The 52,209-nt window shown below is 68.1% G+C and carries 54 protein-coding genes (1 of these 54 cut by a window edge); 22 read left to right on the top strand and 32 right to left on the bottom strand.

The annotated features are described in order from the left end of the window. Positions 1 to 87: 87 nt before the first annotated feature. From Q664_RS33925 to Q664_RS33820, 22 genes are all read right to left on the bottom strand, one after another. Positions 88 to 702, bottom strand: a complete 615-nt coding sequence (locus tag Q664_RS33925; protein WP_043405124.1) for a hypothetical protein — start codon at positions 700 to 702, stop codon at positions 88 to 90. Positions 703 to 832: 130 nt separating this feature from the next. Continuing rightward, entirely contained in the window at positions 833 to 1,309 is a 477-nt protein-coding gene (locus tag Q664_RS33920) for a SycD/LcrH family type III secretion system chaperone (RefSeq protein WP_043405121.1), read from the bottom strand. Positions 1,310 to 1,313: 4 nt separating this feature from the next. Continuing rightward, positions 1,314 to 1,790, bottom strand: coding sequence for a hypothetical protein (locus Q664_RS33915; protein ID WP_043405118.1), 477 nt, complete (start codon positions 1,788 to 1,790; stop codon positions 1,314 to 1,316). A 55-nt stretch (positions 1,791 to 1,845) separates the two neighbouring features. Further along, positions 1,846 to 2,127 (bottom strand): EscU/YscU/HrcU family type III secretion system export apparatus switch protein, encoded by a 282-nt coding sequence (locus Q664_RS33910; protein ID WP_043405115.1) that lies wholly within the window; start codon positions 2,125 to 2,127, stop codon positions 1,846 to 1,848. Positions 2,128 to 2,163: 36 nt separating this feature from the next. Next, entirely contained in the window at positions 2,164 to 3,228 is a 1,065-nt protein-coding gene (gene sctU, locus Q664_RS33905) for a type III secretion system export apparatus subunit SctU (RefSeq protein ID WP_043405112.1), read from the bottom strand. 15 nt (positions 3,229 to 3,243) lie between these two features. Then, positions 3,244 to 4,062: a flagellar biosynthetic protein FliR gene (locus tag Q664_RS33900; RefSeq protein ID WP_043405108.1), complete on the bottom strand. Its 819-nt coding sequence runs from the start codon at positions 4,060 to 4,062 to the stop codon at positions 3,244 to 3,246. Then, positions 4,059 to 4,322, bottom strand: coding sequence for a flagellar biosynthesis protein FliQ (gene fliQ, locus Q664_RS33895; RefSeq protein WP_043405105.1), 264 nt, complete (start codon positions 4,320 to 4,322; stop codon positions 4,059 to 4,061). The genes Q664_RS33900 and fliQ overlap by 4 nt, the downstream gene beginning before the upstream one ends. A gap of 7 nt (positions 4,323 to 4,329) precedes the next feature. Beyond that, positions 4,330 to 5,160 carry a type III secretion system export apparatus subunit SctR gene (gene sctR, locus Q664_RS33890; protein ID WP_043405103.1) on the bottom strand — a complete coding sequence of 277 codons (831 nt, stop codon included), beginning with the start codon at positions 5,158 to 5,160 and terminating at the stop codon, positions 4,330 to 4,332. A gap of 12 nt (positions 5,161 to 5,172) precedes the next feature. Continuing rightward, on the bottom strand, positions 5,173 to 5,799 hold the full coding sequence (locus Q664_RS33885; protein WP_084610536.1) for a FliO/MopB family protein: 627 nt from the start codon (positions 5,797 to 5,799) through the stop codon (positions 5,173 to 5,175). Between the two features lie 110 nt (positions 5,800 to 5,909). Then, complete coding sequence (sctQ, locus tag Q664_RS33880; protein ID WP_043405100.1) at positions 5,910 to 7,292, bottom strand: type III secretion system cytoplasmic ring protein SctQ; 1,383 nt, start codon at positions 7,290 to 7,292, stop codon at positions 5,910 to 5,912. Further along, complete coding sequence (locus Q664_RS33875; RefSeq protein ID WP_043405097.1) at positions 7,289 to 8,191, bottom strand: flagellar hook-length control protein FliK; 903 nt, start codon at positions 8,189 to 8,191, stop codon at positions 7,289 to 7,291. The genes sctQ and Q664_RS33875 overlap by 4 nt, the downstream gene beginning before the upstream one ends. Before the next feature lie 28 nt (positions 8,192 to 8,219). Then, positions 8,220 to 8,711, bottom strand: coding sequence for a flagellar assembly protein FliH (locus tag Q664_RS33870; RefSeq protein ID WP_043405093.1), 492 nt, complete (start codon positions 8,709 to 8,711; stop codon positions 8,220 to 8,222). Positions 8,712 to 8,796: 85 nt separating this feature from the next. Beyond that, complete coding sequence (gene sctN / locus Q664_RS33865; RefSeq protein ID WP_043405090.1) at positions 8,797 to 10,113, bottom strand: type III secretion system ATPase SctN; 1,317 nt, start codon at positions 10,111 to 10,113, stop codon at positions 8,797 to 8,799. 3 nt (positions 10,114 to 10,116) lie between these two features. Further along, positions 10,117 to 10,788, bottom strand: a complete 672-nt coding sequence (locus Q664_RS33860; RefSeq protein WP_043405087.1) for a FliH/SctL family protein — start codon at positions 10,786 to 10,788, stop codon at positions 10,117 to 10,119. Between the two features lie 24 nt (positions 10,789 to 10,812). Beyond that, on the bottom strand, positions 10,813 to 12,405 hold the full coding sequence (locus tag Q664_RS33855) for a hypothetical protein (RefSeq protein ID WP_043405084.1): 1,593 nt from the start codon (positions 12,403 to 12,405) through the stop codon (positions 10,813 to 10,815). 53 nt (positions 12,406 to 12,458) lie between these two features. Further along, positions 12,459 to 13,253, bottom strand: a complete 795-nt coding sequence (locus Q664_RS33850) for a type III secretion protein (protein WP_043405080.1) — start codon at positions 13,251 to 13,253, stop codon at positions 12,459 to 12,461. 137 nt (positions 13,254 to 13,390) lie between these two features. Next, a complete protein-coding gene (locus Q664_RS61480) occupies positions 13,391 to 13,933 on the bottom strand; it encodes an ATP-dependent helicase HrpB (protein ID WP_235216975.1) in 543 nt (180 codons plus the stop codon). Then, a complete protein-coding gene (locus Q664_RS33840) occupies positions 13,815 to 14,645 on the bottom strand; it encodes a sigma-70 family RNA polymerase sigma factor (RefSeq protein WP_075207584.1) in 831 nt (276 codons plus the stop codon). Before Q664_RS33840 ends, Q664_RS61480 begins: the two co-directional genes overlap by 119 nt. Positions 14,646 to 14,654: 9 nt before the next feature. Further along, complete coding sequence (locus tag Q664_RS33835; protein WP_043405078.1) at positions 14,655 to 15,059, bottom strand: hypothetical protein; 405 nt, start codon at positions 15,057 to 15,059, stop codon at positions 14,655 to 14,657. A gap of 25 nt (positions 15,060 to 15,084) precedes the next feature. After that, positions 15,085 to 15,522, bottom strand: coding sequence for a tetratricopeptide repeat protein (locus tag Q664_RS33830; RefSeq protein WP_043405075.1), 438 nt, complete (start codon positions 15,520 to 15,522; stop codon positions 15,085 to 15,087). Between the two features lie 93 nt (positions 15,523 to 15,615). Further along, positions 15,616 to 16,170, bottom strand: a complete 555-nt coding sequence (locus Q664_RS33825; RefSeq protein ID WP_043405072.1) for a hypothetical protein — start codon at positions 16,168 to 16,170, stop codon at positions 15,616 to 15,618. A gap of 141 nt (positions 16,171 to 16,311) precedes the next feature. Beyond that, positions 16,312 to 16,590 (bottom strand): hypothetical protein, encoded by a 279-nt coding sequence (locus tag Q664_RS33820; RefSeq protein ID WP_043405069.1) that lies wholly within the window; start codon positions 16,588 to 16,590, stop codon positions 16,312 to 16,314. Positions 16,591 to 16,796: 206 nt separating this feature from the next. On the opposite strand from Q664_RS33820, the gene Q664_RS33815 reads away from it, so the two are divergent. The 9 genes from Q664_RS33815 to Q664_RS33780 all read left to right on the top strand — a co-directional run bounded on the left by Q664_RS33815 (position 16,797) and on the right by Q664_RS33780 (position 25,941). Continuing rightward, entirely contained in the window at positions 16,797 to 17,354 is a 558-nt protein-coding gene (locus tag Q664_RS33815) for a hypothetical protein (RefSeq protein ID WP_043405066.1), read from the top strand. Between the two features lie 151 nt (positions 17,355 to 17,505). Further along, positions 17,506 to 18,240, top strand: a complete 735-nt coding sequence (locus Q664_RS61475; protein ID WP_075207583.1) for a GbsR/MarR family transcriptional regulator — start codon at positions 17,506 to 17,508, stop codon at positions 18,238 to 18,240. Next, on the top strand, positions 18,161 to 18,838 hold the full coding sequence (locus tag Q664_RS33810; protein WP_235216981.1) for an ABC transporter ATP-binding protein: 678 nt from the start codon (positions 18,161 to 18,163) through the stop codon (positions 18,836 to 18,838). The genes Q664_RS61475 and Q664_RS33810 overlap by 80 nt, the downstream gene beginning before the upstream one ends. Positions 18,839 to 18,840: 2 nt before the next feature. After that, positions 18,841 to 20,940, top strand: a complete 2,100-nt coding sequence (locus tag Q664_RS33805) for an ABC transporter permease (protein WP_043405063.1) — start codon at positions 18,841 to 18,843, stop codon at positions 20,938 to 20,940. 4 nt (positions 20,941 to 20,944) lie between these two features. After that, positions 20,945 to 22,246, top strand: a complete 1,302-nt coding sequence (locus Q664_RS33800) for an ABC transporter permease (protein ID WP_043405060.1) — start codon at positions 20,945 to 20,947, stop codon at positions 22,244 to 22,246. A gap of 5 nt (positions 22,247 to 22,251) precedes the next feature. Continuing rightward, entirely contained in the window at positions 22,252 to 23,040 is a 789-nt protein-coding gene (locus Q664_RS33795) for an outer membrane lipoprotein-sorting protein (protein WP_043405191.1), read from the top strand. Further along, complete coding sequence (locus Q664_RS33790; RefSeq protein ID WP_043405057.1) at positions 23,037 to 24,602, top strand: hypothetical protein; 1,566 nt, start codon at positions 23,037 to 23,039, stop codon at positions 24,600 to 24,602. The genes Q664_RS33795 and Q664_RS33790 overlap by 4 nt, the downstream gene beginning before the upstream one ends. Positions 24,603 to 24,737: 135 nt before the next feature. Next, positions 24,738 to 25,193: a hypothetical protein gene (locus Q664_RS33785; protein WP_043405054.1), complete on the top strand. Its 456-nt coding sequence runs from the start codon at positions 24,738 to 24,740 to the stop codon at positions 25,191 to 25,193. Between the two features lie 115 nt (positions 25,194 to 25,308). Further along, entirely contained in the window at positions 25,309 to 25,941 is a 633-nt protein-coding gene (locus Q664_RS33780; protein ID WP_043405051.1) for a hypothetical protein, read from the top strand. Here Q664_RS33780 and Q664_RS33775 read toward each other — a convergent pair. Both Q664_RS33775 and Q664_RS33770 read right to left on the bottom strand, forming a co-directional pair. After that, positions 25,935 to 27,032: an EAL domain-containing protein gene (locus Q664_RS33775; protein ID WP_043405048.1), complete on the bottom strand. Its 1,098-nt coding sequence runs from the start codon at positions 27,030 to 27,032 to the stop codon at positions 25,935 to 25,937. The genes Q664_RS33780 and Q664_RS33775 overlap by 7 nt on opposite strands. Positions 27,033 to 27,041: 9 nt before the next feature. Then, a complete protein-coding gene (locus tag Q664_RS33770; protein WP_043405046.1) occupies positions 27,042 to 28,517 on the bottom strand; it encodes an LVIVD repeat-containing protein in 1,476 nt (491 codons plus the stop codon). Positions 28,518 to 28,697: 180 nt separating this feature from the next. Here Q664_RS33770 and Q664_RS33765 point away from each other — a divergent pair, with 180 nt between their 5' ends. After that, complete coding sequence (locus tag Q664_RS33765; protein ID WP_043405043.1) at positions 28,698 to 32,201, top strand: PD40 domain-containing protein; 3,504 nt, start codon at positions 28,698 to 28,700, stop codon at positions 32,199 to 32,201. A gap of 56 nt (positions 32,202 to 32,257) precedes the next feature. On the opposite strand, the gene Q664_RS33760 is transcribed toward Q664_RS33765, so the two are convergent. Continuing rightward, the gene (locus Q664_RS33760) at positions 32,258 to 32,728 is read right to left on the bottom strand and encodes a hypothetical protein (RefSeq protein WP_043405041.1); all 471 of its coding nucleotides are present in this window, start codon (positions 32,726 to 32,728) and stop codon (positions 32,258 to 32,260) included. Between the two features lie 146 nt (positions 32,729 to 32,874). On the opposite strand from Q664_RS33760, the gene Q664_RS33755 reads away from it, so the two are divergent. Beyond that, positions 32,875 to 34,125 (top strand): phospholipase D-like domain-containing protein, encoded by a 1,251-nt coding sequence (locus tag Q664_RS33755; RefSeq protein ID WP_160174559.1) that lies wholly within the window; start codon positions 32,875 to 32,877, stop codon positions 34,123 to 34,125. Between the two features lie 16 nt (positions 34,126 to 34,141). On the opposite strand, the gene Q664_RS33750 is transcribed toward Q664_RS33755, so the two are convergent. The 4 genes from Q664_RS33750 to Q664_RS33735 form a co-directional block, all read right to left on the bottom strand. After that, complete coding sequence (locus Q664_RS33750; protein WP_043405038.1) at positions 34,142 to 34,345, bottom strand: hypothetical protein; 204 nt, start codon at positions 34,343 to 34,345, stop codon at positions 34,142 to 34,144. Positions 34,346 to 34,486: 141 nt separating this feature from the next. Continuing rightward, complete coding sequence (locus tag Q664_RS33745; protein ID WP_052518997.1) at positions 34,487 to 35,017, bottom strand: DUF2243 domain-containing protein; 531 nt, start codon at positions 35,015 to 35,017, stop codon at positions 34,487 to 34,489. Positions 35,018 to 35,037: 20 nt separating this feature from the next. Next, positions 35,038 to 35,292 (bottom strand): hypothetical protein, encoded by a 255-nt coding sequence (locus Q664_RS33740; RefSeq protein WP_160174558.1) that lies wholly within the window; start codon positions 35,290 to 35,292, stop codon positions 35,038 to 35,040. A 65-nt stretch (positions 35,293 to 35,357) separates the two neighbouring features. Then, a complete protein-coding gene (locus tag Q664_RS33735) occupies positions 35,358 to 36,791 on the bottom strand; it encodes a hypothetical protein (RefSeq protein ID WP_152622490.1) in 1,434 nt (477 codons plus the stop codon). Between the two features lie 220 nt (positions 36,792 to 37,011). Between Q664_RS33735 and Q664_RS61470 the strand changes: the two genes are divergently transcribed. Further along, the gene (locus Q664_RS61470) at positions 37,012 to 38,130 is read left to right on the top strand and encodes a CDP-alcohol phosphatidyltransferase family protein (protein ID WP_235216974.1); all 1,119 of its coding nucleotides are present in this window, start codon (positions 37,012 to 37,014) and stop codon (positions 38,128 to 38,130) included. 161 nt (positions 38,131 to 38,291) lie between these two features. Continuing rightward, on the top strand, positions 38,292 to 39,665 hold the full coding sequence (locus Q664_RS33720; protein ID WP_052518995.1) for a porin: 1,374 nt from the start codon (positions 38,292 to 38,294) through the stop codon (positions 39,663 to 39,665). Between the two features lie 33 nt (positions 39,666 to 39,698). Here Q664_RS33720 and Q664_RS58230 read toward each other — a convergent pair whose 3' ends face one another. Then, a complete protein-coding gene (locus Q664_RS58230; protein WP_152622489.1) occupies positions 39,699 to 40,028 on the bottom strand; it encodes a hypothetical protein in 330 nt (109 codons plus the stop codon). A 768-nt stretch (positions 40,029 to 40,796) separates the two neighbouring features. On the opposite strand from Q664_RS58230, the gene Q664_RS58225 reads away from it, so the two are divergent. From Q664_RS58225 to Q664_RS33695, 4 genes are all read left to right on the top strand, one after another. Next, on the top strand, positions 40,797 to 41,699 hold the full coding sequence (locus Q664_RS58225) for a hypothetical protein (protein WP_152622488.1): 903 nt from the start codon (positions 40,797 to 40,799) through the stop codon (positions 41,697 to 41,699). Further along, positions 41,693 to 42,619, top strand: coding sequence for a type VI immunity family protein (locus Q664_RS33705; protein WP_052518994.1), 927 nt, complete (start codon positions 41,693 to 41,695; stop codon positions 42,617 to 42,619). Before Q664_RS58225 ends, Q664_RS33705 begins: the two co-directional genes overlap by 7 nt. A gap of 66 nt (positions 42,620 to 42,685) precedes the next feature. After that, complete coding sequence (locus Q664_RS58220; RefSeq protein WP_043405024.1) at positions 42,686 to 43,756, top strand: tetratricopeptide repeat protein; 1,071 nt, start codon at positions 42,686 to 42,688, stop codon at positions 43,754 to 43,756. 12 nt (positions 43,757 to 43,768) lie between these two features. Further along, positions 43,769 to 44,506 carry an RNA methyltransferase gene (locus Q664_RS33695; RefSeq protein ID WP_043405021.1) on the top strand — a complete coding sequence of 246 codons (738 nt, stop codon included), beginning with the start codon at positions 43,769 to 43,771 and terminating at the stop codon, positions 44,504 to 44,506. Positions 44,507 to 44,547: 41 nt separating this feature from the next. Here Q664_RS33695 and Q664_RS33690 read toward each other — a convergent pair whose 3' ends face one another. Further along, entirely contained in the window at positions 44,548 to 45,534 is a 987-nt protein-coding gene (locus Q664_RS33690; RefSeq protein ID WP_043405018.1) for a DUF1028 domain-containing protein, read from the bottom strand. A gap of 164 nt (positions 45,535 to 45,698) precedes the next feature. Here Q664_RS33690 and Q664_RS33685 point away from each other — a divergent pair, with 164 nt between their 5' ends. Together Q664_RS33685 and Q664_RS33680 are read left to right on the top strand one after the other, a co-directional pair. Next, positions 45,699 to 45,920, top strand: a complete 222-nt coding sequence (locus Q664_RS33685; RefSeq protein WP_075207582.1) for a hypothetical protein — start codon at positions 45,699 to 45,701, stop codon at positions 45,918 to 45,920. 28 nt (positions 45,921 to 45,948) lie between these two features. Continuing rightward, entirely contained in the window at positions 45,949 to 46,767 is an 819-nt protein-coding gene (locus Q664_RS33680) for a pseudouridine synthase (protein ID WP_043405014.1), read from the top strand. 12 nt (positions 46,768 to 46,779) lie between these two features. Here Q664_RS33680 and Q664_RS33675 read toward each other — a convergent pair whose 3' ends face one another. Next, positions 46,780 to 47,103 (bottom strand): hypothetical protein, encoded by a 324-nt coding sequence (locus Q664_RS33675; protein WP_043405011.1) that lies wholly within the window; start codon positions 47,101 to 47,103, stop codon positions 46,780 to 46,782. Between the two features lie 325 nt (positions 47,104 to 47,428). On the opposite strand from Q664_RS33675, the gene fusA reads away from it, so the two are divergent. The 3 genes from fusA to Q664_RS33660 form a co-directional block, all read left to right on the top strand. Continuing rightward, the gene (gene fusA, locus Q664_RS33670) at positions 47,429 to 49,543 is read left to right on the top strand and encodes an elongation factor G (protein WP_043405008.1); all 2,115 of its coding nucleotides are present in this window, start codon (positions 47,429 to 47,431) and stop codon (positions 49,541 to 49,543) included. 135 nt (positions 49,544 to 49,678) lie between these two features. Beyond that, positions 49,679 to 51,142 carry a DEAD/DEAH box helicase gene (locus Q664_RS33665; protein WP_043405005.1) on the top strand — a complete coding sequence of 488 codons (1,464 nt, stop codon included), beginning with the start codon at positions 49,679 to 49,681 and terminating at the stop codon, positions 51,140 to 51,142. 46 nt (positions 51,143 to 51,188) lie between these two features. Then, positions 51,189 to 52,209, top strand: partial view of an ABC-F family ATP-binding cassette domain-containing protein gene (locus Q664_RS33660; protein ID WP_043405002.1) — the 5' portion only. 905 nt of this gene lie beyond the right edge of the window; 1,021 of the gene's 1,926 nt are visible here — the first part of the coding sequence; the start codon lies at positions 51,189 to 51,191; the stop codon falls past the right edge of the window.

Below are 52,209 nucleotides of genomic sequence, written 5' to 3'. Positions count from 1 at the left end.
GGACAGCTTGCCCATTGCTCCGATGCCGGCGTTCGCGATGGAAGAGAGGCTCATTGTATTCTCCAGTAAAATCGAGGGGTTGAGAAACTAGCCCTTCACGTTGCCGAGGCCGGGGTTCTTCATCCACGTCTTGAACTCCTCGAGCTTCTGCTTCTCGGAGTTCGCATCAGCGGGGGCGGCGGGAGCCGGAGCGGTCTCCGGGTTGAGCGTCATACCGCTCTTGCGCTGCGCCGAGCCCTCGAAGCCATCCTTCGGGCCAGTGGCGGAACGCTGCGGGGCCGCCGGCGCCGCCGGAGCACCACCCGCGGCGGGAGTACCCTCGAGCAGGGCGCCCACGAAGCCCGCCGGGATCGGCGGCGCGCCCTCGGGCCACTCCATCTGGCCGGTGAAGCCGACCGCGGCCAGACGCTCCTGCATGAACTCCACGACCTCCATGATGATGGTCGGGGGAGGAAGGACCGGGTCCTTCGTGAAACGGATGAACGCGTCCTTGACGTCGGTGTAGAGGTTCACGTTCAGAGGCACGCCCACCTTCGTGTTCGCGACCAGCTCGTGCATCTTGCGCAGCAGCGGCTGGGCGGTACCCGTGGCGGCCTTGGCCTGCTTCTCCAGCGCGGCCAGCAGCTTCTCCCGCTTCGCCACCAGCTCAGGCGGCTCGACAGGAAGGGGATACTCTTCGTTGGCGTTCTGCTTCTTCGACATGAGCGCGTCTCTTTCTGCGGGGGGAGGCGGGAAGTCTCAATGCACGACCCCACCCATGTTAGGGATGGATGGATTCCCGGATCAAGCCAGCAAACTCGTAAACCCATGACCCAAGGGGTCATCTGTCGGCTCAGCGCTGGGTCAGCGCCGTCAACATCGCCTCGGCCTTGTGGGCCAGCGGCTCATCCGCGTCCACCAGGGAGGGGATGCGGCGCAGATCTTCCACGGCCTGCGCCTTCTGTCCCAGGGACAGGCGGACCTCGGCGCGGCCCACGTAGGCCTGGGCATCCCGGGCATCCAGCTTGAGGGCCACGTCGTAGGCGGCCAGTGCGCCCTGCGGATTGCCCGCCGCCATCTCCACCACCCCGAGCGCCTTGGCGAAGTAGGCGTCCGCGGGATTCACGGCGTAGAGGCCCTGGAAGAGCGTGCGCGCCTCGGCGATGCGGCCCTGGTAGAAGAAGATGTAGGCCGTCTTGGCGATGGCGTACAGCTCATCGTCCGTGTAGCCGCGCACGTCGCGCAGCGTCGCCTTGCCGTCCGCCCAACGCTGCACCATCGACGTGAGGCGGGCCTCGTCCTGGGGGTTGTTGCTGTCGGATGCGGCCATGGCGCTAGAACCCCTCCTCCTGCTGCTCCTCGCGCATGCGGCGCTGGATCTCCTGGACCTCGGAGTGGACCTGGCCCACCAGCGCCAGCATCTGCGCCTCGCGCTGCAAGAGGCCCTTGAGGCGATCCATGCGCTCCGGGGGCGCGTTGATGCGCGCCATGCTCCGCTCGAGCAACTGGCGCTGATCGCTGTCCCCTCGCCCGGCCACACTGCCCAGGTAGGGACGGTCCGAGAAGCCCTCCAGGTCCGCGTCATGCCCCTTCGGGTTGGGCGGCGTGGGCAGCCGCAGCTCCTCCGAGGAGTGCGCCGGGCCGATGAAGTCCAGCAGCGCCGCCGAGGCGAGCGCCGGACTCTTCGGGTTGCCCGCCTTGCGCTTCTTCCGATCGAACTGGGAGGGATCGACCAGCTTCTCGCGGACCGCGCGGGGGCCGCCCCAGGGCCAGAGGGGTGTTCTCGGGGGCTGACTGTTGATTTTGGCCATGGTCTGGATTGAACCTCACTCCCGGGATGGGACGCCAGAGTCTACCGTACTCGACTCAACGCTTGCCGCTTGCCTGCTGCTCCCGCTGGAGCTCGAAGATGAAGTTGAGGACCTCCGCGACGGCGTCGTACAGCTCCTCGGGGATCTCCTGGCCCACGTCGATGCGGTAGAGCGCGTTGGCCAGCGACACGTTCCTCATGACGGGGATGTTGTACTGCCTGGCGATCTCCCGGATCTTCTCCGCCTTGAGCCGCATCCCCTTGGCCACCACGCGCGGAGCGGTGTCCTTCTCCTTGTCGTACTTGATCGCGATGGCCATCTCGGCGTCGTCACTCATGGGAACCTCGCGTCAGGGACAGGGGGCGGGGCCGCTTCAGGCCCGGGCCGCCGGCGTGGGATTCTTCAGGCCGTAGACGAAGTTGAGCACCTCGGCGACGGCGTCATACAGCTCCTCGGGGATCTGCTCGCCGACTTCCACGCGCAGCAGGGCGTGCGCCAGGGGCACGTTGCGCAGCGTGGGCACGTCCGAGTCGCGCGCCAGGGCCTTGATGCGCTCGGCCTTGAAGTCCAGGCCCTTGGCCAGCACCCTGGGCGCCACGTCCCCGTCCTTGTCGTACTTGAGCGCCACGGCCACGTGGTCCGGGTTGGTGACGATGACGTCCGCGTCCTTCACGGCCTCCATCTGCGCGCCTTCCAGGATCTCGTGCGCCATCTCCTTGCGCTTGGCCTTGTTGTGCGGATCGCCCTCGCTCTCCTTGTATTCCTTCTTCACGTCCTCCTTCGACATCATCTGGTCCTTCATGTACGACTTGCGCTGCCACCAGACGTCGAAGATGCCGAAGAGGAAGAAGACCATGCCCACGCGCACGGCGACGCGGTAGGTGAGCTCCCCCATGATGGCGAGGATGGTGGGGACGTCCCGGCGCACCGTCTCCACCACCAGGGGCATGGAGTCGCGCACCACGCCGTAGGTGACGTAGGCGGCGATGCCGATCTTCGACAGGTTCTTGATGAGCTCGACGATCTGCTTCTTGGTGAAGAGGTTCTTCAACCCCTCGATGGGGTTGAGCTTCTCCAGCTTGGGCATCAGCGGATCCATCGTGAACAGCGAACCCACCTGGAGGAACTCCACCAGGCCGCCGATAACGGCCACGGCCCCCACCACCGGAAGGGTGAGCAGGAGCACCGCGTTGAGCCCCATGGTCATGAGCTGACCGGTGGCCGCCGCCAGGCCCTCCGGGTGCGCGATGTGCTCGAAGCTGAAGCGGAACAGCTCGGTGACGCGCTCCTCCACGCTGGACCAGGTGGCCTTGACCACCCCCAGGCCCACCACGAAGCCGAACACCGCCGTCAGGTCCTTGCTCTTCCAGACCTGGCCCTTCTTGCGTGCGTCGTCGAGCTTCTTTTGTGAGGGTTCTTCTGTCTTCTCGTCGGACATGGCGAGGACCCTGGATCAGCCGAGCAGGCGGATGGCGTGGCGGAGCATGGCCAGCATGGCGGCGAACTCCGTCTGCATCCGCTCCATGATGAGGCCGAGCGACAAGAAGATGATGACCACGCCCACCAGGGGCTTGATGGCCATGGAGATGAAGAACACCTGGACCTGGGGCGCCACGCGGTTGACGGCGCCCAGCGCCATGTCCGTGAGGAAGGCGGCCAGCATGGCCGGCGCGGCGAGCGCGAGGGAGATCTTCAGCAGGTCCGCGAAGGAGCGGATGATGAGCTCGAAGAAGGCCCACTCGCCCATGCTGAAGCGCGGGAAGCGGTCCAACGGGACGATGGAGAAGCTCTCGGCGAGCGCCTCGATGACCAGGTGGTGGCCGTTGAGGGTGAGGAAGAGCACCACCGACAGCTGCACCTTGAGGCTGGCGAAGATGGACACCTGCGTGCCGAGCTGCGGCACGTAGAGCTGGGCGTTGTTGCTGCCGGACATGGTGTCCACGAGGTTGCCGGCCACGCGCGCCGCCTCGAAGACGACGTTGACGATGGAGGCCAGCGCCACGCCGATGAAGATCTCCTTGAGCATCAACCCGATGTAGGGGAACGCGCTGGTGGGCAGCGCCCCCATGCGCGCGCTCACGGCCGGGAAGAGCACGCCGGAGAGCATGACGCCCACGCCCATCTTGATTTCCGGGGGGATGACCTCGCCGCCCAGGAATGGGGAGAGCACCAGCACCGGCATGATCCGGCACATCAGCAGGCCCATGGTGAAGATGACGAGCGAGAGGTTGGCCTGCTCCGTCATCCGGGCGATGACATCCGAGACGTTCATTTGATCAGCGCCGGGAACTGATCGAACACGTGGAAGGTGAAGCGGATCAGCTGGTGGCCGATCCACGGGCCGGAGAGCGCCAGCACGCCGAAGACGATGATGACCTTGGGAGCGAACGAGAGCGTCTGCTCTTGAATCTGCGTGGTGGCCTGGAAGACGGCGATGATGAAGCCCACCAGGAGGCTCATCAGCACCGGCGGGGCCGAGACGACGAGCACGAGGTAGAGCGCCTGCTGAAGGATGGAGTTCAGCTCATGCATGTGCGCCTCACAGGTAGCCGACGACCAGGCCCTTGGCGATGAGGTACCAGCCGTCGACGAGGACGAAGAGGAGCAGCTTGAAGGGCATGGAGATGGTGGTGGGCGAGAGCATGTGCATGCCCAGCGCCAGCAGGATGTTGGCCACCACCATGTCGATGACGATGAAGGGCACGAAGAGCAGGAAGCCGATCTGGAAGGCTTCCTTCAGCTCGGAGACCACGAAGGCCGGGACGATGGTCATGAAGTCCTTGTCCGTGAGGTCCTTCCTGTCCTCCTCGGTGCGCATCTTCCGGGCGAGGTTGAAGAAGAGCGCCCGGTCCTTGGCGGTGACCTTCTTGATGAGGAAGGCGCGCAGCGGTTCCTTGGACTTGTTGGCCGCCTCCAACAAGGTGCCCACCGATTCCGAGGACAAGAGCGAGGGTCCCTTGGCGAGGATGTCCACCTCCGCGGCCCGGTACATGGCCTGTCCCACCGGGGCCATGATGTAGACGGTGAGGATGATGGCCAGGCCGGTGATGACCTGGGTGGGCGGAATCTGCTGGGTGCCCAGTGCCGAGCGCACGATGGAGAGCACCACGGAGATCTTCACGAAGCTCGTCACCATCATCAAAACGAAGGGGACGAGCGACAGCGCGGCCAGCGCCAGCATCAGCACCAGCGGCCGCGAGGCGAAGGAGTCGGGGCTGACGGCGTCGACGCTCACGGCGGCGTCGGCGGCGGCACCACCCCCGCGCCTAGCGCGCTGGGCGAAGGCGAGGAAGGGCTCCAGCGCGAACACCACGGCGAAGAGCCAGGGCGACAGGCGGAGGGCGGGGAGGCGGACGTTGGTGAATCTCACGAGTCGTCTCGATCAGGCGCCCGGCGGCTCGGTGCCGCTCGGTTGGGTAGCAGTAGTCCCCTGCTGCGTGGCGTCGCGGCGGGCGAGGAGCTTCTGGAGGAAGGGAGAGAGGGAGATGACGTTGGACGGAGGAGTCTCGGAGCGGATGCGCTCCACCGCCGCGGTGTCGAGCTTGGAGAGCAACTGGAGGCCGCTCTCGCCTCCGCCCACCAGCAGGTACTCGTCCGCGGCCTTGAGCACGAAGAGGGTGCGGCGCTGGTCCAGCGGCACCCGCTCCAACACCGACACCACCGAGGGCCGTCCCGCGGGCACGCCCTGCAAGCCCATCAGCTTGCGCAGGCCCACGTTGAGCGTGAGGTAGATGGAGGCCACCACCGCGCCGAACAGCAGCAACGTGCGCGTCAGCATCCACCCGAGGCTCTCGGGCTCCTCCTCCAGGCCCGCGGGCGGCTGGGAGGGCACTCCGAAGTCCTCCACGGCGGGCGGCCGCGGGGCGGCGGGAGCGGCCTGGGCCGGGGTGGCGGCCTGAGCGGGCGGTGCGCTCGCGGCGGGGGCGTCGGCACGGGCCAGCGGCGCCAGCAGGACGCACGCGCACACCAGCCAGACCGGACGCGGGGGAAAAACGGAAGACACTGCCATGGTGGGGCGCGAGGCTAGTGCATCGGGCAGGAGACCGCCACGGGCCGCCGCCGCCCTGCCCCGCTCCCTCGCTTGCCTGCCCGGGTCACCCCACACGCGCCGCGCTCCTCTCAGCCCGCGAGCGAGAGGACCCGGACACCCAGCTGCCCCTCCACCTCCACCAGCTCGCCCCGGGCAATCACCTTGCCATTCACCGACAGGTCCACCGGCTCACCCGGCGCCCGGCGCAGCTCCACCACCTGGCCCACCCGCAGGGCCACCACCTGATCCGCCGTCACCGGCACCCGCGCCAGCTCCACGGAGATCTGCAGCGGGATGTCACCCAGCAGGTCGCCCGAATCCATTCTGTCGTCCACGGCACCACTCTCCGCCAAAGGGTTGCGCATCTCGGGGTTGGTGAACTCCTCGTCCCCCGACTCTCCCAGGGCCTCCGCCGCGGCCTCATCCGCCTCGGAGGGCACGCGCCGTGGGAAGGACTGATCTCCCGCCACCAGCCCGGTGATGCGTGCCTGGTACTGGCCATTCTCCAGGTAGACGTCCGCGGCCAGGCAACCCTTGCGGGCCAGCCCCAGCAGCACCCGGGCGGTGCCATTCTCCCCCCGGTCCGGCCGGGCCGAGAACGCGTCCACCAGCACCACGTCCTTCACCCGGAGGCTCGCCAGGTCGCCGCTGGAGATCTCCGCCTGGGCGATCTCCGCGCGCAGCCAGGTGCGGACCGAGGACAGCCGGCCCAGGTTCGCCTGGATGTCCGCCTGCAACGCCGCCCGGCGCAGGTCGGCCGCCTGCGCCGGCTCCATCACGTCCAGCACGCCCGAGGGCACGAAGAGGCGCACCATGCCCTCCTGCGTGCCGAGCCGGGTCCGCAACTGGACCACCAATACCGGCCCGTCCTCGCTCAGCCGGGTCACCGCCTCGTCCAGACCGCGCGCCACGCCCTCCAGGCGCAGCTTGGGCTGGTTCGGATCCATCCCCGGCACCAGCGCCTTGAGCGCCTCGAGGATGACGAAGCTCGCCACGCCCTCCTCGATGTCCGTCAGGGGCCGCACGCCCACGGCCTCGCCCGCGCCACCCAGCAGCGCGTCCACCGCCGCGTGCGCCAGGGGCAAGCCCATCTCCAGCACCGCGCGCCCGCGATGCGGACCGGGCACCAGGAAGGACAAGAAGGTGGGCTCCGCCAGGTGGCGGCGCAGCTCGCCCGCGCCAATCGCCCGGACCGACTCCAGCGAGAAGGACACCTGCGTGTCGAAGAGGCCCTTGAGCCGGGTGCACAACGCCTCGACGGCCTCGGCCTTCGGCGTCAGCCACCGGGCGCGCGAGGTGAGCCGGAACTCGTTGAGCGACACCTTCTCCAGCTTGGGGAAGGAATAGGGCTTCCACTGCTTGCCCGGGGCAACCGGGACGGCGGGGGCGGTCGGACGCTTGAGCTGCCGCGTGTCGACCAGCATGGTGCGTTCCTGGGGACCGGGCTCATCATCCAGGTCGAGACTGCTCATGACTTCGCCTCGACGCGCAGCTCCTCCAGGGTGAGGCCGCGTCCAGCCAGCGCGTTCTTGAGCGTCTCACGCTGCCCCTCGAGCATCTTCAGCACTTCCCTGTCGCTGCCGCTGAAGGTGGCGTGGATCTTCCCGTTCTTCGCGCTGAGCTTGATGGACAGGCCCTTGAGGACGTCGTTGCGCAGGTCGATCTGGAACTCCGCGTTGCCCGCGGCGTTGGTGCCCACGCGCACGCGCTCGACGATCTTCTGGGCGATCTCATTGGCGATGGCGCGCAGCCGCTCCGAGCCCGACGCGGGATTGGGCCTGGCCACCGGCACGGGCGCCATCAACGCGGGGTTGAAGCGGAAGCTGGCGGCCGCCTCGGCGCCGTCCTTCTTGTCCTTGCCCTCCCCACCGCCCTTGCCCCCACCGTCCGCGTCGGCCTTGAGCGAGCCCTTGCCCTCGCGCCGGGCCTGAACACCCATCGCGGCACTGTCGCTGTCCTTGTCGAGCGCCTCGCCGCGCTCGTCCAGGGCCTTGCTGGTGTCCTTCGCGTCCGCCGCGCGGGACTCGACCCGCGTCTGCGTCACGCCCTGGTCCTGCTTCCTGGCCTGCGCCATCTGAGGGGGCTCCGACTGGCGGCCCCCGGACACCTGGCCCTCGGACATGCCCGTCTGGCGCTGCTGACCGCGCAGGTCTCCCGCCTTGCCCTCCTGCTGCAGGCGCGCCAGCACGGACTTGCCCAGGTTCTGCTGCGGAGGCTGCTGCGCCTGCGCGGACTTCTGCTGCTGGACCAGCTTGGAGAAGGAGGACTCCCCTTCCTGGCGCTGCTTGCCCTTGGACTCCTGGAGACGCTTCTCCTGGACCAGCCGCTCCGCGGTCCTCTGCGCCTGACGATCGTCTTCGACTCGGCTCATCTCGACACCACCTGGGGGGAGCTGGAGGTTACTTGCGCTGCCGCATCAGGAACAAGGTGTTCCCGATTTCCTCCTGGTTCAGCTCCTCCTTGGCCTGACGCTCGGCCCGGATCTGCTTCTGCCAGTTCTCCTTGTGCTTCTCGATGGCCTTGAGCTCCTTGGCGGCCTCGGCCATCTCGCGACGGCGCTGCTCCACCAGCTTCTCGGCCGTCTTGACGACCTCCTTCTGGCGCTCGATCTCCAGCGCGAGCTGCGCCTCCTCGTCCTTGAGGCGCTCCTCGTACCGGTTCATCATCGTGAAGCTGTTGGGACCGGTGGTTCCCTTGGCCATGAGTCCCTGGAGGTAGGCCATGACCTTCTGCTTGCGCTCGGCCTTGCGCGTCTCGAGCTCCTGCTCCAGGCGCTTGAGCTCGGCCTTCTGCTTGTCCAGCGCCTTGACGGCGTCGGAGAAGGCCTGCTCGGCCTCCTCCTTGGCGCGCTCGCGCATCTCGAGCAGGGTCTGCAACCGGTAGGGGGGCATGGCCCCATCCTAACCTGGAAAACCCCGGGGCCGTCACCCCTCCCGGAAATGCCTGCCCGCTCCTTCACGCCCTCGGGCCTCCCCGTCACTCCTCGAACAGGCCGATGAGCTTCTCGACGGTCTCGTCGAACCCACTGTTGGAGTGGGTGTCCTGCTTGAGGAAGTCGATGATGGCGTCGTACTTGTCGATGGCGTAGTCCGTCCGGGGGTCCGTGCCGTACTGGTAGGCGCCCAGGAGGATGAGGTCGCGTTGCTTCTCGTACGTGGCGAGCGTCTCGCGCAGCTTGCCCGCGGCCTTCTTGTGCTCCTTGGAGACGATGCCGCTCATCACACGGGAGAGGCTGGCGAGCACGTCCATGGCGGGCCACTGGTTGCGCTCGCCGAGGGCACGGTTGAGGATGAAGTGGCCGTCGAGAATACCGCGGACCTCGTCGGCGATGGGCTCTTCCATGTCACCGCCGGCCACGAGGCAGGTGTAGATGGCGGTGCACTTGCCCTTCTCCGAGTTGCCCGTGCGCTCGAGGATGCGCGGCAGCATGGAGAACACGCTGGGCGGGTAGCCCTGGCGCGCCGGGGGCTCGCCGATGGCGAGGCCGATTTCACGCTGGGCACGGGCCAGACGGGTCACCGTGTCGAGCATGAAGAGGACGTTGCCGCCGCGCTCGCGGAAGTACTCGGCGATGGCCGTGGCCACGTAGGCGGCGCGCAGACGCACGAGGCTGGGCTGGTCCGAGGTGGCGCACACCAGCACGGAGCGCTTCATGCCCTCCTCGCCCATGGCGTCCTCGATGAACTCGCGCACTTCGCGGCCACGCTCGCCGATCAGCGCCACCACACACAGGTCCGCCTGGGTGTTGCGCGCTATCTGGCCCATCAGCGTGGACTTACCGACGCCGGAACCGGCGAAGAGGCCCACGCGCTGGCCCTCGCCCACGGTGAGCAGCCCGTCGATGCAGCGCACGCCCAGGGGCAGCGGCCGCTCGATGCGCTGGCGCTTGAAGGGGTCCGGGCAGTCGCGGTCCACCGACCAGTCGAACAGGCCCTCGGTGGGCAGTGGCTTGCCGTCCATGGGCTCGCCGATGCCGTTGAGCACGCGGCCCAGCAGCCCCTCGCCGCACTTGATGGACAGGGGCCTGCCGGTGGGGACGACTTCACTGTCCGGGCCGATGCCGAGCAGCTCGCCCAGGGGCATGAGCATGACCTCGTCACCCTGGAAACCCACCACCTCGGCCTTCACCGAGTTGCGGCCGCCGTGGCCCTTGATGAGGACCAGCTCGCCCACGCGCACGCCGGGCACGCTCGCCTTGATGACCAGACCCGTCAGCTCGGTGACGCGGCCCTGCACCCGGTAGAGCGGCGCGTCCTTGATGAGGGAGAAGTAGCGCTGGAGATCGAGAGCCATGGCTTACGCGGGACCGTCCTTCTTGCCCTGGTCCGGGAAGAGCACGTTCTGCAGCATCTCGAACTGGGTGGGCAGCTGCGCGTCCACCTTGCCGAACTCCGTCTGCACGATGCAGCCCACCGGGGCCACGTCCGCGTCCTCCTTGATGGACACGTCCACCGCCCGGCCGATGAGCTCCATCAGCTCCGCCTTGCGGGCGCGCAGCACCGCCGCCGACTTGGGATTGACCCTCAGCACCACCGCCCGCGCGTTGCGCAGCTCCTCGATGGCCTTGGCGCAGATATCCGCCAACAGCGTGGGGTCGCGCTCCACATCGCGGCCGATGATCTTCTCGGCGATCTTGCACGCCAGGGCCACCACGTCGCGCTCCTGCTGGGCGAGGATCTCCCCGGCCTGCATCTTCGCGCGCAGGAGGGTCTCCGTGGTCTGCGCCAGGCCCTCCTGCCGGCCCTGCTCGCGCGCCTTGGCCAGCAGATCCTCCCGCTCGCGCTGGGCCTCCGCGAGGATGCGCTCCTTCTCGCGATTGGCCTCCTCGATGATGCCCTGGGCGCTCTGCCGGGCATCGAAGACCTCGGCGTTCATCACGCCCGGGCGCGGAGGACGCAACACCGGCCTGTCCCCGCCAGGCAGAGGCTCGGCCCCCGAATCGCCCTTGATCACCTTGCCGATCGCCATGGAAAGCTCCTTGTCCGCCGGATGCTAGCGCGTTCCGCCCCGCGGTCCACGCCCACTCGTGCCCGGCCCGCCCGGCCGCTGCGTGCGCCGCTGGACCTGGGACCCCTCCGTCTTCACCGCTGGAAGGGAGGTGCTGGTCCCCAGCACCCTGGGCGGCCGTTCGGGCTCACCCTCCACCCGGGACACGGCGCTCCGGCTGTGCGTGCGCGCCACCGGGGAGCGGATGATGCGCGAGACCTCCGAGTCCTGCGCGGGAACCTCGACCCGGGACCGGGAGCCCACGTTCGTGGGGGGCCTCGACGAGGGCGGCGGCCCGATACGCGCCCCGGAAGGATCCGGCTTCACGTCCGCTCCCTCCCGGGCACCCTCCCGAGCACTCCGGGGGGTCACCCGGCTCACCCGCGAGGGAGAGGACTCGGGCGGCGCCTCCTGCTGGCGGTTCCCGTAGCTCGAGCTGGCACCCGCCCGGCGAGCCTCGCGCTCGGCGATGGGATCCCTCCGCACGCTGACGGACTGGGAGGACGCGGACCGGCGGACCGAGGCCTCCGAGCTGGCGCCCGCGCGCATCTCGCGCGACATGGCGGGATTCCGGCTCGCGGGAGGCGGAGACACCACCGCCGGCTTGCCAGCCAGCGAGGGCGGAGGGCCGAGGGCGGGCGGACGAGGCGGGGTGAGCCGCACCGGGCGCTCGATGAGACCCCGGGCCGCGAGCCGCTCCAGGTCCGTGACGATGTCCGTGCGGCCACCATCCCCGCGGGTCGTCGGCTTGGCGCGCTCCTCGCGCACCCACTTCGCGAGCATCTGCCCGAACTCGCTGCGGTGCTTCTCCACCAGGCGCGAGGCGAACTCGGCGGACTGCGCCACGCTGGCGCGCGCCAGCCGGTGCACGCCAGCGCCTCGAATGGCGGCGGCCAGGTTGTCGATGCCACCGTACAGCTCGAGCTGCGCCTGGGCGTCCTCCTCGGCGAGCTTGCGAGGGGCGTTGGCCGTCACGGCGCGCGTGGCGAGCTGGCGCAGGTGGGGCGGCAGCACGGCGAAGGCCGGCTCCCGGGTGCCGTCTGGAATACCCGCCAGCGCGGGCCCCAGCACGCGCGCGCCCAGCCGGTCACACATGGTGAGCAGCTCGCGCGTCTGCAGCAGCAGCACGTCGGTGAACTTGAAGGGCACGTGCGCCGCGGACTCGCGCGACAGCCGCTCCTCCAGCTTCCAGCGCACGATGTCCAGCACCTGCGGCCGGACCTCGCGCGTGAGCTTCACCTTGCCCGTGTTGGGCAGATGGGAGCGCACCGCCTCGGCCAACTGCGCCGGCAGCGCGCGCAATATCACCTCCACCAGGGCGGCACGCTCGCGCTTGAGCAACCCCGCCAGACGCTCCGGATCCGCGCTCCACAACTGGCCGCGCCGGTCCTTCACCAGCCGCTTGATCTCCTGGACCAGCAGCGGGATGCGCTTCTCGCGCGGAATCTGGAGGATCTCCTGGGCCCGATGCCGGAGCAGTTCCGCCTCTTCCTCGGGCAGATGCTCCAGCGCGGCGACGCCTTCCTGGCCACCGAAGGTCACGGCGGTCAGGAGCATCATCGTCTGTCGCTTGCTCAGCGAGGTGAAGAACTGATCCAACGGTCACCCCGCGGGTGGGAGGCGTTCCAGGAAAGGAGCGGACGTCGCTCGGCTCACTGCTTCGGGCGGGGCCGGCCCGTGGCGGGAGCGGCACCACCGCCCCGGAGCATGGGCCACACCGCCAGGCCGATGGCGGCCAGGATGACCATCACGGCCACGCCCGCCATCATCCGGAACTGGCTCACGCTGGAGGCCGTCATCCGCATGCCGAACACGTCCTGCAGGCGGCTCTCCGGGCCCACCTCGGCATCCGGAGGCAGCGCCGGCGTCAGCAGCACCGTCACCGCCGCGGGCTTCAGCTCCGGCACCGCCGTGGAGACGAACTGCTGCACGTCCTCACGCTTGATGGGCGACTCGTTCTTGAGGCCCGGCCGGTACTTGATGAACACCGACGCCGAGGGCTCCGGCTTGTTCTCCGGCTGCGTGAGGTCGTTGTTCTCCGGAATCATCACGATGACCCGGGCCTCCAGCACGCCGTCGATCTGATTGAGCGAGTTGGACACCTCGCCGCCGAGCGCCTTGAGCAGCATGGCGCGCTCCTCGGTGGCGGTGGGCACCATGCCGCCCTTGGCGAAGTGGTTCAGTCCCTTCTCCATCGGCCGCGGAAGCGAGTACGCGCGCAGCAGCTCGGCGGCCTGGGCCGCATCTGCCTTGGGCACCTGGATCCGGAAGCGCAGCTCGTTGCCACCCTCTTCCTTCATCTTCGTGGCGGCGATGCCGTTCTTGCTGAGCAGGACGTAGATCTCATTGGCGTCCTGTTCAGTCAGGTCGTGTTGCAGGTCGATGGTGCAGCCGGTCCCCACCGCGAGAACGAGGAGGGCGGCGAGCGCGTACGGTCGGAGCGTCATGGGCGCGCCTAGCTTAGATGGGCCGACTCCCTCGCAACAAGACCCAACCCGAAACAGCCTGGAAAACAGGAAGGGCGCCCCCTCGCTTCGAGGAGACGCCCTTCGAGGTGGAGGAACCGGCTCGGCCGGCTGCTCGCTCACACCTGGGTCTTCAGGGTGTCCTTCAGACCGCTGGTGGCCTTCTCGACGACCTTGCTCGTCAGGTCCAGCTCCTGCGTGTACTTGTACATGCCGGCCTGGAGCGACAGCAGCTCGGCGTTGGAGAACGTCTTTCCGGAGGCGCCGGCCTGGATGAGCTTGTCCATGTTGACCTGGCCCTTCTCCAGCTCGCCCACCACGTGCGACAGCATGTTGCCAACCTTGTTGGCCTCCTGCTTGCCGTTGACGGCCTCGGCGCCGCGCGCGGTGGCGGGCTCCTGGCCGGCGGTGTTCACCTTGTTGAGCGCCGCCTTCTCCGTCTTGTTGACGGACTCGGTGTGGCGGATCTGCTCGGCGCGCTGGGTCGCCTGAGTGGCCTGGGTGGCCTGGACCTGCTCAGGCCCGCCCGCGGCCTGGGCCTTGTTAGCGAGGGCCGCGTCGAACTTCGAGGCTCCCTGCTTGTTGACCTGCTGCGCGCCCTGATCCTGCAACTTCTGCTGAGCGATCTGCGCCGCCGAGACGCCGGCCATCGGACCCGCCATGTGACTGCCTCCTTGAATCCTCGGAGGAGGAAGAGTCCTCCTCGTTCAAAAGCTCCTTGAGCCGCTCGATGGCGCGCGCATGCAGCCGCGACGCCCAGCTCTTCGACTGCCCGATCTCCGCCCCCGCCTCTTCCAGCGTCTTGCCCTGGAAGTAGTAGCCCTGAAGCAGCCGGCGCTCCTTCTCCGGCAACTTCTCGATGGCCCCCCTCAACCTCACCCGCTGCTGCTCGAGCTCGATCCGTTGATCCGCCGGAAGGGACTCGTCCGAGAAGCCGAGGGTGTCCGCACCTTCGAGGCTGGTCGCGAACACCATCGCCAGCCCCGCCACCGCGTTGGAAATCTCCATGACATCATCGTCAATGGACCCCCCGCGGTTGCCTCCTCCCTGCTCGCGATCCGAAAGATTTCCCAAATAGGCCGTCGCCCGCTCTCCCATGTAGGAGCTGCGGGCGTCGTTGCCCTTGAGAATCCCCATCTTGCGCAGGCCGTCGTAGATGGCGCCCTTGATGCGGTAGTGGGCAAATGTGAGGAAGTTGGCTCCCACCTTCGGATCAAAACGATCCGCCGCCTCCAGCAGGCCAATCTGGCCGTAGGCGATGAGCTCATCGAGCTCGAGCTGGGCGGAGAACTGCCTGCGCACGGTGGCCGCGAGCGACCGCACGTAGGGGCCGTACTTCTCCAGCAGGACCTTATTGTCTTCGCCGAGAGCCAAGCGGGGCGCTCACTCGGCCTTCGACCACAACCGCTCGAGGGCCTGATTCAGTCGGGGGTCATCCTGCAAGGCATCGGCGATCTTGCTCGTGAGCGCCGACGACTTCATCCGCAGCTTCTCTTTGAGCACTTCGGCGACGAGCTTCTTGGTCGCCTCTTCCTTGTTCTTGAAGTCCCCGTTCTTGAGCTGTTTGGCGATGGCGAGCGCCTGGGAGGTGATGGGGTCAGCGGCCTGGGGCCCCTGAACGTTGCCGGAGCCCACGGCTCCAGAGGGGCCCACCAGCCCCGCGGTGCGATCCACCGAGCCACCAAAAGTCGTCGCCCCTGCCTTGCCGGCCGGCGCCTTGCCGGAGGGGCCCTTGGCGCCTCCAGCACGTCCCTTTCCGCCCCCTCGTCCAACTCCACCGACCGACATCGGCATCTCCTTCCTTCAGCACATTCTACTTCTTCGCGGAGGGCGGAGGCAGGGCCCCCGCTTCTTTCGCGTCGATGAGGGCGCGGGCCAGCCGCCCCCCATCTCCTTCCGAATCCAGATCGATGGCGGCCTTCAGTTCCTTGAGGGCCTCGGGCACCTTGCCCATGAACAGCAGGGCCTCGCCCACGTGAGCGCGAGGCAGGGCCGAATTGGGGGCGAGCCGCTGGGCGGCCCGGTAGGCCTGCAGCGCCTTGTCATGGCGGCCCTGGGCGAACTCGAGCGAGCCGAGCGCCAGCTGAGGCACCTCGCTCCTGGGCATCAGCAGCGCGGCGCCAGCGAAGATTTCGCGCGCCTTGTCGAACTGGCCCATGTCCAGCCACAGATAGCCCGCCTCGAGGAGGATCATCGCCTCCCGCCTGGCGAGCGGCACGAGGCTGCCCGAGATCTCCGAAGTCTCCGCCATGTGACGTCTGCTTCCTTTTCCGGCCCGGCCATGGGGAGGACGAGGCCTCGTCCTCCCCGGGGCACCGGGCCCGTGAGACCGCCAGCGCCGGCGCTAGCGGATGTTGCCGATCGAGTTCTTCGCCGAGTCGTGCCGGGTCTTCAGCACGTTGGAGATGGTGCTGAACACCTGGTTCTCACGCTGCATGGCGACCTGCAGGCCCAGCAGCTTCTTCTGCTCGGAGAACATGCTCTGCATCTCGCCGTTGAACTCACCGCCCACGCCGCTGCCGCCACCGGGCAGGCTCACCTGGCCGCTGTTGCCGCCCGAGGCGCCGATGGAGGTGGAGCCCGACACGAGCGCGCTGCCGCCACCCGCGTTGAGCGTGGTGTTCATGGGAGACGCGCCGGAGCCCAGGGCCGCGCCGTAGTACGGAGCCGAGCCGGAGCCGCTGCTGTTGCTGAAGGTGGTGAGCGAGGACACCGCCGCGGACACCACGGAGCCACCGGGCACCATGTTGGCCACCACGCCCACGCCGCCGGCCACCATGTTGGCCGCCGTGCCGACACCGTTCTGCACGCGAGCGGCGAAGCTCGTGTCGGGGGTCACGCGGGCCGTGGTCACGTTGGTGGACATCCGCGGCATGTTCAGGTTGCTGTCGATCTTCATGGTTCCTCTCCAGACGATGGAACGGCCAAGGCTTCGTGGAGCACGGGGATTCCTGCGCTCCCTTTTCCTGAATTATCGGTGATCGTCCGCCACAGTTGCGTCTGATCCACCAGAAAGTCGGCCCGGGCCGAAAAACCCCAATTATCTCCGGCCCTTACCCTTGGACTCGGCCACCAGCCGCTCGCGCGTCTCCAGGAGCACGCCGAGCAATTCCTCGGTGCGGGAGATGGCGGCCTGGACCTTCTTGGCGTGCTCGGCCTTGGGGCCCTTGAGGTTGGCCAGCTCGCTCTTCACCGGAGTGAAGAGGGCCTGGACCTCCTCGGCGGAGGCGGTCTCGATGAAGGACTCGATGGCGGGGAAGGAAGGGGTGGGCAGGGGCTCGGCGACGGGCGCGGGCTGCTGCTTGGACGGGGGAGGCATGGTGGAAAGGTAGGGGAAAACACCCTCCGGGTTCAAGCCGCCTGCCCTACGGTCGAGGCGACGCGCCAACAAAAGACGCCCGGGGAGGGCTCAGGCAGTCCCGCTTCCCAGGAGGTCCCTGGCCGCTACCCAGAGTGCACCTAGCTTTTTCCCAGCGGGGGGCACTGCCAGGGGGGCACCGCCCACCGCCTCAAAGGGAGAATCTCATGAGCAAGAAGATCGTGGGGCTGTTCGCGACCGTGGCGCTGCTGAGCTCGGGTGTGGCGCTGGCCAACAACGACGACAAGTACAAGGACAAGGACCAGCAGAGCCAGACCAGCGGGCAGATGGGCGGCGACATCGGCGGCTCGGGCCAGATGCAGGGCCAGATGATGACGGGCGAGAAGCAGGTCACCGGCACCGTGGTGAAGAGCAGCAGCAACATGCTCCACCTGCGCACGGACAACGGCGTCATCCCCGTGAAGATCGACAAGGACACCCAGTTCGCGGATCCGACCGTCAAGCGCGTCAAGGACCTCAAGGAAGGCCAGCAGGTACGCGCCAGCTTCGACATCAAGGGCACGGACAACGTGGCCAAGAGCATCTCGCTGGACATGTCGAACACGGGCGGCAGCGGCCTGGAAGGCGACACGGGCATCAACCAGGACCTGGGCGGCTCGGGCCTGGACCAGGACATCAACAAGGACAAGGACATGGGCGGTGACGTGGGCGGCTCCGGCGACGTGGGCGGCTCCGGTGACATGGGCGGCGATGTGAAGCACTAGTCCGCCACCTCCCGTCCCATATGAAGAGGAAGGACCTCGAGCCCGCGGCCCCGCACCGGTGCCGCGGGCTCCCGTCAGTTCATTCAGTATTGACTGAACGTCCTGACGCCCGTAGACGGGTACGCGACTTCCGCTCCGGGAGAAGCCGCGCATGCGTCGGGACGGGTTGAGTGCCGAGGAAGAGCGGTTCATCGAGTCGATGGGCCTGTTCTTCGAGCGCCAGGGCGTGCCGCGCATCGGCGGCCGCATCCTCGGATTGCTGCTGCTGGCCGAGAAGCCGCTCGCACTGGCCGAGGTCGCCAGGCTGCTGAGGGTGAGTCCGGCCTCGGTCTCCACCAACGTGCGCCAGTTGCAGGCCGGCGGACTGGTGGACCCCGCCAGCATCCCGGGGGATCGCCGCCACTACTACGTCTTCAACAGCGCGGGCTGGGATCACCGGCTCGAGATGGCGGTCACCGCCATGGACGCCCTGGGTCAACTGTGCCAGGACGCACTGGCCATGCCCGAGCTGAAAGAGCGCCACAAGCTGCGCGAGGCGGTAGAGTTCTGCGGCTTCTACCGCCAGGAACTGGCCGGTGCGGCCGAGCGGTGGCGTGCCCGCTTCGCCCGGAGACCCGGCAGCCAGACCACCCCTCCCCCCCCGTCCCCGCCGCCAACGGCGGAGCGGCGCCCGCTAACCTCCCCCACCCCTTCCCCGGTCTCGGAAAGGACCGAACCCAGCCATGACCCAGCTCACCGCCGTCTCTGGCGCCAACCGGCCCATCGTCTCCCTCACCGACGTCATCAAGACGTACACCCTGGGCAAGGTGGAAGTGCCCGCGCTCCGGGGCCTGTCCCTGGACGTGTACCCCGGCGAGTTCATCTCCATCGCGGGCCCGTCCGGTAGCGGCAAGACGACGGCGCTCAACCTGATTGGCTGCGTGGACACGGCCAGCTCGGGCGTGGTGAGCGTGGATGGCCAGGACACCAAGACGCTCTCCGAGCGGCAGCTCACGGACCTGCGGCTGCACACCATCGGCTTCATCTTCCAGAGCTTCAACCTGGTCTCGGTGCTCAGCGTCTACCAGAACGTGGAGTTCCCCCTGCTGCTGCAGCGCAAGCTCAACCCGAAGGAGCGCGAGCAGCGGGTGATGACGCTGCTGGAGCAGGTGGGCCTGGACAAGCACGTGAAGCACCGCCCCAACGAGCTGTCCGGCGGCCAGCGCCAGCGCGTGGCCGTGGCGCGCGCGCTCGTCACCCGGCCCAAGCTGGTGCTGGCCGACGAGCCCACCGCCAACCTGGACTCCGTCACCGGCCAGAACATCATCGACCTGATGAAGGAGCTCAACCGCAAGGAGGGCACCACCTTCATCTTCTCCACCCACGACGCCAAGGTGATGAACCACGCCAACGCGGTGGTCCGGCTGGCGGACGGGAAGATCCTCGACCGCATCACCCCGGCCGAGGCCCAGAAGGCCATGGCCGCGGGAGCGGAGGGGCACTAGGAATGGGACAGCTCAAGCTGCTGGTGCAGGTGGCCTTCCGCAACCTGTTCGCCAGCTGGGTCAACGTCATCATCGGCGGCATCATCCTCTTCGGCACCGTGCTGGTGGTGGTGGGGGGCGCCGTGGTGGACAGCCTGGACGAGTCGATGAGCCGCAGCATCATCGGCAGCGTCGCGGGCCACCTCCAGGTGTACTCGGAGAAGTCCAAGGACTCGCTGGCGCTCTACGGGAACATGGGCGGCGAGGCGGACCTGCGCGTCATCGAGCGCTTCTCCGACATCAAGAAGGTGCTGGAGCAGCACCCCAACGTGAAGACGGTGGTCCCCATGGGGACCAACTCCACCATGCTGATGTCCGGCAACACGGTGGACCTGACGCTCGCGCGCCTGAGAGACCTCTACAAGCAGGCCGCCGCGGGTGAGACGCCCGAGCTGCGCGCGCAGATCGACAGCCTCAAGACCCACGTGCGCCAGATGATCGCCCTGCTCGAGAAGGACCTGGAGCGGCGCAACGCCCTCGCCGCCGAGAACGCGATGGATCCCGCGGACCTGCGGGCCCTGGAGCGCGCCCGCTCCCAGGAGTTCTGGGACGGTTTCGAGAAGGACCCGCTCGCCTCGCTCGAGCTGCTGGAGAACCGCATCGCCCCCCTGGTGACGGACGGTGACATGGTTCCCCTGCGCTACCTGGGCACCGATCTGGTCAACTACCAGAAGACCTTCGACCGGATGCGCATCGTGGACGGCACCGCCGTGCCCGAGGGCCAGCGCGGCCTGCTGCTGCCCAAGTTCTCCTACGAGGAGTTCTTCAAGCTGAAGACGGCACGCCGGCTGGACATCATCAAGGAGGCGCGCGACGTCAACCACCGGAAGATCGCCGAGGACCCCGAGCTCCAGCGCCGCCTGAAGGAGAACCAGACCCAGACGCGCGAGCTCCTCTTCCAGCTGGATCCGCTCAAGACGCAGCAGGCCATCGCGCGGCTGCAGAAGGTGCTCGGGAGCACCGACACGGAGCTGGAGAAGCTGCTGGTGGCGTTCTTCACCATGGACGACGCCAACTTCGACGCGCGCTACCAGCAGTTCTACGCGGAGCTGGTGCCCCTGCTGGACCTCTACCGCCTCCGGCTGGGGGATGAGCTGACCATCACCGCCTTCACACGCACGGGCTACGCACGGAGCGCGAACGTGAAGGTGTACGGCACCTTCGAGTTCACCGGCATGGAGAAGTCCCAACTGGCCGGCTCGCTCAGCCTGATGGACATCATCACCTTCCGCGAGCTGTACGGCTACATGACGGCGGATCAGAAGGACGAGCTGGCGAAGCTCCAGGAGGCCAGTGGCGTCACCGACGTGGCGCGCGAGGACGCCGAGGCGGCCCTCTTCGGCGAGGACAGCTCGCTGGTGGCGGAGACCTCCTCGGGCTCCATCGACGAGGACGCGCAGCTCGCGGGCTCGTCCCAGGCGCGGCGTCAGCAGGAGCTGGCCCTGAGCAAGTACACCCAGCAGGACATCGACGACGGCGTGGTGCTCCATGCCGCGATCATGCTGAAGGACCCGGACACGTTGGAGCAGACCATGGTGGAGCTCCAGGAGGCGTCGAAGAAGGCCGGGCTGCCGCTCAAGGTCGTCTCCTGGCACCAGGCGTCGGACCTCGTCGGGCAGATCATCCTGGTGGCCAAGCTGGTGCTCTACGCGGCCGTGTTCATCATCTTCGTGGTGGCGGTGGTCATCATCAACAACTCGGTGATGATGGCCACGCTGCAGCGTGTGCGGGAGATCGGCACCATGCGCGCCATCGGAGCCCACCGCGGCTTCGTGCTGGGCATGGTGCTGCTGGAGACCACCGTGCTGGGCCTGGTGTTCGGCGCGGCGGGCGCGCTGCTGGGCTCCCTGGCCGTGAAGGGGCTCGGCATGGCGGGCATCCCCGCCTTCCACGAGTCGCTCTACTTCTTCTTCTCCGGCCCGCGCCTCTTCCCCACCCTGCAGGCCTCCAACATCATCACCGCCCTGGTCATCGTGCTCGGGGTGTCCGCCTTCTCCACCTTCTACCCGGCGTACCTCGCGACCCGGGTCTCGCCCCTCCAGGCGATGCAGACGGACGAGTGAAGCCATGTTCCAACTCCTGCTCATCGCGCTGCGAAACCTCGCCTCCCACAAGCGCCGCACGCTGTTGCTGGGTGGTGCCATCGCCGGTGTCACCGGGCTGCTCGTCATCCTCATGGGCCTGTCCAACGGCATCCAGACGACGACGGTGGAGACCGCCACCACGCTCATGACCGGGCACGTCAACGTGGCCGGCTTCTTCAAGGTGACCGCGGGCCAGTCCGCCCCCGTCGTCACCGCCATCCCCGCCCTCCAGCAGCAGCTCCTCCAGGAGGTCCCCGAGCTGGACTACATGGTCCAGCGCGGGCGCGGCTACTCCAAGGTGGTCAGCGACACCAGCTCCATGGACCTCGTCCTGGGCGGCGTCGACATCCAGAACGAGACGGGCTTCCGCAAGGCCCTCATGCTGCGCGAGGGCCGGATGGAGGACCTGGAGCAGCCCAACACCCTGCTGCTCTTCGAGGAGCAGGCCAAGAAGCTCGAGGTGAAGGTGGGCGATACCGTCACCCTCTCCTCCCCCACCATGCGCGGCACCAGCAACACCGTGGACGTGCGCGTGGCCGCCATCGCCGCCAACGTGGGCATGCTCAGCTCCGTCTACTGCTACCTGCCCAACTCCACCCTGCGCGCCCTCTACCAGATGCGCGACGACGCCACCGGCGCCCTCCACCTCTACCTCAAGGACACCGCCGACGTCCCCGCCGTCCAGGCCCGCCTCATGAAGCGGCTGCCCGAGCTCGGCCACAAGGTGCTCGACCACAACCCCAACCCGTTCTTCATGAAGTTCGAGACCGTCAACCGCGAGGCCTGGACGGGTCAGCGCCTGGACATCACCAACTGGGAGGATGAGATCTCCTTCATCACCTGGTCCGTGAAGGCGCTCAACGGGCTCACCGTGGGGCTGCTCGTCCTGCTGCTCATCATCATCAGCGTGGGCGTCATGAACACCCTGTGGATCGCCATCCGCGAGCGCACCCGGGAGATCGGCACGCTGCGCGCCATCGGCATGCAGCGCGGGTGGGTGGTGCTGATGTTCCTGTTCGAGGCCTTCATGCTCGCGCTGTTCGGAACGCTGTCCGGCGCCCTGCTGGGGCTGGCCGTGTGCCTGGGCCTGAACGCCGCCCACATCACCATGCCCATGGCCGTCCAGCTCATCATCATGTCCGAGCAGCTGCGCTTCGCCGTGAGCCCGGTCGCCGTGGCCGGCTCCATCTTCATCATCACGTTCTGCACCACCCTCGTCTCGCTCATTCCCTCCTTCCTCGCCGCGCGGATGAAGCCCGTCACGGCGATGCACCACATCGGGTGATGACCATGACCCTGCGCAACCTCTTCGGCGCCGTGCTCGCCGCGGTGCTCCTCGCCGTCCCCTCCGCCCGGGCCGCCGACATGAAGGACCCGGCCGAGCTCAAGAAGCTCCTGGCGACGCTCGATGACCGCCAGAGCAACGGCGGCGACTACAAGTCGCTGATGTACATCGAGCAGAAGGAGAAGGACAAAACGGACGTGGTGCGCGAGGCCGTGGTGTACCGCCGCGACGCCAGGGATCAGCTGATGATCCTCATGACCAAGCCCAAGGGCGAGGCCGGCAAGGGATACCTGCGGCTGGAGAAGAACCTCTGGAGCTACGATCCCAACACCGGCAAGTGGGAGCGGCGCACCGAGCGCGAGCGCATCGCCGGCACCGACAGCCGCCGCGCCGACTTCGACGAGTCCCGGCTCGCCGAGGAGTACGACCCGGCGTTCGAGGGCGAGGAGAAGCTCGGCAAGTTCACCGCCTGGAAGCTCGTCCTCACCGCCAGGCAGGGCGTGGACGTGGCCTACCCCGTGGTGCACCTGTGGGTGGACAAGGAGACGTCCAACATCCTCAAGCGCCAGGAGTTCGCCCTCTCCAAGCGCCTGATGCGCACCTCCTACTATCCCAAGTGGATGAAGGTCTTCAGCGAGTCCAAGAAGGCCGACGTCTGGTTCCCCCAGGAGATGCGCTTCTATGACGAGGTGGAGAAGGCCAACTCCACCGTCATCGTCGTGAAGAACGTGGACCTGAATGCGCTGGAGGAGAACATCTTCACCAAGGCCTGGCTCGAGAGCAAAAGCCGATGAGCACCCGCACCACCCTGGCGCTCGCCGCGACCCTCGCCGCCCTGCCCGCACTCGCCCAGGAGCGCCCCAACGAGGCGGACCTCTTCGGCGGTGAGGCTCCGGCAACCCAGGAGGCCTCGCCCGCTGCTCCAACGGACGCGGCCCGCCCCGACGAGAGCGCCCTCTTCGGAGACGCGCCCGAGGCCACTCCGGCCGCCACGGCCCCGGAGGCCCGGGACACCCGGCCCGGGGATCGCGACGCGCAGGCGCTCGATGGCCCGGCGGCCACCAACGCCTTCGACACCGAGGACGCCGTCGAGGATCCTCTGAAGATCGGCGGCCGCTTCTACCTGCGCGCCCTCACCCAGGGCAGCGAGGGGGTGTCCTTCGGCAACACCGCCGTCTCCGCCCCCATGCTGGTGGACGGCTACTTCGATGCGCGCCCCACCGACCGGCTTCGCGGCTTCGTGCTCGGCCGGCTCACCTATGATCCCACGCGCAAGGAGGGCTCGGGCAGCCTCCTCCCCTCGGCGCCGGGCGCGGCCGCCTCCGAGCCCCGCGTGCTGCTGGACCAGGCCTGGTTGCGTTTCGACCTGGATCACAAGCTCTTCATCACCGCCGGCAAGCAGCACGTGAAGTGGGGCACCGCGCGCTTCTGGAACCCCACCGACTTCCTCAGCCCCCAGCGCAGGGATCCGCTCGCCCTCTTCGACGCGCGCACCGGCGCCACCATGCTCAAGGTGCACGTGCCCTGGGAGGCCCGGGGCTGGAACTTCTACGCCATCGGCATGCTCGACAACGCCGGCCCCGCGGACACGCTCGGCCGCGTCGGTGGCGCCGCCCGCGCCGAGGTGGTGCTCGGCTCCACCGAGCTGGGTTTCGATGCCGTGCTCCAGCGCGGCCGCAAGCCCCGCTTCGGGTTCGACTTCTCCTCCGGCATCGGCCCCATCGACATCTACGGCGAGCTGGCCATCCGCAGGGGCTCCGACACCCCCATCTACGGTCTGCCCGAGGGAATCTCGCTCGAGGACCTGTTCAGCCAGGCCAACAACGGCGGCCCGCCGATCGACATCGGCTCGCTTCCCATCGAGACGTCCTACCTGGACGAGTACTTCATCCCGCAGCTGAGCACCGGCGCCACCTGGACGTTCGCCTACTCGGAGAACGACACCGCCACCGTGGGCGTCGAGTACTTCTACAACCCGACGGGCTACGACACCGCGCTCGTCTACCCCTATTTGATCTTCCAGGGGCAATATCAGCCCTTCTTCATCGGCCAGCACTACGCCGCCATCTACGGGCTGCTCTCCGGACCTGGCTCCTGGGACAACACCAATTTCATCCTGTCCAACCTGGGCAACCTCTCCGATCGCTCCTTCATCACCCGTCTGGACGTGACGCACCGCGCCCTGCGCTACCTCAGCGTCGAGGCCTTCGTCGCCCTCAACTACGGCCAGAAGGGGGGCGAGTTCCGCTTCGCCCTCAACCTGCCGCCCATCCGCCAGGGTGAGCAGGAGATCCCCGCCATCAACATCGCCCCCCCCACGCTCCAGGCCGGCGTGGGGCTGCGCATCGACCTCTGATAAGCCCCTGGAATCAGGGACTTTTCACGGCACTGCCAGAAAACGGGAAAGATTCGGTCCCCGCCCACGCAACTTCCCGGGGGACCGGGCGATAATGCCTTCAAAGCATTCGTGTCTTTCCCGAAAGGTGATGCCATGTCCACCCGCATCGGAAACAACTCTTCCTTCACCGCCAACTCGGCGGCCCGTACGGCTGGCCCGTCGATCCAGCCTCCGTCCACGGAGGAGCTCAAGGGCGTGAAGTCCGCCAGCGACCTCGGGTCTGACTTCAAGCTCGACGTGAACAGCGACTCCGAGCTGGCCGACGTGCAGGCTTCGCTCGCGCAGCTCGTGGGTGAGAAGAAGGGCCAGGGCTACGGCATGATGGTCGAGAGCCTGGGCAAGACCTTCAAGGGCCGCGCCCTCGAGGGCATCCAGAAGGACATGGCCGCGTGGGTCAAGGCCAACCCGAACGCCAGCCCGGAGAAGGTCTTCGAGCAGGCCTCCAAGGTCATGATGAAGCAGGTCCTGATGCAGCAGACCTTCAAGCAGACCATCGACCAGATGACCAGCGCCGCCATCTCCCGCATGAAGGACACCTTCGAGGGCTGATGCGGACCACGTCCGAGCGGGGCGGGCGGTTCGTCTGCTCGCCCCTCGGACGGATGAACGGAGGCTCGTCCTCCGGGCTGTGCCGGTTCGTCCGCCGGTGGACACGTTTGGGGAGATGAGCCTTCTCGCCCTCTCCCTGACGCTGTTTCTCGGACAGACCCCCTCTCCCACCGCCACGCCGCAGGAGGCTCCTCCCGTCGAGCCCGCGGCCCAGCAGGAGCAGGCGCCGACGCTCGAGGAGTTGGAGCGCACCGCCCGGGAGCTGGAGGTGAAGCAGCTGCGCGCCCAGGTGGAGCTCCTTCAAGCCGAGCTGGAGGCCCAGCAGAGCCAGCAACAGGAGGACCAGGAGCGTCTCCAGACGATGGAGCAGCGGGAGGCCCTCGTGAGCGCCCGGGCGCAAGCCCTGGAGCAGCTCCGGCAGCAACGCCTGGAGAGCCTGAACAGCGGCTACCAGTGGATGATCACCACCGACCAGCTGCTCGAGGAGGGAGACTTCTCCGTGGGTCCGGCGATCACCTCCGCCCGGCAGGATCTCTCCGATGCACTCGCCAATGCCGCCCAGAGCGGCCAGGGTGATGCCGCGCGCTTCATCGGGCGCGCGATCGACCGCATCGGCTTCGCCGAGGAGGCCGTGGAGAACCGGGACACCATCACGGCCCGCCAGCATCTGCAGAACGCCGGCTACGAGCTGAGGCTGGCCTGGCGGCTCAGCCTCCAGCGCTCGGGCGCCACGCTCGTCAATCAGTAGTAGTGCGGCGTGACCGTGGTGGGCGGGCTGCTCGGCTTCGCGATGAGGTAGCCCTGCACGAAGTCCACCCCGTGCTCGCGCACCCACCGCAGCTCCTCGGGCGTCTCGATGCCCTCGGCCACCGTGAGGATGCCCAGCTTCTGCGCCAGCTCCAGCAGCTTCTCCGTGATGGACGCCTTGTAGGAATCCTGGTGGATGCCCCGGATGAGCTCCATGTCCAGCTTCATGATGTCCGGACGCAGCTGGTGGATGAGGTTCAGCGACGAGTACCCCGCCCCCAGGTCATCCAGCGCCACCCGGAAGCCCGCCTGCCGGTAGTAGGCGATCAACGACTTGAGGTGGTTGGCGTCCGGCGTGTGGTCCGACTCGATGATCTCGAAGACCACGTTGCTCGGCGGCATGCCCACCTCGGAGATGGCCGCCACCGTGGAGCGCAGGCAGAAGGCCGGATCGTAGATGGCCGTGGGCGTGAAGTTGATGAAGATGGGCACCTTCAAGCCCAGCCGCGCCGCCTCGCGCACCGCGGACAGCCGCGCCGCCAGGTCCAACTGGAAGAGCAGATCCGCGTCGCGCGCCAGCGTCAGCATCTTCCCGGGGAACACCAGCGCCCCGTCCCGCTCCAGGCCGCGCAGCAGCGCCTCGTAGGCGTATACCTGACGCGTGTCCCTGGCGTGGACGATGGGCTGGTAGTGGCTGGTGATCCGCTTCTCGGCCAGCATGTCCACCAGCCACCCCGAGCGGCTGAGGGTGAAGAGCTGCGGCAGCGAGCCCACCCGCGGGAAATCCCCCAGCCCCGGCTCGCCCTCGCCCTCGACGAAGAGCGCGCGCGTGGCCCGCGACTCCTCGCCCGTCAGCGCCCCCATGACGTCGGCCACGAAGGCACTCAGCTGCGCGCCCTCCAGCCGCACCGCCACGCAGCGATCATTCGGCATGGCCTGGTACTGGCGCCCGGAGTCACCCAACTGCCGCACCAGCTTGCCGTAGCTGTGACCCAGCGGCAGCCAGAGGAAGAGCCGACCCGCCCCCTCCATCTCCAGCTTCTCGGGCAGGGACTGGCACCGCTCACACGACTTCGACACGGTCTGGCTCATGCGCCTCACTCACTGCTCACGGAAGACGAGCAACCCCCGGGACGTCTCGGTGGCGTAGATGTACCCGTCGCCAGGCACCTTCACCCCACTGAGGCCGTCCAGGAACGCGCGTCCCCGGCCTGAATCCGTCTCCCGCCACGTATTGTAGTAGGCAATCTGCCGGGGTGTGCTCGGGTTGGACATGTCCAGGACACGAAGACCGTCCTGGCTATGAGCGACGTACAACTTCGTGCCCACCAGCGTCAAACCGAGCACCGGGGACGCCGGGCCCATCTCGAACCGGCCAACCTCGTTGATGTGGGCAACTTCCGACATGTCGTCTTTCACCGACAGGGACACTTCCAGGGCACGCAACCGGGAGCCCCAGCCCTCGCTCGCCTCGAAGGCGATGGTCCGGTCCCCGATGGTCCCCACCGCCACCGCGCGGCTGGTGGCGTTGTCGTACCCGAAGCGCCCCAGGTACTTGGGGTTGGAGACATCCGCCACGTTCACCACCGCCAGGCCGAAGGCCCAGTGGCCCAGGTAGAGGCGGTTGTCGAAGACCACCCCCTCCACGGGGAACTCCCCCTTCAGGGCATCGCTCTGCGGCACGTAGTAGCGCGTCAGCAGGGAGGGCGAGGCGGGCTTGGAGACATCGAAGATGAGCACCTCGGCCCGGGGCGACGGCGACATCATGTAGAGCCGGTCCCCGTCCACGACCAGGCCCGAGCCCTCCAGGGCGGTGGTCGTCGAGCCCGGCAGCGCCATGAGCCGCTTGGGGGCCTCCGGATTGCTCACGTCATAGACGAGCAGCCCCTCGAGCCGGCTGGTGAGGTAGAGCGTCGAGCCCTTCACCCAGGAGCGATACCAGGTGTCCGAGGACGGGGTGACTTCCGCCACCTTCCTGGGAGCCGCCGGCTCCCTCACGTCGTAGACGAAGAGGCCCTCCGAGAGCGCCGTCACGTAGGCGTAGCCCCCCGACACGAAGACGTCCATCGCCATGCCGCGCGGCAGGGCCATCTCCGACACCAGTTCCACCCCGGACGACTCCTGCTCCCCCGCGGGCCGCTGGACGCGCACCGCCTCGAAGGTGCCCTCGAGGTCCATCTCCCCGTTCACGCAGCGGCGGAACTGCCCCTTCACCTGGTTGGGCGCCGGAGCCTCGCAACCGGCGATCCCGATGCGGAGGCTCGAGAAGGAGCGCTCGTAGTCCGTGGCCAGGTAGAAGGTCTCCCCCTCCACGTTGCGCTCCGAGAGCGGGGTGGCGAAGAGCAGGGACTGGGACTGCTCGGGCGTCAGGAAGAACGCCGTCGGCGTGCCCACGCCATCCAGCGTCACGTTGGCCTTCCAGACCCCATTGGCCTGGACCTCGGCGAAGCCCGATCGGTCACATGCGGACAGGTTGAACGCGGGGAGATCGCACTCGCGCTTGTCCTCCGCCGTGTTCGGGCATCCAGGAAGGGTGAGGAGCCAGGCTCCCGCCATGACCACCAGAGAACGATTCATGCGCCATCCATACCGGGCGCCAGAGCGATGCGAAAGCATTGGTTCACCCAACACCCGGAGGAGCGAGGACGTGCAACGCTGAGCAATCATACAGAAGCGCTCGGCCGCCCACTCGTCTATATCAGGGGGCCTGCCTAGGTTCGCTCAGTCCCTCGTCTCCCCACCCGGGAGGTCGCGCCTGTGAATCGACGTCTTCTCACCGCCACCCTACTGGCCCTCGTCTTCTCAGAGGCTGCCCTGGCCCAGGTCTATGTCATTCCACGGCGAGCTCAACGTTCGCCCGTGCACACGTACGAGTTCGAATGGAAGCACATGGACATCCTCGTGGGCCCGGAGGCCGAGGGTGTCGCTGCCCCAGCGGCCCACCGGGCCCACATGCAGCCGCCCGGCGCGCCGGGAGGTCCCACCCCCGCCACGCAGATGCTCTCGCCGGGCGTCCCCACCGCCGACGCGAAGCAGGTGCCCAAGCCCGGCAAGCAGGGCGAGGAGGGCACCGGTGGCAGCCCCGTGGAGTCCATCGAGCCGGGCAGCCCCACCCCCGTGGTCGACAACCAGCGGGATGGGGGGACGCCCGCGCCCATCGCCACGGGCAATGAGCTCTACGTCCCCATCGCCCTGCCGGCCGACGGAGGCACGCCGGATGGCGGCCCCGCCTACGCCACGTCCCTGGGCACCAAGAGCGGTGGCGTCCGCTTCTACTTCTACGAGAGCGAACGGAACGTGGCCCAGTACGCCGCGCCCCAGCTCGAGGAGGCCTACCGCTACCTCGTGGACCGGTTCCAGTTCGTCCCCACGCAGACGTTCCCGTACATCCTCTACAGCAGCTACCAGGAGTTCCTGCAGACCAACGTCTTCGCGGTGTCCGAGGGAACGCTGGGTGTCACCAGCACCCAGGGCAACCTGGAGCTGGCCCTGCCCTACCTGGGTGACCACCGGCTCTTCGGGGAGATCAGCTCCCACGAAATGGCCCACCAGTTCACCATCCAGAAGGTCCGCTTCCTGGCGGAGCAGGCCAAGGTGGCCGGAGACCCCCTCAACGCCATCCCCCTCTGGTTCATCGAGGGTCTGGCCGAGTTCTACGCCAAGGGCGGGTTGGACCCCGAAGGCGAGATGATGGTGAGGGACCTGCTCATCAACCCGGACCTGCAACGCGGGTACGCCTTCCTCGACTTCTGGTCTCCCGGGCCCTACGGCTTCCTGTGGATCTACAAGGTGGGCCAGGCGCGCTGCCAGTTCCTGGAGGAGACGTACGGCCGGGGCTTCATCCAGAAGGTGATCGACAACTCGCCCAAGCTCATCTCCGGCACGGCGGGGTCGCCGGAGCTGCCCTTCGAGGGGCTGGTGGAGATGCTCACCGGGGACGAGCCGCAGAAGGTGGCCGCGAAGTTCGAGGCGTGGCTGAAGCAGCGCGCCTACCGCACCTACCTCAAGGCCGAGCAGGGCACGCCGCAGATCGACGTGCTGCGCGAGCGCCGGGGTGTCGTCACCTCGCTCAACAGCTCGCCCAATGGCCGGCTGCTCATGTACCGGAGCATCATCCCGGAGACGGGCCAGAGCCAGCTCATCATGTTGGACCCTCGCGCGCCCCAGGAGAGCTTGAAGGTCCAGGGCGACGGCGTGCCGGGCTACGAGTCGCTGCACCCCGTCTTCGGGCGCAACTTCGCCCTCACGGACGACAAGCTGGTCTTCGTGGCCGAGTCGCTGTCACGCGACATCATCTACGTCCAGTCCTTCAAACACACCGCCGAGCCCATCTCCATGACCGGCGCGCTACCGGCCATGGGCCGCAGCCCCTACCTCAACAACCCCACCGGACTGCGCAAGGAGCCGCCCTACCGGGTGCGCTTCGAGCTGGGCCAGCGCGTGGCCTACAAGCTCGCGGAGCACGGGCTGATCGCCGCGTACTCGCCGGCCTTCTCTCCGGATGGCAAGCAACTGGCCTTCGTCGGCCTGAACGAGTCGGGCACGCGTGACGTGTACGTGCTGCCGCTGGATCAAGGCCTGGACGTGGAGCCCCGGCAGATCACCCACGACGTGTACGCCGAGCGCAGCCTCACCTGGGGCCCGGCGGGCATCGTCTTCACCTCGGACGCCACCTCGCACGGCTACTACAACCTCTTCCGGGTGAAGCCGGAGGCCGCCGACAAGGTGGAGCGCCTCACCACCGAGGCGAGGGACCATGCGGACCCGACGGTGACGCCCGAGGGCCGCCTCTTCTTCGTGGCGTACGAGAAGAGCCGCTCGGACCTGCACGAGTACACCGGTGGTGGCGGCATCGTGCGGCGCACGGACGTGACCACCGGCCTCTTCGAGCCGAGCCCCGCTCCGGATGGGAACCTGTGGCTGCTCTACCACGTGTCCGGTGAGCGCAAGCCGGCCCTGCTGCGCTCGCAGCAGTTGATGAACTTCGAGGTGGCGCAGGCCGTCAAGACCGAGGCGGGCCCGCCGAGCCCCCTGCCCCAGCGCTCGCTGGTGGGCGCCGAGCCCTACAAGCCCTTCGCCCGGGAGAACATCGACCTGGGGCCCATCATGGGCTTCGCCGGAGCGGGCGGCGGTGGCTTCTACGGGCAGATGTTCGCCTCGGCCTCGGACCGGATGCGCAACCACGCCCTGATGATGCAGGTGGCCGTGTACGGCTCGTTCGACCTCACGGACGGCTACCTGCTCTACATCAACCAGTCCCAGCGCACCATGTACGGCGGCGGCCTCTTCCAGTCGCTGCGCTTCCGCGTGGACCAGACGCTGAGCCAGTACCGCAACCAGCTGCCCTACTACGCGCTCGTCACGGGTGAGCGCTTCTTCGGCGTCACCGGCCTGGCGCGCTATCCCCTGAGTACCTTCACCTTCCTGGAAGGCAACCTCAGCGTGGGTGGCGCCTCGTACTTCCTCGACCCGAGTACCGCCTTCATCCTCAACCTGCAGGAGATCAACGGCGTTGGCGACCTGTACTCGGAATGGCAGCGGAACAGGCCGGGCCTGCGCTTCCAGACGGAAGGCTCGCTGGCCTTCGGCTACAACACCCTGCGCTACCACTACACGGGCGTGCCCATCTCCGGCACCTCGTTCCTGAGCGAGGTCACCACCGGCGTCCAGCCCTTCCACGGCCAGATCTACGGCAGCCTGCGCCTGGACGCGGAGCGCTACTTCCCCATCCCGCTGGGCAGCACGCACGTCATGCTGCGCGGCGGCGCGGGCACCAACTTCGGTGGACGCTTCGCCCAGTCCTTCTACCTCTCCAGCTTCGACACCCTGCGCGGCGTGCCCTTCGGCAACGAGCAGTGGCTGCTCGGCCAGCACTACCTGTACTCCACGCTGGAGCTGCGCGTGCCGCTGGATGCGCTCATCCGCATCGCCTTCCTCAACACCCTCATGGGTGTGGCCGGCTTCGACGTGGGTGGTGTGGGCAACTCGGCCCGCGAGATGTGGAACAAGCGTGTGCTCGATGCCGCCGTGGGCGTCAACGTGGGCCTGGGACCCATCCTCCTGCGCCTGCACTTCGCCTACCCGTTCGACATCAACGCCCCCGCGAGGCCGGCGGACAGGTGGGTGACGCAGTTCTCCATCGGCCTCGCCGGGCTCGAGGGCTACCTCTTCAAGGGGCACGGCGACCCGCCCGGAGCCCAGAAGAAGCGCATCGCCGGGCCTCCCGTGACGCTCGGTGGACCCAACCTCGGCGGATTCTGACGCATCCGCCGTCACGGCCCGGGGTGGGGGCAGGCAACCCCCTCACCCCGGCCCGCTCAGGACTGCGCCGCCACCAGCGCGGCGTTGGACCGGGCCAGCGGGCCCCCCTCGTGGGGAATCCGCTCGAAGTCGCCCCGCAGTGCCTTGAGGGCGAACTTCTCGAGGTCGATCTCCCGCCGCGTCCGCACCCCCAGCGCCCGCACCAATTCCGACAGCGGGCCGAAGCCGAGCAGGCCATGCTGGAGCAGCAGCCCCGCGGCCACCCCGCTCATGATCTTCCACCGGGGACCGTCCTTCGCCGCCAGCACCAGCCCGAGCACCGAGACCGCGGACGCCGCCACCGTCACCACCCGGTTCAGGTCCCACTCGCGCTCCAGCTTCTCCAGGTAGGTGCTGATGACCGAGCGATCCATGTGCTCGGCCATGCTCTGGACGCACTTCTCCACCCGCGCATCAATCCGCCGGTTCACCCCATCCGGTGTGTGGGTACGCACCGAGTCGGTCGACATCCGGTTCCAGGACTCCATCACGCCTCCCTCCAGCCAGGCTGGCAGGTCATCTGTGCGAAGGTAGGGATGCACCCGCACCCGGGTCAGGACAGCGCACCGGGCCCGGCCGTCTGCCCGCCAGTCCCCCCTGCTCGGCTCGCCAGGGAATGCCTAGCTTGGCCGCCGTGAATCGCCTTCCACACGTCCTGCTCGCCTGCCTGCTCGGTACCGCCTGCATCCACCGCGACTACCCCCAAGCCTTGCGCGTCCATGAGGACGTCGCGGGCTCGGGGCCGGAGCTGTCACTCGCCCTGTACCAGTCCGTGGGCGTGGGGCTGCGCACGGGCCACGTGGTGGAGTTGGTGCAGGACGCCCGCATCGTCGAGCGGCTCGAGGCGGAGATCCGCGAGGCCCGCGAGTCCATCCACCTGCTCGCCTCCAACTGGCAGCCAGGCGAGGCCTCGGAGCGTCTCCTGCGCGCGCTCTCCGAGCGCCACCCAGGGGTGGTGTGCCGCATCCTGGTGGACCCCCTGCACAGTCCGGGCTTCCAGGACACGGTGGAGCCCCGGCTCGTCCGGGCCGATTGTGACGTCCGCTCCTTCCGGCCCTTCGTCGGCGCCGAGGTGGTGTTCAGCGATGAGCGGTTGGAGGCGCGCAACCACCGGCAGCTCGTCATCCGCGATGGGCGCAGCGGCCTCACGGGAGGCTCCGGCGTGGGGCCGGAATGGCGTGCCGCCCCGGCGCCGGCGAACGCCTGGCGGGACACCTATGTCCACGTGGAGGGCCCGGCGGTGCGCCAGCTGCAGCAGGCCTTCGCCCGGGACTGGTTGGAAGCGGGCGGAGGGCTGCTGCCGGAGTCGGCCTTCCCCACGCTCGAGCCGCGCGGCGAGGCCCGGGCGGGCTTCGTCGCGAGCACCGGCTCGCCGTCGCTCAGCCACTCCGAGCGCATGGTGCAGGTGCTCATGGCGGCCTCGCGGCGCCGGCTGTGGCTCACCAACGCCTGCTTCGTGCCCACCGCCGCCACCGTGGACACGCTCATCCGCAAGGCCCGCGCGGGCGTGGACGTGCGCATCCTCGTGCCTGGCTACGAGGCCACCGCGGGTGTGCTCGCCGCCCAGCGTTCCTCCTACGAGCGGCTGCTGGAGAGCGGCGTGCGCCTCTGGGAGTACCAGTCCGCGCCCCTGTACGCCCGCACGCTCGTGGTGGATGACCTGTTGACCGCCGTGGGCTCCAACAACCTGGAGCCCAACGCGAGCGCGATGCTCGAGGAGGGGGCGCTCGTCGTCGAGGATGCGCCGTTCGCCCAGGCGCTCGCCGACAGCTTCGAGCGCGACCTGTCCCACGCGGTGGAGGTCCGCAAGGAGGAGTGGCGGGAGCGCGGGTGGCTGGATCGCGTCGGATCTCCGCTTCCGCCCTCCGCCACCGGTTGCCGCTGAGGTGGATCGCGGAAGCTCAGTAGGTGCCGCCCTCCTCGCCCACCGCCTGGGTGGTGATCGGGCCACCGCCCTCCTCGCCCACCGCCTCGGTGGTGACACACCCATTGCCCTCCTCACCTATCGCCAGCGTGGTGACCTGTGAGTTGCCACCGCGCACATGCTCCAGGTCCTTCGTGGGCAACTCGTAGTCGATGAAGGTCTTCTTGCCGGTCTTGCGCATCACGTTCTCCTTTGAGTGCGAATGCACCCGTCGAGGTGCATCCGGCTGAGATGGAGCCCGTGGCTGTGACTTGTGAGACGGCGCCCGGCCCTCCAGGACGGGGCTGCCTGGGTGCTCGCCAACCCCGCGACGTGCGACGGCTCAGGCCCGCCGCTCGACCAGCCGCTCGCGGACGGTGGACACGGGCGCGCCACGAGGCCGGGTGTCCCGACGGCCCGCCCGTATCAGCCCCCACCCCGCGCCCACCAGCAGCGCCCCGAAGAGGAGGAATCCCACGTCCCACGCGAGCTGCCCGGCTCCGGGGTGGACGTGGTGGATGCCCAGCAGGTGATGATCGATGAGCCCCTCCACCACGTTGAAGAGACCCCATCCCATGGAGAGCGCGCCGACGAAGGTGCGCGTGGACCAGGGCACCTCGGGGCGCTGGCCCGCGCGCCACAGGAGGCCGAGGCCCATCACCGTCATCAGCCACGTGAAGGCATGGAAGAGGCCGTCCCAGAACATGTTGACCTTCATCGTGACGAGGTCCGTGGGTGGCAACTGGCTCGAGAGCATGCTGTGCCACTGGAGCAACTGGTGCAGCAGGATGCCGTCGACGAAGCCGCCCAGGCCCGTGCCGAGCAACACGCCCGCCGAGATGAGCGCGCCTTGATGCCGTGGAATGCCAGCCATGGACTTCCCCCTTGCCGCTGTCACCGCGGCAACCCGATGCGGTACAGGTAAGCGCTGACGGCCCCGATGAAGAGGAAGGGCACGACCATCATCACCAGATAGCGCCAGAAGTCCTCACCCAGGACCGAAGCCTTGACCACCTGGGAGGTCTCGCAGTTGGGACAGGCGGACGCGGCCGTCGTCACCAGCAAGCCCACGAGCAGGACGAAGGACACGAGCCGGCTGTCTCTCATCGGGCGGACCCTCGGGTGGAACTTCGCTTCGAGGGTACGCACGGCGGACGCGGGGACGAGAGAACCAGGCAGCCGGGTGAGGGCCGGGACGTCAGGGGATTCCCAAATCAAGAGGAGGAGCTCTGGAGGAAGCTCTCCAGCACGGCCTTGCGCAGGGGCAGGAACTGATCGCGGAGCGCTGGCGAGATGGCGAAGCGGCCCGGGTCCGCCGGATCATCGTTCTCCGAGCTGTGAACGAAGTTGGCCGAGGCGGGCCACGTCAGGCCACCGCCCACCGGCCTGCCGCTGTTGCGCTGGTGGCAGCCACCGCAGGACAGGGCCTGGGCACGCGCGACGACGTCACGAGGGGTCAACGTGCTGCCCACCCGGGCGAGTTCCTGGCCGATGGCCTGGTGGAACGGGCTCGGGCCCGGGCCGAGCTGGGCGAGGTAGTCATCCGCTCCGCCCCGGGTCTGCGAGTCGCTCTGGGCGGCGTTGAATTCATCCGGCACCGCATGGTTGAAGCGGTTGAGGTCATTGATGGCCAGGCTCGCCACCTGGGAGACGAAGTGGCTCTGGAAGGCCGAGGCCCGCGGATCGGTGGACGCCGGGTTGAAGAGCCCGCCAAAGGGGTTGCTCTTGACCGTCGCCGGGAGGAACTTCAGCGTGCACGCCGGCTGCGAGGTGCAGTCGCTCACCAGCTTGAACTCGCGCATCATCCACGGCACCGGAGGCGCGGTGGGCCCGCCCTGGAGGAACTGGTTGGTGCGCACCTGGCCGAGGCTCCCCGGGTTGTTGCCGTAGTGGTTCATGGCCACCACCGGCTCGAAGCCCGGCAGACCCGTGAAATAGAAGGCCTCCAGCTTGCTGGCGCGCGACAGGGGGTCCGGGTCGGAGGACAGCCCCGCCCAGAAGTCGGCCACCGGCCGGCACCCCTCGAGCCCCAGCTCGGGCTGGGGGTTGGGAAGCACCGCCTCGAAGATCATGAAGTTACGGTTGGCGGGCGCGGAGGGTAGCTTCGCCAGGACGATGCGGTACTCGCCGCAGTTCGAGCCATCCACGGGCGCCAGGTCGAAGCGGTTGTAGAGGCCCACCGCCGCATAGCTGTCCAGGTGGATGACCGAGCCCGGCCGGGCCTGTCCCCCCTCGCTCGGGCGGCACACGTAGGGGAAGCCGTTGAGGGTGTTGCCCGCGTCGGTGCAGTGCGGCATGCCCGGCAGGTCCGGCTGCCCGGGCGCCGGGTTCTGCGTGTCCCAGAGCTGGCGGAAGAGCTGCTCGGAGGTGAAGCCCGCCCCGCCGTTGTCGGCGACCAGCTTGCTGAACACCCGCCGCCCGCCGAACCGGGCCAGGATGCTCTTCTCCGTCACGGCCAGCGAGCGGCGGATGTCGATGGAGACCGTCGCTGGAGCCTCCCCGACGCCAGGAACCGGCAGCTCCATCCCAATACCACCGCGGTCGGAGTGCGGCGGTGCTTCCCCGGCCATGGGCCCCCCCTCACATGCCCCCAGCAGGGAGGCGGCGGCCGTCACCAGACACATCCGATTGAAGCGCTTGTGGCTCATGGGATTTCCCCTTCGTGCTCTGTCTGAGGGGTTGGACCCGTGAGCCGCTCCGGCGGGCAAGGCCTCCGGATTTTTTCCGGCTCCACCCCGGACCCGCCTCGGGCTGTGACGAGGGCCACAGCCCTCGTGTGAGGCCGCGCACCGCGCTCGAACGCAGTCCTCCGCATTGTTCGCCTCACCCGCGGCAACGACATCGGCCCGGGGTGAACGGACACTGGAAATGAGCACGCATCAGGCACGGGCGCTGGAGCCCCATGAGTTGGTCCTCGACAAGCAACAGAGCTACAAGCGCCTGGAGGAGGATGCGCTCATCCGCGTGGTCCGCGAGGAGTGCCGGCACTTCGCCGTCCACCATCTCCCCTACCGGCTCTCCCCCGTCGTCCTCGGCATTCCCGGGCTGCTGCTGCACCTGTTCCTGCTCGCCGCCGTGCACACCTTCGAGCGCGCGAGATGGATGTATGCGCTCTGGGTGGTCTGCCGGGTGCTCCACTTCTGCCTGGATGCCATGGACGGAACCCAGGCCCGGCGTAACGGGACCCAATCCACCGCTCGCCACTTCTGGGACCACTGGGTCGACGTGATGAACTCGGCGATGGCCGTGTTGATCGTGGCCCAGCTGGGCCCTCGGCAGGGCGTCTACTTCCTGCCCTACATCCTGCTCACCGCCACCGGGCAGCTCTTCTTCTACCTCGGGCTGTGCCGCTACTTCGCGACCGGCGTCATGCGAGATCCGTACATCAACCACCTCTGGAACTATGTCTTCTGTCTCTTCCTGGGGCTGTCGGTCTGCGTCTTCGGAGTGGGAATCCTCGAGGTGCCCGCCTTCCAGCTCACCTATGCGCTCGCGAGCCTCGTGGCCTTCGGTGCTGGCGCCTGGTCGCTGCTGCAGGACGTGGTGCTCATGTACCGCTCGCCGCTCTCCTCCCCGCGCTTCTATGTGCGGATCCTCACGGCGCCCGTGCTCATCCTCGGCCTGTACGTGACGTGGATGCGGGACTGGAGCGATGTCTTCTCCGCGCGGGCCCTGGTCGCCCTCGCCATGAGCAGCCTCGCGGTGGGCGTCCATGCGCGCCAGCTCGTCAACAAGCCCCCGGCGTGGCTGACCGTCGAGAGCATGCTCTTCCTCCTGTTGATTCCCCTGTCCGCGGTGCCCGTGGCGCTCCAGCCCGCGCTCCACCACGGGCTGCTGCTGGTGATGATGCTGACCCTGATCATCAGCATGTGCCGGTACCTCCGGGAGATGATCTCCCAGTACCCGGAGATCGGCTTCCCGCTGGTCTGGTTGTCCTCGACGCACCGGCCCGTGCTGCACACCGTGAGCAACAAGCTCGCGGCCTGAGGGAACCCGGAATCTCCTTGCTGGCGGAGGTTCATCCGTTATATTGGAAACACATGCTTCCTCCGCAAAGCCCACCCCCCGCGAGGGTCCGGTGGGCTTTCGAGCTTCTATGCTCGATCGCAGCCGTGCCTCGGTCCGGGTCACTCCAGGAGAGGTCAGGAATGCGAGCTGCGAACATCGAAGGAAAGGAGGGCGGCGGCACGAAGAGCGTGTGCGCACACGCCGCCCTCGTGTTGGCCATGACAGCGGTGCTGGTCCACGGACCCGCGAGGGCCCAGGAGCCAGCGCCGGCCCAGACCGCGACACCCGCGGCGGATACGCCGACCGCCACCGCCGAGCGTCTCGCGGAGCTGGAGCAACAGGTCGACCTGCCGCGGAGCCAACAGGAGGAGGAGCCGAAGAAGGCGGCCGAGGAGAAGAAGGGCGTCTCCGTCTCGGCCGCGCCGGGCAAGGGACTCACGGTCACGACCGATGATGGCCGCTTTGCCATCACGCTCAGGGCACGAGCGCAGTTCCGGGAGACGCTCACCTGGGAGAAGGACAAGACGACCCATGAGATCAACGTGAAGACGTTGCGCCTGATCACCCAGGGGCATGTCCTCACCACCGACCTCAAGTACACCCTCCAGCTCGCCTTCGGCGGCAACGACTTCGAGACGGGCAGTGCCTCGCCCATCTTCGACGCGTTCATCGATTACACGAGGGTGCGCGATCTCAATCTGCGCGTCGGGCAGTACTTCGTTCCGTTCGATCGGGCCCGCACCATCCGGGAGTTCGCGCTCCAGCTCGTGGACCGGCAGCAGGTGGTCCAGGAGCTGACGTTGGATCGCGACGTCGGCCTGATGCTGTACTCGAACGACCTCGGTGGGCTGAATGGCATGCTGGGCTATCACCTCTTCATCGGCGGTGGAGAGGGGCGCAACCGGTTCGGCCCCCAGGCCCTGGGAGGCATCTACGTGGCGCGCCTGGTGCTCCGTCCGTGGGGCAACTTCGACGATGATCAGGAAGGAGACCTGCAGCGGCTGCCCAAACCGCGCCTCGCGATCGGGCTCGCCGGTGGCTACAACCAGGGGACGAATCGCCAGCGGTCGACCACGGGCACCACGCTGACGCTCGGGACGCTGGACTACACACACGCCGCCGCCGACGTGGTCTTCAAGTACAGGGGGTTCTCGTTCCTCGGCGAGGCCGTGCTCCGCAACACGGGGCAAGACTTCCTCGAGGGCACCAACGCGAGCGGGGCGACGATCCGGGAGTACTCACGTTCCGGTTGGGGCTACTTCCTCCAGGCGGGCCTGATGGTCTCTCCGTTGGTCGAGGTCGCCGCGCGGTGGGACCAGCTGTTCGCCTTCGCCGGGACGGACCCCGCGCTCATCAACCAGGTCAACACGCAGGGAAGACAGGTGGGCGGTGGACTCAACGTCTACCTGAACGGTCACGCGTTCAAGCTCCAGACCGACTACTTCTACATCTTCGGTCACGACCGCTCCGCGAGCCGGCATGTCGCGCGGCTCCAGCTCGACGCCTCGTTCTGAGCCTGGAGCTGACCGTGCCCGGGATGAGCGTGGTCACCCGCCATCCCGGGCCGGCTCGACGGCCATGTCCCATTGCTCCGGCGAGGACAGACACACGCCGTTGCCCTCGTCGTCGGTGGACACGCAGAATCGGGTTCCACAGGAATCGGGCCGCGTCAGGGAGCAGCGCGGCCGGCACCGGCCCTGGTGGCAGACGAATCCCTCCAGACAACTCTCGGCACCTTCGAGTCCACAGGTCCGGACGCACGACCTCCGAGCCTGCCCCACCAGGGTGAGCAACGGCTCCATCTCACACACCGTCCCCTCGGGACAGGGCTCGTCGTCATGGCACGAGCGCCCGTACACCACGAGGCACACCGACACTCCGCCCTCCCACCGGACGCACTCCTGGCCCTCGGGACACGTACGGCCCTCACAGGTGGGCTGGCACAGGGGCCCATCGGGGTCTCCGCGAGAACAGAAGAAGCCCTCCGCACATGTCCCCTCCTTTCCGGGCACGCACCGCCGGCCACACCAGCCGGAAACCGCGCAGACGAGCCCCTGCCCACAGGCCCGTTCCCTCATGGGCCACTGGACGAACCGCAGACACCTCTCACCCTCCTTGCGCATGCCCTCATGGGCGCAGGTGCGCAGGGCCATCCTGTCCCTGCCTCGGAGGGGAATGGCCCGGCAGGCGGTCTCGGGTGGACACCAGGAGTCCGACTCGCAACCCGTACCCGTGCACTGCCGCTGCTGGATGCGCGGGTCATGGAAACACACGAACGGAGGGTCACACTGCTCGTCACCCTGGCACGGCTGAAGGAGGGTGGGCCTCTCTCGGGCCTCCGCTGGGGACAACCAGGGAGCGAAGCGCCAGCCCTCGACGACCTGCTCAGGGGGTGACCGGAACCACAGGATGGCAAGTCCCGCCAGTGGAATGACCAATAGCGCAATGGCGGCGAGCGCCAATACGGCACGCCCCTTCATGAAGCACGAGCCTCTCCGGGATTCACCCTCCATCCGCCCGCGCCTCGCGGGAGCACCCGTCCATCCCGCCACACCCTGTGAGCCATGCTACCCATGCGGTGGACCCGGCGCACGATTTCACCCGTCAACGCCGGGAGGCTTCGTGCGGTAACGTTCCGCCCCTCCATGAGTTCGTACAGCAAAGGCCTCAAGAGACCCATGTCATGGGCGTTATTTCAGCTGCTCAGCCTGCTCGCGGGCCTTGGATCCAGCGGTTGTGTAGAAGGCTCCAACTGCACACCGGCGGATACGACCCACAGTTGCTGTGTGAAGAATCACCCCCACGACCCGGAAGCCTGCGATGGAATCGAGGGGGGACAAGGCCAGTCCTTCCGCACCGTTCAATCCACAAAGCCCCCTCCGTCACTCCCCAACAACAAACCCGCGATGGGCGGTAGGGTTCCACTCACCGCCGCAGCGGCACTGGCCCTGACAGATTCCGAGGCCTTCCAATCGCTCCAAGCAGAACTCGAGAAGATTCTGGAAGAATGCACAAAGCAAGCAGAAGATGACGTCAACCAGAAGCGCTTGGGCGGGAGGAAGCCGGGAAAGGCCGACTGCGAGCAAGTAGTTGGAAAGAAATCCAACGGAACGCCTGTAACACAAGCCATGCGCTGGGGATTGGAAAAGCACAAGGAGGCCCGTGAGTGTGTCGACCTGGCATTGAGACAACTCATTCCCGGGCACTTCAGCCTGGAACAGCGCTATCGTTTTGATCCTGCCACAGGACAAACAGGCCTCGTGAGCAAGGAAGCGCGGGAAGGACTCGTGCGACAAGGGCGTGAGAAAGAACTCGAGGGCACCCTGGAGCCAGATGTCGTCATCCACACGGGAGATCCGCTCAAGGCCTGGGCTGTCTACGACTTCAAGTTTCCCTGTCCGGAGACGAACCCACCCTTTTGGAGGAAGTACCCCCAAGGGCATCCCTATCAGGGCCGTACACAAGGGGAGATGTACCAGCGCGCCCTGGGACAATCACCTTCCCGCGTCACCCCCTTGGACGGAGTCATTCGGGAACCCATATGGTGAGCGAGCACTACCCGAGACTCAGGCAAAGCCTGCCGGATGGCAGACTGGTCCTGAGAGAGGGACTCATCCTCTGCTTCTTCATGCGGCGCCCGCACGACACCATCTCACAGGCCATCACGCGCGTCCTGGACCTCTATCTCGATGCAGTGGGGAACGAGAAGCTGGGCTGGTACGTGGACATGGGAGGCGACCTGGCCCCCGAAGAATACAAGGGCTGGGCGGGAGCTGTACGGCCTCTCGATGATGCACAGTGGGAGAAGGTTCGCGACGAGCTGAGCGCACCTTCCAGTTGCATCCTGCAATTGGAGGAGCATGAGAATCAGGTGGGTGGATTTCGTTTCGAGTACCACGGCAGGCCGCGAGAAGACCTCGCCCTGCCAGGTTTCGTGAGCGCGGTGTCCTTCTGGTTGCCCACGGAATATCTGGAGGAGCACGGCCCCGGGCACGTCAAGAAGCTGGCCGTGGCGCTCGCACGAGAGCTCCCCCTCGACTCTGGTTACGCCAGCCTTGCATTCAACCATCTCCTGCCCAGCAAGCCGGTGATGCACCTCATCCAGGAGCAATGCTTCCGCTACCCGGGGATGGACGTACATAATCTCAGCACCACATCCATGTACCTGGGCGAGAAGGCCCGGGGAGCCTACTGGCTGAACTTCTATGGACAGACATTGCTCGATCAACTTGGTGGCACAGGAGTAATTCGCGCACAGTTGACCCATCCGGAAGTATCCGTCGAGGAGCTGAGCGCCCAGAAGGTACTGGTCTCGCTGGGGAAATGGCCTGAAGCGGGCGATGTGGAGCAGAAAAGAGAAATGAAGCCGTATCGCGTCCTGGCACGGGTGCTGGAGCCCTGCCTGTACGAAGAACCCGGCTCCCGCGACTTCACTCGACGCTGGCAACGCCGTTTCCTCGATACATGACCTGAAAAGTCACCCCAGCCACCTTCCCAATCAGGTAGAGTGTCCCGGTACGGAGGCATACCGGCCATGACCCTCGCCATCGCGGGCTTCTCCCCCTTTCCCCCCGAGCTGCTGCTCGTCCTCGTGGCCTCGCTGCTGCTCTGGAGCCGGGTGCATCAGTTCCTCCTGGGGCTCACGGTCCGGTGCGGCGAATGGGGCGCCTTCCGCGCGGCCCTCGCCCTCGCCGGTTTCCTGAAGTGGCTTCCCCTCGCGGCCTGGATGAGGGCCAGGCTGTGGCGCGAGGAGCTCTATGCGCACTCGGGGCTCGGCCATACCGAAACAGCCGTCGCGGGTGCCCGCCGCCTCGCGGTCCACGCCAAGGCGGACGGATGCCTGCTCTGCGCTACCTGCGTGGTCAACCTCTTCATCAACGCGGGCCTCTACCTGGAGGCACTCGACATCGAGCGGGGCTGGCCGTGTCCACCCGCTCCCGATGCGCCGTCCGCCGAGCGGAATGAATGGACCCTGGTCCGGTTCAACCTCGTCGAGGCTGTCTACAACCTCGGTGGATGGGGAGCCGCCAACGCGCGCCTGTCCTCCCTGGAGGAGCCGGCACGTGCGTTCCCCTTCCTGTGGAACTTCTTCCCCGTCCAGCGCGCGTGGATCCTCGCGCACACCGGGCGCGGCGAAGAGGCACTCACCACCCTGGAGAACGTGGACCGCCAGCGCGTGCCCCGGGTGTATCGGAGCGAGGTCCACTTCACCCGCGCCGCGGCACTCCTGGCGCTGGGCCGGTACGAGGAAGCGGAGTGGGAAGCACACAGGGGGTTGAGGCTCGCGCGCCGGGTGTCGAGCACGCGCAACGGGCTGTTCCTTCTCGGGCGCATCGCCATGGCGGCGGGACGTCTGGAAGAAGCCCCGCGCTTCTTCGAGGCGGGCGCCACGCACTCCTACAAGAGCCAGGGCGGAGACGGATTGCTGGCCTGGGGTGACTGTCTCGCGAAGCTCGGCCGCCAGGAGGAGGCCCGGGACGCATGGCGGCTCGTGCTCGTCAGGGACGCGCAGAGTGGTGCGGCCTCGGAGGCGGCTTCCCGACTCGGTCTCCACGCGCACCCCCTGGCTGCGTCCAGGCGCCCTGGCCTGCCCGAGGCGCGCTAAGGTGCGCGGCCCATGCCCCTGCCCATCCGCCTGGTGCTGCTACGCCCGCGCAACGCGGAGAACCTGGGTGCCGCCGCCCGGGCCATGAAGAACTGCGGCCTGTCCGAGTGGACCTGGATCCGCCCCGAGGCCGAGGATCTCGCCCCCGCCCGCCGGCTCGCCGTCCACGCCGAGGATGTCCTGGAGGCCTCGGGCCGCGCGGACACGCTCGACGCCGCCGTGGCGGACTGTGTCTGGGTGGTGGGCACCAGCTCGCGCAAGGTGGAAGGCAAGCGCCGGCTCTCCCCCCGCGCCGTGGCCGAGGAGATGGTCCAGCGTGCCGCCCAGGGTCCCGTGGCCCTCGTCTTCGGCGATGAGCGCAGCGGGCTCACCAACGCCGAGGTCGAGCGCTGCCACGACCTGTCCGCCGTGCCCACCGCTCCCGAGCAGCCCTCCATCAACCTCGCCCAGGCCGTGCTGCTGTACGCCTATGAAATCCGCATGGCGACGCTCGCCGCCTCGCCGCCTCCCGCCGCTCCGCTTCCCGTCGCGGCCACGGATACCGAGTTGGCACGGGTGGAGTCCGCCCTGGAGGACGCACTCGTGACCGGTGGGTTCCTCGTGGACGAGCAGACCCGGGGCCGCACCGCGCTCCGGGACTTGTTCGCGCCTCTGCGCCGCTCCCGCCTCACCCGCAAGGAGGCGAAGCTGTGGCTCGCCGCCCTGCACACGCTGGCCAAACGGCTGCGCGCACGTGACTCGGGGGGATGACCCTCACCCCAACCCTCTCCCAAAGGGAGAGGGAGTCTCTGTCACCTGGTGGAGGGGCCCAGGAGCTTCTTCATCAGCTTCGGGTCCTCCGGCAGCAGCCCCGACTTCGGCAGCCGCTTGAGCAGCTCCTTCCAACGCGGGTCCGCCTTGTAGGTCTTCTGGAGCAGGGGCACCGCCTCGTCCACCTTGCCCACGTTGACGAGCGACACCGCGTGCCAGAACACCATCTCCGCGTTGCCCGGCGCCAACGCCTCCGCCTCCGAGTAGGCCTTCAGCGCCGCCTGCGTGTCGTTGCGCTCGATGGCCAGGTCTCCCTCGTTCATGAAGTTGTACGCCCGCTGCAGCGTCACCAGCCGTCGCAACTCCTTCAGCGGGGCCGGGTGGTCATCCACCCGCAGGTCGAACTTGCGGTCCGCCCACGGCCGACCCGAGGCCTTCCCCGACACCACGATGAGCGCCGCCGACTGCTTGCCCCGGATGTCACCGCCCTGCGCCTCCGCCGCCTCGAGCGCCGCCAGCATCCGCTCGGCCAGGTCCCCCTTCGCCTCCCGGTAGGCCCTGGCCATCGCCGGCCACACCGTGTCCTTCTCCATCATGTTCGCCTGCACCGCGAAGTTCTCCCCCACGATGTGGCCCGCCGCCGCGACGCACTTCTCCCCCGTGTGCGCCGCCACCCGGCCCTGCGCGTCGATCATCCCCACCTGCCGCACCTGGCTCGCCGAGTCCGCCGCCAGCAGCCCCGCCAGCGACTGGGGAGCACTTCGACCCGCGCGCATCAGCTCCAACCCCAGCTTTCCGTAGGACGGATCCACGAAGGACTGGGTGGCCACCGCCCCCACGCCCGCCTCGGCCCAGGGCACCGTCGCGCCCACCGAGAACCAGTGGGATTGCACCGCCACGCCCAGTTCACCCGTCTCCGGGTCGCGCGCGACGATGGAGTAGGTGTTCACGGGCCGCTTGGGCACGGGCGCCGGCTCCGCGGCGAGCGCGGGCATGGCGAGCAGGGCAAGCAACAGGATGGAACGCACGAGGAAGCCTCCAGGGAAGGGGCCGCGAGACTGAGCGAGCGGGCTTCCAGCCGCAAGCGCCCTCCTCCTCCCGCCCCTCCAGCGAGCGGCCTGGAAGCATCCCCAGTGAGGCGCGCCCCAGGTCCCTACCTTCTCTGGAGATACCAACCTGGAAGGAGCCAACCATGTGGCACATGCCCTACGAGCGGATGTCCATCGGCGACGGGCCAGACGACGCGCCCAACGTCCCCAACCGGGAGGCCCCCACCGAAAAGGAGAACGGGCCCAAGCGCACGCCCAACGCCGCCGAGGGCACCGAGGAGGAGCGCCGCATGCCCCAGGCCGAGCCTGGCCCCACGCCCGGCTCCGCCGAGGGAGGCGCCTTCGACGAGCCCTCGCGGCCTTGACTCGCGGCCGTTACAGTGGCCCCGAGCCATGAATCGCAAGCCCCCCGCCCGACGCGCCCCGCCTCCCTCCACCAACAAGCACGCCCACCCCGGGCGCTGGGAGGGCAAGGCCAAGCCGGACTGGCTCGCCCGCGCGCTCGCCCGGGCCGGGGTGCTGCCCCAGGGTGAGGCCGAGGACGCCATCAAGGCCGGCCGCGTCTCCGTGAATGGGAAGGTGGTGAAGCAGCCGCTCGCCCCCGTTCCCCCTGGAGCCGCCGTGCGCGTGGACGGACAGCCCGTGTCCCTCGAGGCGCCCACCCGCGTCCTCGCCTTCCACAAGCCCGCCGAGCTGCTCACCTCCACGGTGGGCCAGCATGGGGTGGGCACCGTCTATGAGGTGCTCCTGCCCCAACTGCCCCCGGAGCTGGCCGGCTTCACCTGGCACGCGGTGGGGCGGTTGGACCGCGGCACCACCGGGCTGCTCCTCTTCACCAATGACGACAAGCTGGTGACGCACGCGACGTCCCCCGACACGCACCTCACCAAGCGCTACGTGGCCACCGTCTTCAGCGAGGCGGACGAGGAGAAGGTGGAGCCGTTGCGCCACGGCGTGCAGTTGGAGGACGGCCCCGCCCGGCCCGCGAAGGTCCGGCTGCGCGACGCGCACACCGTGGAGGTCACCGTCACCGAGGGCCGCAACCACCAGGTGAAGCGGATGCTGGGCGCGGTGGGGCTGCCCGTGCGCGCCCTGCACCGCGAGGCCGTGGGCGGCGTGGAGCTGGACGTGCCCGAGGGCTCCTTCCGGCTCCTCACCGACGCCGAGGTCACCGAGGGCCTCCGCTATCCCCCCGGTACCAATAAGGAGTGAGGGGCCTCCGGCTCAGGACTGCCGCTTCAGGCTGCCCACGGTGAGCCCCGCCCGGCGCGGCTGCTCCCGGTTGACCTCATCGGCCCGGGACCGGGCCAGCTCCGGCGCGTTGGCGGGTGCACGCCTTGCCGCGGCGGCGGGCGCGGGCGTCCCCTTCCCCGCGGCCCCGCCGAGCAGCTCCTGGATGCGGGCCCAGCGCGCCTTCTCGTCGGCCATGAGGCGCTTGAGCTCCTCGCGGGCCGTGGCGTCCGGGAGCGAGTCGGCCGCCGTGGCGACCCGATCCAGGAAGGGCATCAGGTAGCCGATATCCCTGTCGAAACCAGCGGGCTGCGCCATGTGCGTCCTCCTCGGGTGGGGAACAGACCCCGTCCACCCTTCCTACCTCACCGGACAGCCGTCCGGGCGCCGCTTCCCGCCCCCCTCTCCGGAAATCCGCCTGGGAGACAGAAGCTTTTGGGTCGCTCCGGAGTTATGTAACCCCAGGTGTAGGCAGGGCTCCTCCAGCGGCCCAGCGACCGGGGGGGCTTCCCCTCCGGCTTGAGAGGGAGTACACGGCTCCCCGGCTCCATGCCGATTTGGCTGGAAACTTCAAGCGGCGGGAAGTAAGGGCGCCCCCTGCCCTGTTCTCGCAGGACTTCAATCAGCAGAAGGACCGACCCTCGTGGCCTCCCAAGTTCCCATCGAAAAGGTTCGTAACATCGGTATCTCCGCCCACATCGACTCGGGCAAGACGACGCTCTCCGAGCGCATCCTCTTCTATACCGGCCGCATCCACGAGATCCACGAGGTGCGTGGCAAGGATGGCGTGGGCGCGAAGATGGACTCGATGGATCTGGAGCGTGAGAAGGGCATCACCATCCAGTCTGCCGCCACGTACGCGATCTGGGGCGAGTACAACATCAACCTGATCGACACCCCGGGACACGTGGACTTCACCATCGAGGTGGAGCGCTCCCTGCGCGTGCTCGACGGCGCCATCCTCGTGCTCTGCTCGGTGTCGGGCGTGCAGTCCCAGTCCATCACGGTGGACCGGCAGATGAAGCGCTACAAGGTTCCCCGCATCGCGTTCGTCAACAAGATGGACCGCGCGGGCGCCAACTATGAGCGCGTGGCCGCTCAGCTGAAGGAGAAGCTGGGCCACCACCCCGTGCGCCTCCAGGTTCCGATCGGCGCCGAGGACCGCTTCCAGGGTCTCATCGACCTCATCCAGATGAAGGCGTTCTACTTCGATGGTGAGAGCGGCGAGAAGATCCGCGAGGAGGAGATCCCCGCCGAGTACGTCGAGAAGGCCAAGGCCGACCGCGTCGAGATGATCGAGAAGGTCGCCGAGGTGGACGACACGCTGGGTGAGCTCTTCCTGGCGGATGCCGCCATCACCAACGAGCAGATCATGGCCGCCATCCGCCGCGCCACGATCGCGCTGAAGATGACGCCCGTCATGTGCGGCTCGGCCTACAAGAACAAGGGCGTGCAGCTGCTGCTCAACGCCATCTGCTCGTTCCTGCCCAACCCGGCGGAGATCACCAACGAGGCGCTGGACCAGAAGAACGGCGAGGCGAAGGTCGTCCTCGAGTCCAGCCCGGACAAGCCCTTCGTGGGCCTGGCGTTCAAGCTGGAAGACGGCCGCTACGGCCAGCTCACCTACATGCGCATCTACCAGGGCAAGGTGAGCAAGGGTGACTTCATCACCAACCAGACCAACCAGAAGAAGGTCAAGGTGCCGCGCCTCGTTCGCATGCACTCGAACGAGATGAACGACATCAACGACGCGCGTGCCGGTGACATCGTCGCCCTGTTCGGCGTCGAGTGCGCCTCCGGCGACACGTTCACCGACGGCACCGTGCAGTACACGATGACGTCCATGTTCGTGCCGGACGCCGTCATCTCGCTCGCGGTGAGCCCGAAGAACCGCGACGCCCAGGCCAACTTCTCCAAGGCCCTCAACCGCTTCACCAAGGAGGACCCCACCTTCCGCGTGAACCGGGACGAGGAGTCCGGCCAGACGATCATCCGCGGCATGGGTGAGCTGCACCTGGAGATCTACATCGAGCGCATGAAGCGCGAGTACAACTGCGAGGTGGTCGCCGGTAAGCCGCAGGTGGCCTACCGCGAGACGATCTCCCAGAAGGGCGAGTTCTACTACACGCACAAGAAGCAGACGGGTGGTTCCGGCCAGTTCGCGCGCGTGTGCGGTTACGTGGAGCCCCTGCCGGCCGACGCCGTGCAGCAGTACGAGTTCGTGGACGACATCGTGGGCGGCTCCATCCCCCGCGAGTTCATCCCCGCGTGCGACAAGGGCTTCCAGGAGGCCATCAAGAAGGGCTCGCTCATCGGCTTCCCCGTGGTGGGTGTGCGCGTGGTCATCAACGACGGCGCCTTCCACGCGGTGGACTCGTCCGAGCAGGCGTTCAAGACCGCCGCCATCATGGGCTTCCGCGAGGGCTACGCGGCCGCCAAGCCGATCATCCTCGAGCCGATGATGAAGGTGGAGGTCCAGGCTCCCGAGGACTTCCAGGGCTCGGTGGTGGGACAGATCAACCAGCGCCGTGGCACCATCCTCGAGTCCGGAACGGCCGAGGGTTACGTGACGGTGGTGGCCGAGGTGCCGCTGAACACCATGTTCGGCTACTCCACGGACCTCCGCTCGGCCACGCAGGGCAAGGGCGAGTTCACGATGGAGTTCGCCAAGTACTCCCCCGTGCCGCGCAACGAGGCCGAGGCCCTGATGGCGCAGTACAAGGAGAAGCTGGCCGCCGAGCAGGCCGCGCGCAAGTAGTTCCGCGCTGAACGGCCTGACACTTCCAGGCTGTTGAAGGAAGGCGCCTCCCCCGGGGGCGCCTTCTTTGTTTTCGGGCCCGCTGGCGATTCGCGTCGCGGGCCTCCCGGGGACCATCCCCACTCACGAGAACACATGACTTTCGAAGACCTGAAGCTTGCCGAGCCCTTGCAGCGCGCCGTGAAGGCCGAGGGCTACACCACCCCCACGCCCATCCAGCAGCAGGCCATCCCCCACGTATTGGAGGGCAAGGACGTGCTCGGCTGCGCGCAGACGGGTACCGGCAAGACGGCGGCGTTCACGCTGCCCATCCTCCAGCGGCTCTCCGTGGGCCGCCCTCCGCCGCCCGCCCGCGGCCGCCCCATCCGCGCGCTCGTGCTCAGCCCCACCCGGGAGCTGGCCGCGCAGATTGGTGACAGCATCCGCGCCTACGGGCGCTTCACCGGCATCACCTCCGCCGTCATCTTCGGCGGCGTGGGCCAGAACGCCCAGGAGCAGGCCCTCAAGCAGGGCGTGGACATCCTCGTGGCCACCCCGGGCCGCCTGCTGGACCTCATGCAGCAGGGCTTCGTGTCCTACAAGTCGCTCGAGGTGTTCGTCCTCGACGAGGCGGACCGGATGCTGGACATGGGCTTCATCCATGACGTGAAGCGAGTGATCGCCGCGCTGCCCAAGAAGCGGCAGACGCTGTTCTTCTCGGCCACCATGCCGCCGGAGATCCAGGGGCTGGCCAACAGCATCCTGACCAACCCGGTGCGGGTGGAGGTGGCGCCGGTGGCCACCACGGCGGAGACCATCGACCAGCGCCTGTACTTCGTGGAGAAGGAGCAGAAGCGCGGGCTGCTGGTGCACCTGCTGCAGACGGACAAGGCCATCCAGCGCGTGCTCGTCTTCACGCGCACCAAGCACGGGGCGAACCGCGTGGCCAAGCAGCTGGAGGCTGCGGGCATCGGCGCCGAGCCCATCCACGGAAACAAGAGCCAGAACGCGCGCGAGCGGGCGCTGGCGGCCTTCAAGTCCGGCACCTGCCGGGTGCTGGTGGCCACGGACATCGCCGCGCGGGGCATCGACATCGACGGCATCACCCACGTCATCAACTTCGATCTGCCCAACGTGCCCGAGACGTACGTGCACCGCATTGGCCGCACGGGCCGCGCGGGCGCGGCGGGCATCGCCCTGTCCTTCTGCGACTCCGAGGAGCGCGCGTACCTGAAGGACATCGAGCGCACCATCCGCCGGCGCGTGCCGGTGATGGAGGCCCAGGCGTACCGCTCGAACCTGCCGCCCCCCGCCGAGGGCGCGCTCGAGCCGGCTCCGGCCCGGGCACAGCAGAACACCCGTTCTCCGCAGGGGCAGCCGCGGGGCGAGCGCCGCGACGGCGAGCGCCGTGACGGGGGTGGACGCCGCCGGGGTGGTGGTGGCGGCGGCGGCCGGGGTGGTGGCCGGGGTGGAAACGCGGGAGGCTCGCGGAGCTCGGAGTCGGCACGTCCGGCTCGGAGCGACCGTCCGGGCACCCAGCAGGCCCAGCGCCCCTCGGCGTCGGCCCCGGCGGCACCGCCCGCCGTTTCTCAGAGGCCTCGCGCGCCCAAGTGGCTGTAAGAAGCGCTCGCGACGAGAACCTCCGCACACCGGATAAGAGGAACCCTTGACCCTGCTCCGCGCCGCCGACGTCCAACTGTCCTTCGGCAGCCGTACCGTCTTCCAGGGCCTGACGCTCACCATCGAGGAAGGTGAGCGCGTGGGCCTGGTGGGAGTGAACGGCTCCGGCAAGTCCTCGCTGATGAAGATATTGGCGGGGGTGGCGCGCGCGGACGCGGGGGAGCTGCAACTGCGCCGGGGCGCTCGCGTCACCTACCTGCCGCAGGAGCCCGAGTTCGCTCCAGGCGCCACGGTGGCCTCGGAGCTGAGCGTGGCCCAGGGGCCCCTCAAGGACGCGCTGGCCACCCACGCCGAACTCATCCGCCGCATGGAGTCCACCCCCGCCGACACCCAGGGCAAGCTCATGGAGCAGCTCTCGGCGCTGTCGGACAAGATCGAGCAACTGGGCGGCTGGGACACGGAGCACCACGCCAAGACGCTGCTGGACCGGCTCGGCGTGAAGGACTGGGACCGGCCCGTGGCCGAGCTGTCCGGCGGTCTGCGCAAGCGCGTGGCCATCGCCCGCGCGCTGCTGACACGGCCGGACATGCTGATGCTGGACGAGCCCACCAACCACCTGGACGCGGACACGGTGGACTGGCTCGAGGAGGAGCTGGACAAGCTGCCCGGCTCGCTGCTGCTGGTGACGCACGACCGCTACTTCCTGGACGGGCTGGTGGATCGCATCGTGGAGATCCAGCCCGGAGGCGGCGTCATCTCCTACCCGGGCAACTACGAAGCGTACGTGGAGCAGAAGCTGGTGGCGCAGGAGAACGCGTCCATCGCCCAGCACAAGCGCGAGCGCTGGATTGCCCAGGAAGTGGCATGGCTGCGCAAGGGCCCCGAGGCGCGGCGCACCAAGAGCAAGGCGCGCATCGAGCGGGCGCGAAAGCTGATGGAGGAGAAGGGCTTCCAGCGGCCGAAGGTGGCGGGGCTGCAGGTGATGCAGGCGCCGCGGCTGGGCCACACCGTCATCGAGGCCGAGGGCGTCCACAAGTCCTACGGCGAGCGGAACGTCCTCGAGGGCG

Origin of the sequence: Archangium violaceum Cb vi76 (genome assembly GCF_000733295.1) — a bacterium.
Taxonomy (GTDB): domain Bacteria; phylum Myxococcota; class Myxococcia; order Myxococcales; family Myxococcaceae; genus Archangium; species Archangium violaceum.
Note: the sequence above shows the minus strand (reverse complement) of the source record. Positions and strands in the feature narration are given on the sequence as shown.

Bases quoted from the DNA above. Each gene is read 5' to 3' on its own strand.
- Q664_RS33925 (WP_043405124.1), bottom strand. From the start codon at position 702: ATGTCGAAGAAGCAGAACGCCAACGAAGAGTATCCCCTTCCTGTCGAG.
- Q664_RS33920 (WP_043405121.1), bottom strand. From the start codon at position 1,309: ATGGCCGCATCCGACAGCAACAACCCCCAGGACGAGGCCCGCCTCACG.
- Q664_RS33915 (WP_043405118.1), bottom strand. From the start codon at position 1,790: ATGGCCAAAATCAACAGTCAGCCCCCGAGAACACCCCTCTGGCCCTGG.
- Q664_RS33910 (WP_043405115.1), bottom strand. From the start codon at position 2,127: ATGAGTGACGACGCCGAGATGGCCATCGCGATCAAGTACGACAAGGAG.
- sctU (WP_043405112.1), bottom strand. From the start codon at position 3,228: ATGTCCGACGAGAAGACAGAAGAACCCTCACAAAAGAAGCTCGACGAC.
- Q664_RS33900 (WP_043405108.1), bottom strand. From the start codon at position 4,062: ATGAACGTCTCGGATGTCATCGCCCGGATGACGGAGCAGGCCAACCTC.
- fliQ (WP_043405105.1), bottom strand. From the start codon at position 4,322: ATGCATGAGCTGAACTCCATCCTTCAGCAGGCGCTCTACCTCGTGCTC.
- Q664_RS33885 (WP_084610536.1), bottom strand. From the start codon at position 5,799: ATGGCAGTGTCTTCCGTTTTTCCCCCGCGTCCGGTCTGGCTGGTGTGC.
- sctQ (WP_043405100.1), bottom strand. From the start codon at position 7,292: ATGAGCAGTCTCGACCTGGATGATGAGCCCGGTCCCCAGGAACGCACC.
- Q664_RS33875 (WP_043405097.1), bottom strand. From the start codon at position 8,191: ATGAGCCGAGTCGAAGACGATCGTCAGGCGCAGAGGACCGCGGAGCGG.
- Q664_RS33870 (WP_043405093.1), bottom strand. From the start codon at position 8,711: ATGCCCCCCTACCGGTTGCAGACCCTGCTCGAGATGCGCGAGCGCGCC.
- sctN (WP_043405090.1), bottom strand. From the start codon at position 10,113: ATGGCTCTCGATCTCCAGCGCTACTTCTCCCTCATCAAGGACGCGCCG.
- Q664_RS33860 (WP_043405087.1), bottom strand. From the start codon at position 10,788: ATGGCGATCGGCAAGGTGATCAAGGGCGATTCGGGGGCCGAGCCTCTG.
- Q664_RS33850 (WP_043405080.1), bottom strand. From the start codon at position 13,253: ATGACGCTCCGACCGTACGCGCTCGCCGCCCTCCTCGTTCTCGCGGTG.
- Q664_RS61480 (WP_235216975.1), bottom strand. From the start codon at position 13,933: ATGGCGGGTCCGATGGCCGGCGTCTCGGCGGCGCAGATCGCTCAGCAG.
- Q664_RS33835 (WP_043405078.1), bottom strand. From the start codon at position 15,059: ATGTCGGTCGGTGGAGTTGGACGAGGGGGCGGAAAGGGACGTGCTGGA.
- Q664_RS33830 (WP_043405075.1), bottom strand. From the start codon at position 15,522: ATGGCGGAGACTTCGGAGATCTCGGGCAGCCTCGTGCCGCTCGCCAGG.
- Q664_RS33825 (WP_043405072.1), bottom strand. From the start codon at position 16,170: ATGAAGATCGACAGCAACCTGAACATGCCGCGGATGTCCACCAACGTG.
- Q664_RS33820 (WP_043405069.1), bottom strand. From the start codon at position 16,590: ATGCCTCCCCCGTCCAAGCAGCAGCCCGCGCCCGTCGCCGAGCCCCTG.
- Q664_RS33815 (WP_043405066.1), top strand. From the start codon at position 16,797: ATGAGCAAGAAGATCGTGGGGCTGTTCGCGACCGTGGCGCTGCTGAGC.
- Q664_RS61475 (WP_075207583.1), top strand. From the start codon at position 17,506: ATGCGTCGGGACGGGTTGAGTGCCGAGGAAGAGCGGTTCATCGAGTCG.
- Q664_RS33805 (WP_043405063.1), top strand. From the start codon at position 18,841: ATGGGACAGCTCAAGCTGCTGGTGCAGGTGGCCTTCCGCAACCTGTTC.
- Q664_RS33800 (WP_043405060.1), top strand. From the start codon at position 20,945: ATGTTCCAACTCCTGCTCATCGCGCTGCGAAACCTCGCCTCCCACAAG.
- Q664_RS33795 (WP_043405191.1), top strand. From the start codon at position 22,252: ATGACCCTGCGCAACCTCTTCGGCGCCGTGCTCGCCGCGGTGCTCCTC.
- Q664_RS33790 (WP_043405057.1), top strand. From the start codon at position 23,037: ATGAGCACCCGCACCACCCTGGCGCTCGCCGCGACCCTCGCCGCCCTG.
- Q664_RS33785 (WP_043405054.1), top strand. From the start codon at position 24,738: ATGTCCACCCGCATCGGAAACAACTCTTCCTTCACCGCCAACTCGGCG.
- Q664_RS33780 (WP_043405051.1), top strand. From the start codon at position 25,309: ATGAGCCTTCTCGCCCTCTCCCTGACGCTGTTTCTCGGACAGACCCCC.
- Q664_RS33775 (WP_043405048.1), bottom strand. From the start codon at position 27,032: ATGAGCCAGACCGTGTCGAAGTCGTGTGAGCGGTGCCAGTCCCTGCCC.
- Q664_RS33770 (WP_043405046.1), bottom strand. From the start codon at position 28,517: ATGAATCGTTCTCTGGTGGTCATGGCGGGAGCCTGGCTCCTCACCCTT.
- Q664_RS33760 (WP_043405041.1), bottom strand. From the start codon at position 32,728: ATGGAGTCCTGGAACCGGATGTCGACCGACTCGGTGCGTACCCACACA.
- Q664_RS33750 (WP_043405038.1), bottom strand. From the start codon at position 34,345: ATGCGCAAGACCGGCAAGAAGACCTTCATCGACTACGAGTTGCCCACG.
- Q664_RS33745 (WP_052518997.1), bottom strand. From the start codon at position 35,017: ATGGCTGGCATTCCACGGCATCAAGGCGCGCTCATCTCGGCGGGCGTG.
- Q664_RS33735 (WP_152622490.1), bottom strand. From the start codon at position 36,791: ATGAGCCACAAGCGCTTCAATCGGATGTGTCTGGTGACGGCCGCCGCC.
- Q664_RS61470 (WP_235216974.1), top strand. From the start codon at position 37,012: ATGAGCACGCATCAGGCACGGGCGCTGGAGCCCCATGAGTTGGTCCTC.
- Q664_RS33720 (WP_052518995.1), top strand. From the start codon at position 38,292: ATGCGAGCTGCGAACATCGAAGGAAAGGAGGGCGGCGGCACGAAGAGC.
- Q664_RS58225 (WP_152622488.1), top strand. From the start codon at position 40,797: ATGAGTTCGTACAGCAAAGGCCTCAAGAGACCCATGTCATGGGCGTTA.
- Q664_RS33705 (WP_052518994.1), top strand. From the start codon at position 41,693: ATGGTGAGCGAGCACTACCCGAGACTCAGGCAAAGCCTGCCGGATGGC.
- Q664_RS58220 (WP_043405024.1), top strand. From the start codon at position 42,686: ATGACCCTCGCCATCGCGGGCTTCTCCCCCTTTCCCCCCGAGCTGCTG.
- Q664_RS33695 (WP_043405021.1), top strand. From the start codon at position 43,769: ATGCCCCTGCCCATCCGCCTGGTGCTGCTACGCCCGCGCAACGCGGAG.
- Q664_RS33685 (WP_075207582.1), top strand. From the start codon at position 45,699: ATGTGGCACATGCCCTACGAGCGGATGTCCATCGGCGACGGGCCAGAC.
- Q664_RS33680 (WP_043405014.1), top strand. From the start codon at position 45,949: ATGAATCGCAAGCCCCCCGCCCGACGCGCCCCGCCTCCCTCCACCAAC.
- Q664_RS33675 (WP_043405011.1), bottom strand. From the start codon at position 47,103: ATGGCGCAGCCCGCTGGTTTCGACAGGGATATCGGCTACCTGATGCCC.
- Q664_RS33665 (WP_043405005.1), top strand. From the start codon at position 49,679: ATGACTTTCGAAGACCTGAAGCTTGCCGAGCCCTTGCAGCGCGCCGTG.